Here is a 56144-nt window from a genome sequence, read left to right as displayed (position 1 = left end):
GTGGGGCTCTGCTCGAGCACGAGACTGACACCGAACCAGGTGAGCCAGATACCGATGAGGCCGAGGATTATTCGAATGGTCGTCATCGCTGTACTTCGATGGTCGAGAGCCACTTGGTTTGCCGGACGCCCGGTCGATTCGGGGCGATCAAGCGGCACGGGTACCCGTGATCGAGGTCGAGTTGCTCGCCGTTGAGACGCAATGCGATCAAGGAATCGGCCGCCTCGACGTGTGGCTGTGGCAACAGTGATTGGTTGAACAGGCCGCTTTGTTCGAGGGATCGGAACACCACATCGCCGCCGCTGTAATCGCCGACGGCGGCGAGTAGGTCACGCACCGCGACACCGGACCACTCGGCGTCGGCGCTCCATCCCTCGACACACGCGATCGGCAGCTCGGCGGTGGTTTGCGGTAGCGCCGCGAGGTCGTCGACGGAGAACGCGCGCGTCTTCTCGCCGAGGGTGACGGTGAGCCGGTAGGCGGTGTCGCGGGCCCGCTCCTCGACCCCGGCCTGGGCTGCTGTTCGGTTGATCGGAACCCCTTGCGGTCCTTCACCACTGCGAGGGGCGAGGACTGAGATTCGTCGCAGCAACGGGACGGTTTGGCCGGCCACGGCGATTCCCGCGACCGTCGCGGCGGCGAACGCGGATCCGAGCACGACCCGGCGTGAGAGCGCGGCTCGGTCCTTCAGCAGCTCACCGTCTTCGGTGCTCTTTTCCGGTCGGACGAGTGCGGTGCGGATAACAGGCAGCTTGATCGCGAGATGGACTGCCAGCGCACCGATGGCGACGAAGGCCATCGCGTAATGCGTAGTGGTGAAGAAGAATCGCCACGGGTAGTACTGCGCGGTGTTGAACAGCCCGGTGACCAGCTGGAAGATCGTCGATCCGACGAGCACCGCGACGGATCCGCGTTCGAGTATGCGCAGGGGGTTGCCCAGCAGCGGTCGGGCGAACAGTCGGGGGAACACCGACCACAGCTTCACGATCAGTAGCGGTATGGCGACCACGCCGGAGATCACGTGTGCGCCCTGAGTCACCTGGTACAGCCACACCGGGTGGGCGGGCCACCAGAACCAGGCGGGTGGGTGCTGGATCCAATGACTGACCAGGCCGGTGAGGAAACAGATCGTGACCGCGATGCCGAGCAGGATGCCCACTCGGGCCGCGACAGCGGTGGATCGTGCGGGCGAGAACTGCTCGCTGAGCGCCTCGGGCAGCAATAGATCACCGGTCGATGTTTCGCGGTCGTCGTTCATCGCCGGGTTCCTGCCAACACTGGGCCGAGACGGGCGGCTGTCGCGGCGAAGAGTCCGTTCGATGCCGCGGCGACCGCGGCGATGTCCTCGACATGGTCGACGTCGGTCAGTTCCGGCAGCTCGGTGACGCGACAGCCATAGCGGAGCAAGGCCGTTCGTGTCAGCTCGCCGGTCCGCCCGGTCGACATCGGGACATCGGTGAGGACGCGGGCAGCACGAGAGTCGGTCAAGCCCAGCGCCCACCAGCCCCCGTCAGTGGCGGGTCCGAGCACCGTGTCGGCGCTGGCTACCAGTTCGGTGGCCGCTGCGGCGAGCAACCCAGGACCGGCCTGCGGGGTGTCCATCCCGATCTGTAGGACGGGCATACCCGGGTGCGCGGCATCGGCGTGTGCGGCGGCGAGTCGCGCGCCGAAGGTGTGCCCGCGCTGCGGGACGACCTCGAAATCGAGCAGAGCCGAGGCGATCTCGTTCGCTCGCCGGGCCCGGGGCAGCTCGCCGGTCCACGCCACCACGGCATGGCGGGCGCCGCTGTCTCGAACCGCGGTCAGCGTGTCGAGCAGGGCGGCGGCGGCCAGTTCGGCGGCGTCGATGGGGCTCAGCGGCGGGGTGAGCCGGGTCTTGGCGAAACCCGGGATCGGTGCCTTGGCGACCACGAGCAGTGTCGCGTCGATGCCGGTCATCGCACGCTCCAGAAATCCCGCGCGGCACCGAAGGTTCCGCGTACCGAGCCCGAAACCTTCGACACGCCATGGCTTCTCGGCTGGTAGATGACGTCGTGCTCGACCACCTGCCAGCCGGATGTGGCAGCACGTGCGAGCAGCGCGAGCGGATAGCCCGAACGCGGGTGCAGCGGTCCGAGTGCGAGAAGTTCGGCGCGGCGGACGACTCGCATGGCGGCGAGGTCGTGCACGTCCAGGTCGTATCGTCGGCGCAGCCACGAGGCGAGCAGCCAATTGCCCAGCCGCGCATGCCATGGCCACGCACCGGGTACCGGCCTGCGCCTGCCCGCGACCATTGTCACTCCGGGCACGAGGATCTCGACCAGATCGGGCAGCTCAGCCGGGTTCATGGACCCGTCGCCGTCGAGCACCGCGATCAGCTCTGTTTTCGCCGCCTCGACTCCGGCCTGCACAGCGGAGCCGTAGCCCGGCCGGTTCTCCACGACGACGCGGGCGCCCAGTTCCCGGGCGACGGTCGAGGTGTGGTCGGTGGAGCCGTTGTCCACCACGATCACGGCGTACTCGGCGGGGACCGCGGCCAGCACGCCGGGTAGGGCACCGGCCTCGTTCCGGCACGGGATCACCACGGTCACCCGCTGGGTGTCATCGTCAATGCTCACAGTTTCGACCGTAGGGTCGGCCGGACGGAAAAGACCTGCTGAAACCGCTTACGAAAGTGTGACGGCACGTCCGCGCTGGTATCGGCCCGCCGGTGCGCCCTCCTACGGTGAGACAGTGCGGAATACGTCTGTCTCCACCCGGCGCAAGGTCACTGCCCAACGTGCCGACCTGTCCTGCGCGGCGGCCGCGGCGGTGCTGCTCGCGCTCGCTGTGGCGGTGCCGCTGCTGATCGGCGGGCGGTGGCGCGAAAGCCTGTTCGCCGGTGCGGCTCCGCTGTTCGGCAGTTGGCTGCCGCATGTCGGGTGGGGCAGCGGCCCGGCGATCGTGATCGCGGTCGTGGTGGTCGTCTACGGTCCGTCGCTCGCCGCTCGCCTGCCGTGGGGGCAGCTGCTGATCACCACCTGGCTGGCAGCGCTGGCCTGGGCCTTCTCGCTGGCGATGGTCGATGGCTGGCAACGCGGCTTCGCCGATCGCCTCACCTCCGATCACGAATACCTGCACGAGGTGGGCGGCGTGGACGATATCGCGGCGATGGTGCGTGGCTTCGCGGGCCGGATCCTGGACTTTCAGCCCGACTCCTGGACAACGCACGTCTCCGGGCACCCGCCCGGCGCGCTGTTGACGTTCGTGCTGGCGGACCGCCTCGGCCTCGGCGGCGGCGTCTGGGCCAGTGTGTTGTGTACAGCCGTCGGATGTAGTGCGGCCGTGGCGGTGGTGGTGACGCTGCGCGCACTCGGGGCAGCCGAGCGGGCGCGTGCCGCCGCACCGTTTCTCGCGCTGGCGCCCGCCGCGATCTGGCTGGCGGTCTCTGCTGACGCCCTATTCGCCGGGGTGACCGCGTGGGCGGTGGCGCTGTTCGCGCTCGCGCTCGCACCAGGTGAGCGCAGGCCGCTGCTCGCTTTCAGCTCCGGTCTGCTGTTCGGGTACGGCTTGTTCCTCAACTACGGGTTGATCCTGATGTCCGTAGTCGCGGTCGTGGTGGTCGCTGTGCGCGGACTGCGTGGGGTCTGGCCTGTCGTGCTGGGCGTGGTGGTTGTCGTCGCGACTTTCACGGCCGCCGGATTCTGGTGGTGGGACGGCTATCAGCTCGTGGTCGAGCGCTACTACCAGGGGATCGCCACCGATCGGCCCGTGTCGTACTGGGTCTGGGCGAACCTGGCGGCGACGGTCTGCGCTGTCGGCCTGGCGTCCGCCGCCGCGTTGAGCCGCATTCCCGCCGCACTCGCGCTCCCCGCACCGGCCGACGTCCGCACCGATCCGATCGGCGCACTCGGCACCTGGCGCGCCACCATCGACCCGGCCGCGCTGCTCGCCGTCGCGGGGCTCGCCGCGATCCTGCTCGCCGATGCCAGTCTCCTGAGTAAGGCCGAGACCGAGCGGATCTGGCTGCCGTTCGAGATCTGGATACTCGCCGCGACGGCCCTGCTACCCACCCGGACGGCCCGGGTGTGGCTCGCGGTGCAAGCGCTCGGCACACTGCTCGTAGTCCATCTCGTCCTGACGAACTGGTGAATCGACACGATATGACGCGCATCCTGATTGCCGACGACGACCCAGTGGTCCGCGAGGTGGTCCGGCGCTACCTCGAACGCGACGGACTGCAGGTCGTGGAGGCGGCCGACGGCGCTTCGGCCGCCGCTGCGTTGCACGGTTCGGCGATCGACCTGGCGATCCTCGATGTGATGATGCCACCCCCGGACGGGATCGAGCTGTGCCGCGAGGTCCGCGCCGGTCCGCGACCCGACATCCCGATCATCATGTTGACGGCCCTCGGTGAGGAGGACGACCGAGTGGTCGGACTACGCGCTGGCGCCGACGACTATCTGACCAAGCCGTTCAGCCCACGCGAATTGGCACTGCGTGTGGCCTCGGTACTGCGCAGGGCCAGGATCCACGAGCCGGTGGGCGACCCTGTCTTATGCAGCGGCACAGTCGAATTGCGGTCCGCGTCGAGGACCGTCACTGTCGCAGGAGCTCCGGTCGAGCTGACCGGCCGGGAATTCGACCTGCTCGCATTCCTGCTGGCCAACCAGCAACGGGTTTTCACCCGCACCGAACTCTTGGCCGACGTCTGGGGCTGGACCTTCGGCGATCAGTCGACAGTCACTGTCCACATCAAGCGATTGCGCGCCAAACTCGGTGCGGCGCATCGCATCGACACCGTGTGGGGTCGCGGCTACGCCTGGGGTCGCGAGAACGGCGGCACCCACGATGCCGACTGACTTCACCGGCTTGATCGGTCTCGCGTTGATCGGGACGATCCCGGTGGTCGCGGTTGGTGCCCTCGCGCTGCGCGTGGTCCGTGATCGCCTGCTCGGTGCGAGCATGGTGATCCTGGTCCTGATCCCCACCGTGGCGACGCTGACCGGTTTCGTCGCGGTGAGCCGGATGATGTTCACCGACGAGCTGGAACGCGTCGCAGTGGTGCTCGCGGTCGTCACCGCGGTAACCGTGCCCGCCGCGGTACTGCTCGGCCGAGCCCAGGCACGGCAGCTGGTGTGGGAGAAACAGATGCTCGACCAGGAACGCGAGGCCGAGCGCTCGCGGCGGGAGCTGGTCGCCTGGGTCAGCCACGACCTTCGGACACCGCTGGCGGGCATCTGCGCCATGGGGGAGGCACTGGCTGACGGGGTGGTGCGCGAGGACAACGACATCGAGCGTTACGGCCGACAGATCGTGCGCGACACCTCACGGCTGTCGGCCATGGTCGATGACCTATTCGAGATGTCGAAGATAGCCGCGGGCGCGCTGCGGCTGTCGATGGAACCTGTCGACCTGCGTGAGCTCATCGACGAGGTACTGGCCGCCGCGGAACCGGCGGCGACCCGCGCGCAGATCGGAGTCACCGCCCGCCAACCGCCGACCCGGATCATGGTGGCGGGCAGCGATCAGGCTCTGACCAGGGTTCTCACTAATCTCGTCGCGAACGCGATCGCGCACACTCCGCCGGGTGGGTTGGTCGAGATCACCGTCGGCGCAGACGCGGGACAGGCATGGGCGCGGGTGCGCGATACCGGTCCCGGTGTCGCCGACACCGATCTTCCGCGCATTTTCGAGGCCGGATATCGCGGCAAAGCGGCCCGCTCGCCGAGCGACGACGGCGGCAGTGGCATGGGGTTGGCCATCGCCGCCGGGTTGCTGTCGGTGCATCAGGGCACCATCACCGCGCGAAACCTGGAGCGAGGCATCGTCTTCGAGATCCGATTGCCACTGCTGTCGGGTACCGCGTTCCGCGAGTAGCTTTTTCGCTCGCATCGTTCACCAGGTCGGGGCTCCGGCGCTCGCTACCGCGCGGAGCGGGGACAGTGCGAACTCGGCGAGTCCCTGCTCGGGTGTGATCGTGGCGGTGAAATCGAGCAGCAGGCGGGCGCGATCGGGGCTGGCGACGATATGGCGGACATCGCCGGGGCGATACTGCCCGGTGACGACGGGCGTGCGACCGTCGTGTGCCGCAGCCAGGACCTGTGCGACCTCACCGATCGTAATCGGTTGTCCGGAGGCGATATTGAGCGCGACGAACCCGCCCAGCTGCGTTTCCACCGCGGCCAGGTTCGCGGCGGCGATGTCGTGGACATGTACGAAATCCCGGACCTGTCTGCCGTCTTCGAAGACGCGCGGCGCCTCGCCCGCTTCCAGCGATGAGCGGAAGATGGCCGCTACTCCGGAATACGGTGTATCCCTGGGCATATCGGGACCGTATACGTTGTGATAGCGCAGCGCGGTGACCGTCGAGTTCGTCGCCGTCGCCCATGCTGCGGCGTAATGCTCCTGAGCCACCTTGCTCGCCGCGTACAGACTGCGGGGGCGCAGCGCGGTGTCCTCGCCGACCGGCAGCCAGCCCAGCGGCTCACCCGAGCGCGGATCTCGGTGATCGAACCTGCCGCACTCGAGGTCAGTGACCGCGCGTGGTGGCGGGACGAACAGGTCGGCGTCGGCGGTGCGGTAGCGGCCCTCGCCGTAGACCACCATCGAGGACGCGAGCACCAACCTGCGGCACTGTGCGCGCGCCATCGCGGCCAGCAGCACCGCGGTGCCGAAGTCGTTGTGGCTGGCGTAGGCGGGCGCGTCCTGTGCGCTGACGCCCGCCCCGACCACGGCGGCCTGGTGACACACCACCTCGACGCCACTCAAGTGGGTGTCGAGGGCCTCGGGATCGCGCACGTCGACGCGTTCGAGCCCCGCCGGCGTCGGTGCCTCCGATCCGTGGGCCGCGGCGAGCATGAGATCGATCGCGATCACCTCGTGCCCGGAGCTCTCGAGCGTGCGGCGAACGTGGGACCCGATGAAACCGGCGGCGCCGGTGAGTAGAACGCGCATGCCATTGATTCTGGTGTGATCCCACAGGATTTCGCGCCGCCCCGGAGATCGGTAAGGGTTCCGTCACATTTACGCGGAGTAGGGCCCGATGTCAGCGTTTCGTCAGAATTGCGCGGGGCTCGGCGAGGCCACTGTGCGCAATGCTGAGTAGGTATGCGAAATCGAGGAGAATTCACCGGGAGGATGGCTGTGGCGGCCACTGTTGCCGAACGCATTCGGTCGCGTGTCGAGCATGTCCACCGTGCGCGCGTGCTGGAATGGGGCGGCGACCATCCGCTGGTGAGTAGACGACCCGTGCCCGGCGATATCGTGCTGACCGGCACCGATTATCTGGCAATCGGTGCTGACCCGCGCATCGCGGCGGCCGTGAACGGCGCGAGACCCGGCGCCGATCCCGGGTCTATGGTGGCGCTGGAGGCAGAGTTCGCCGCGCATCTGCACGCACCGGCGACGGTGTTGTGCCAATCCGGCTGGGAAGCCAATGTCGGCTTGATGCAAACGATCACCGACGCGCACACCCCGGTCTACACCGACGATCGTGCGCATATGTCGGTGGCGTTCGGCGCCCGCGCGGCCGGAGCCGCGTTGTATTCGTTTCCCCACAATGACGTGAACGCACTGCGATGTCGGATCACCGCGCACGGACCGGGTGTCATCGCGGTCGACGCGATGGACAGCACAGCGGGCAGTCGCGCCCGGATCGAGCGGCTGTGCGAGCTCGCCGAGGACACCGGGTGCGTGCTCGTCGTCGACGAATCCCACACGCTCGGCGTCGAGGGACCGCACGGCGCGGGCACAGTGGTGTCGCTCGGTCTCGCGGATCGGGTGCTCTTTCGCACCGCGAGCCTGGCGAAGGCTTTCGCCGGACGCGGGGGAATCCTCGCCTGCGATCCTGACATCGCCGACTACTTTCGCCTGACCTCCTACCCCGCGGTGTTCTCCTCCGCGGTGTCCGCACGCGATATCGCCGCGCTGCGGGCCGCACTCGCGGTGATCAGAACCGCGGAATCTCGTCGGTCGCGGCTGCGTGCGGTCGGGTCACAGATCCGAACGGCGTTGTCGCGGTCGGGATTCGCGGTCGCGGATGAGCCCGGCCACATCGTGTCGCTACCGACCGGACCCGGCAGGCACGCGATCGCAGTACGCGACCTGCTACACGAGCGCGGGGTGCTCGGCTCGATGTTCTTTCCTCCGGCGGTACCCGGCGGCGGCACGCTGATCCGCTTGTCGTTGAATGCGGCGCTCACCGACACCGATGTCGACCGGGTCGTCGCCGCCTGCGACGCGGTGGCGAACACGTTCGGACCGGTTCCGCCCGCCTCGAACGCATCCCCGCTCAGTCGCTCATAACGCCGCGCGCCGTCTGCCCTCGGCGAAGAACGTGGCGATGGCCTTTGCGCCGTCGAGCTCGCTGAGAGGCCGGGCCGCACCGAACGGCTGGTTCCAGAATTCGCCGGTCTGCCGAACCCACGGCCCGACATAGGCATAGGGCTCAGGAATCGTGGAGTCACCCGGGGACACACCGTAGTTCGCCTCGTCCAGTGAGATCGCGAGATCGAAATGCTCGGGCCACAGCACCGGTTCGGGCGCGCCCGGCAATGTGCGCAGCGCAGCGTCACCGTGACCGAAAGCATCGGAAATCATCTGTGCGGCAACACTATCGACGATCAGTGGCGTCTCGTTATCCCAGTCTGCGGTATCGCGGTACACCCCTTGCGGCGCGCCCGCGACGATGCCGGTCAACGTCGCGAGCTCGACGATTGTTCGGTCGTGCAGTAGGTGGCTGGTGCCGTCGCCGACGCGCAGCCGATTGCCGTCCACCGTCACGGCAGGGGCGACAGTCGTGGCGAAACCACCGCTCACAGTGGTCAGCCTGATCGTGCCGGCCTCGTGGTATTGCGGTCCGGCCAGCAGGCGTTCGGCGACAGCGTGCAGGCTGTGGCGGGTAGCGGTGTAGTCGTTCATCGGATCCGTTCCTCGGTGCACGCGGTGGGTCCGCGCCACGCGGCGGGCTGCTGATCGGCGGAGCCTGTCGCGATGATGTGCAGTGGCGACAGGTGCGCGGATCGTTACGTCGGCGCGTTCCAATCACGGAAGGCGGCGAGCAGGGTCGTGCGGGCGGATTCGGACAGATCCCCCGAACGTAACTCACCGATCACGCTGATGGTCTGCCGGATCTGAACGAGGTAGGTGTCGCATCCGTGGCATTCGGCGATATGGGCAACGAATCGCTGTTCGGTGACCTCGTCGAGCGCGTCGTCGAGAAACGCGGTAACCAGCTCGACGAATTCGTCACAGTCCATTGCGCGCAGCCTCTCCGGGGTTCTCGCTGGACGCTGCCGACCTGCGCCAACCCCCTCGTCAGCATATCTACGTGCGATGCGCACGGCCGACCCGGGAGCGCGGGTTCCCTCGATCCGATCGGCGCGAAAGGTCTGCACGTCACATCGCCTCACTCGGTTTCGTCGGGTTGTGGCATGGCCCCGAGTCCGGTTCCGGCTCTGGCGTTACATCCGAATTGATGTCGGCCGCCGGTGAACCATCGTCGTCAGGTACTGATCCGTGACCGTCCGATCCCCGTACTTGTTCGCGGCTTCTACACTGTAATACGCCAACCATTAGCTTGCATCAAGTCTGTGTGTGGCCGATTACCCAATCACGAACGCCCCGAGCTCATTACCAGCGAGCTCGGGGCGTTCGGCGTTGCGCGGCTGGAAGGCGCGGACAGAGGGATCGGCGGATCGAAATTGCAGATGCTGGGGGTCAACGGCTAGCTCGCTTGCTGTGTCGATGAGCGGGTAGCGGATTCGCCGGTCAGCATCGAGAGCGCGGCGACAACCTCGAGTAGATTCGATTTGACGTAAGTACGTAGTCGTGCCGCCGGCAGCATCCACCTAGCGAGTGCGTTAGCTGATGCCGGCGAGGCCGATCGTAGGTTCGCGGCCGGCGAAACTGCTGCGCTGCTGACGATCCTAGTCGTTGCACTCTAAAGCCCACGCCAGCTCACCAAGTTGGCGCCGATCTCGCTGCCGATGAGGCGGTGGATATGACGTAAAGGCCGGTCACCATAAACTCGCAGCAAATCCCAGCCAGGCCACTCGCGCAGACGCGGAAGTACCTGCCAATTGTATGGTCGCCCCTGGCTTCGGCTTCGACGATTCGTTCATATGTTCGCGTGTTCCCCGCATCGAGCAGGCTCGGCTTTCTGTGTCCGATTGTCGGTGCTCGACGCGGCGGGCTAGACTGTGCGCCCGGAAGGCTCTTACCTTCTGCCGATTCCGGCCTGAGAGTCGGCCGACGGTGACGAAGGAGTCGCGTGAATACGCCCTTCTGGTGGCCGCGTCAATCAACGTTGTCCGCCCGAACCGAATCGACGGTAATGCCCCGATGAGCACAGCGACCGCCAACGAGGCGTTCGAACACCCTGCCCTGTTCTATGCGAACGAGCAGGAATACACGCAGCAGACGGTGGCATTCCTGCGCGAGGGTTTGGCGGCGGGTGAGCCGATGGCCGTCGCGGTACCGGGTCCCAACCTCGAGCTGATCAAGGACGAGCTCGGCGTCGATGCTCGCGACATCTCGTTTCTCGACATGACCGAAGTCGGCCGCAACCCGGGGCGGATCATTGCGAAGGTGCTCAGGGGGTTCGCCGACGCGCATCCGTTGGGGCGGGTGCGCATCATCGGCGAGCCGATCTGGGCTGGGCGTAGCACCGTGGAATACCCCGCGTGCGCGCAGCACGAAGCGCTGATCAATGCCGCCTTCGACGGCCGCGCGGTGACCATCCTGTGTCCCTACGACGAAACCCGCCTGGACGCGGCGGCCCTGGCCGATGCGCGGCTCACCCACCCCACCCTCATCAGTCAGGGGCGTGAGCAGGCCAGCAACGACTACGACTGGCAGGCGATCGTGGCTCGCTACAACGAGCCACTGGTGTCGGCGCCCGATGCCGCCGTTTTCCCCTTCGGCGAAGCTGAGCTTCGATCGGTCCGGCACTTCGCTGTCGACCACGCGAGCAAATGGGGACTCGACGCCGTACGGGTCGAAGACGCCAAGCTGGCGGTCGCGGAACTGACGACCAACAGCGTGGTGCACGGCGGCGGCCGGGGTCTTTTCGCGATGTGGTCCGAGCCGGGACAGCTCGTGTTCGAGGTTCGCGACGGCGGGTGCCTGAGCGATCCACTGGCCGGGCGCAGGCCACCTGAACAGGGACAGTTCGGCGGTAGGGGCCTGCTGCTGGTGCACTACCTGGCAGATCTGGTGCGCATACACACCACTGAGGACGGCACGACGATCCGCTTCTATCTCGACGTGTGAATCAGAATCTGCCTCGCTTATCGTCGATAAGCCCGTGGCGGGCTCAATTTCAATCCCGGACAGTCGGGTTTCACGCCGAACGGTCGCAGCGAAAAGTCTTCGAGCGGGTGGTCCTCCGAATCCTTAACACACCGCTGCGTCTCCTCGTTCGCAGACGAGGTCACACTTGTGTCCCGTGAGGTCGGCACCGAGGAGCAGGTTGGGGCGGGCAGGCCGACGTCAAAGGCGTCTCGGGACCTGGAAGGACCCACTGACATGGTCGATAACCTCACCGCGCTGGGTTCGCTCGATCGCGCGGGCTTCCTCGGTACCTGGAAAGACCTCACCGGTAATGTGATGGCCTCCAACCTGTTCAACCAGGTGCGCTCCGAGGGACCGCAGGATCAGGAGTGGGAGTTCTCCCAGAAACCGAAGCGGGATGGTTTCGGGCGATGGTGCAGAAGTCGCCGCTGCACGAGGCGATGATCTCGTGGTAAGTGGGCTGTTCGGCGAAGCGGTCGGCGAGTCGGGCAGGGCGTGGCATGCTTACGCCGCCGGAAATTGCGATTAGCGGCGTGGTGATATCAACCCGGGATCTTAGGTTCGTAAAATATCGCGAGCTGTCTGGCACCCACCGTTGAGAAGTGGCCGAACCGGCGCATTCGTCGCTTTCGGCGATCAACATATCTACGCGTGATGCCCACGGCCGCCCCTGAAGCGCGGGCGGTTTCGATCCGATCGGTGCAGAAGGTGTTCACATCACCGCACTCCGTTCGAGTTCTGGCTCTGACATCAGATCCGTACAAAATGGCACCGCCGCGAAATGTTGCGATCTCCTGACGGCCACTGTTACGCCACTGCAAAGAGCAGGAAATGTTCCCGTAGCGCGACTTTCATCAGTGAGCTGTCGCGTGGTCCTCGGCGCGCCACGGTCTGCGGACAAGCTCGGTCGGGCCCCGACACGCCTTGGTGCGGTGTCGTGGGATGACTGCTCGAACCTGATGAGGGGAAGTATGAAAAACAACCGAATCCGTGGTGGCCTGGGCGCTGTCGGCACCGGCGTTGTAGTGCTGGCACTGGGTGCGCTCGTGGCAGGCACCGCCGGTGCCGACGCCTACGTTCCACTGCCCGACGGCGAACGAGCCGGTCACGGCGTCACGGTGAAGCGCACCGGTGAGCACGCCGTGGTTTCTCCGTCGATGGCCGCCAACGGTGCGGGCCGGGTCGCGTGGGTCTCGGCCAATGTGACGGCTGACGTGACGATCACGCCTGAGGGTGAGGCGGGTCCGAACAACGGTCCGTCCGGTGCGAACGGCACCAACAACTCTTCCACCCACGGTGCCTCGCAGCTCAACACCGGCTACATCATCGGCTGCCAGGTGTCGATCGGTGACGACGCGATCTCCGCGGGACTGTCCGGCGGAATCGACCTGTCCGGGTTCAGCGTCGGTGGTTCGGCGGGCGTCGAGCTCGGTCCGGGTGAGGTGAAGTTCGTCCAGCTCGAGAAGAAGGATATCGAGAAGGCGGGCGTCTACTCGATCGAGTACCAGGACGTCGAGATCGAGGTGCAGGGATGTGCCGGGTACGCGCAGGCCCGCTCGTACACCGTGGTCGAGATCATCGGCGACCACTACTCCAAGACCACCCTCTACGGTGCGCCGTTCAGCATCGGCTGACCTACCCCAACCAGACATAGATCAGAGGACGAAGAATATGTTCCACCGTAAGAACGCGGCGCGGCTGGCCGGTGTCGTCGGCGCCGCCGCCGTCACCGTCGGGATGCTGTCGACCGGTGCGGCCAACGCCGACACCTTCATTCCGCTGCCTGGCGGGGAGATCGTCAAGACGCTGTCGGACGGGACCACCGTCACGGTCCGCTTGGTCGGGGAGTCGGCCAACATCAACCCGTCGATGGGTTCGACTCCGGTGCACCGCAACGCGTGGGTGTCGGGCAGTGCGCAGGTCAAGGTATCGGGTAATGCCAAGGGCGGCAAGATCCGTCCCGGCTACGTCGTCGGCTGCCAGGTCAACATCGACGGCGGCGGCGTGGAAGGTGGCATCGAGGGCGAGAGCGACTGGGCGGGCAAGAAGCCCGGTGTCGGAGCCGACACCGGCGCCGAGCTGAGTCTCGGACCGGGCCAGGCCGAATCGTTCTACATTCTGGACTTGGAGAAGGCCGACGAATACGGCGACGAGGCGCACAGCAAGGACAACAAGTTCAAGGGTAAGAACGGCTCGGTGACATGGGCCGACACCACGATCGGCCTGTCCGGCTGCGGTGGCTACGCCCAGGCGCGTGCCTTCGTGAAGGTGAAGGTCGAGACCGACAATGTGACCTCGGTCGTCACGCTGTGGGGTCAGCCGTTCAGCATCGGCTGATCTGCTGATTCCCCAGCGAGGCCCGGCGCGTGGTGCGTCGGGCCTCGCTGTGTTCATCAGGTATCAAGTCACCGGAATCGGGCGTCGGTCGCTGACAACAACCGAACGTCGGCCATCTGGGGAATGCCGAAGTCCCCTGATGGCTGTCCTCCTCCGTACCGGCGTCATCGCGTGACAGCGCCGATTCCGGTGACCTCTGTGCGCGACCTGGCCCCGATGGATCGCCGTTCCTGGCACGCCGAACGTGACCCTCATCGTTGTTCCGCGTGGCGGGCGGTCCGGTAGGGCCGAGAGCACCACGTGGCGCTCGGCTGCGACACGAACAGAGAATCGCAGCTGATCATTGCAGGGGTTCCGGTCGTTTCATTGCGATCTCGCGAAGGGCAGGGATGGTCAGTACGAATCGGGCGCCGCCACTGGGGCTTTCCGTGCAGCGGAGCGTGCCGTGGTGACCGAGTACCGTTTCGCTGACCAATGCGAGGCCGATACCGGTGCCCGCGGTCGCGCGGGAGGCGGTGACGAAACGTTCGAAGATTCGTTCGCGGTCCTTGGGTGCCACGCCGGGGCCCGCGTCGTCGACCGTGACCACGATGTCGGGTCCGTCCCGGTCGACGCGGACACCGGTGGCGCCGCCGCCGTGCCGTTCGGCGTTGATGAGCAGATTGACCAGCGCGCGTTCGAGTTCCGTGCGGCGCCCGCGGACGGTTCCCACATCGCGGATGTCGAGCACGTCCGACGCCGCGCCACGGCCGGCGAGCAGGTGGGTGAGCAGTTCCGCCAAGTCGAGTGGGGTCTGGTCGGAGCGGTGGATGCCTGCTTCCACGCGGGCAAGGGCCAGCATGTCATCGAGTAGGCCCCGCAGATAGGCGGTTTCCTCGACGAGGAGTCCGAGCGCGGCGCGTGGGCGTTCGGACAGTTCGTCGCGATGTCCGGTGAGGACTGTCGCCGTGGTGGTGAGGGTGGTCAGCGGGGTGCGCAGTTCGTGGCTGAGATCGGAGACCAGGCGCCGTTCGCGTTCGATCCGCTGCTGCAACGAGTCGACCATCGAGTTGAAAGCGTCGACTGTGGCGGACAGTTCGTCGTCGTCGGTCCGTGGTAGCCGCAGTTCGTGTTCGCCGAACGCGATCCTGGACGCCGTGGCGGCGACCTGACGTAACGGGCTCAGCGCGCGATGAGCCGCCCAGGCGCCGATCGCGGCGGCGATCGCCACGGCTAGTACCGAGCAGGCGAGCAGGATCGTCCGCAGCATCCGCAGGGTGGACTCGAGTTCGAGTAGCGGTGCGAATTCGTAGAGAACGGTGCGGTCGTCGACGACCGCACCTGCCCGAAGGTAGGGCTGGTCGCCGATCCGAACTCGGGTGGCGGTGCCGGTCATTTCCTGGTCAGGGACGGGGATCGGGGGCGCCGACACGGGCGGAACATCCACGTCCGCGCCCGCCAGTGACCATCTGGAGTCGCGGTGCAACATCGCCATGGTTCCGCTCGGCAGATCCAGCGTCTCCAGGGCTTGGTCGCCGGTGACATCCGTGTTGTCGAGCCGCAGGTGCAGGAGTTCTGCGTGCACCCCCACCGCTCGTTCGACAGTGCGTGCCCGTTGCGACTCCATGTAACCGGTGCTGATGCCGTAGACCGATCCGGACAGGACCACAGCGACCAGGCTCGCGCCCAGCACGAACACGGCGGTGACCCGGCCACGCAGTCCCCGAAACCGTGACCGAAACCGTTGCCCGCGTTCAGGATTGGACATCGAGCCGGTAGCCGAGCCCGCGGACGGTGACGATCAGCCGCGGGTCGGCGGGATCGCGTTCGATCTTCGTACGCAGTCTGCGTACGTGCACGTCGACGATGCGTTCATCGCCGAAGAACCCGCGATCCCAGATCTTGTCGAGTAGCACCTGCCTGCTCATCACCAGGCTGTCGTTCTGAGCCAACTCGCACAGCAACCGGAATTCGGTGAGGGTGAGATGCACGTCCTCGCCTGCCAGTCGCAGCGCGCCACGCTCCGGACACAGGATCAACCTGCGATGCGCCGCCGCATCGAGCACGATCTCGCTGACCTCGCGGTCGGGGTTGTTCCTGGTGCGCCTGCGCAGTGCCCTGATCCGCGCGGACAGTTCCTTGACCTCGAACGGTTTGGTGACGAAGTCGTCCGCGCCTGCCTCGAGCGCGGCGACCACATCATGGGTGTCGTCGCGGGCGCTGACCACGATGATCGGCACATCGTGCTCGCGACGCACCTCCCGGATGTAGGTGTAGCCGTCCATCCCGCCGAGCATGAGGTCGACGAGCATCACGTCAGGAGCACCGAGACTGTGCACCTGGTCGAGGGCATTTTCGGCACAGTCGGCCTCGGCGACGGTGTAGCCCTCGTCCTCCATCGCCAGGCGCAACGACTCCCGAACCCGGGTGTCGTCTTCGACGATCAACAACTGCGCGTTCATGCTGGTGCCTCCGGATTACAAGAATTGTCGAGCAGGGCGAGAATCTGTTGGCCCGCCGTGTGGGGATCCAATCGTCAGCGTGCTTGAACGCTCGTCCTCATTTCGGTGTCGGAGGAGGGAACGTAGCGATCCTGCGGAGGGAAGTCGGGTGCAAGAAGGGGCGGGTCGATTCCGTCGGCGAGCCTGCCCTGCCGCCTGGCCGCAAGATAACGGTCGCTCAAGACACAGCACACGACGACCAACAGCAAAGCCCAGCCGAAAGCCGTCCGGGAATACTCCAGATCGCGGCCGAAGGCGGGCCAGCGGAACAACAACCAGGTTTCGTAGCTGGCGAACCCGAAGATCGCCAACCAGGCAGGCCAGTTTCGCAGCAGCGAACTCTTGACGACGACAGTGAGCAGGAACGGGAACAGAAACATCGAGTAGTACTGCTGGCCCAGGGAACTCAACGCGAACTCGGCGGTGAGCAGGACACCGGTCGCGGTGGTGACGAAGAAGAGTTCCTGGTGGCGGTAGTACCGGTACAGCAGCCACAGGCTGACCACGACCATGGCGGCGAGAACTGCGCGCGCCAGCAGCGTCACGACCGGCGAGACACCGTAGTAGGCGCCGATCCCTGAGATGGAGGAGTTGAAGTAGTCACGAACCTGCAGGCTGTAGGGCAGATTGTGGACGAAGTACCGGCCGGGGTCGGCGGCCAGCGGCCACGCGATCGCCGTGGTGAGCACCGGCATCGCCACCGCGATAACGACCGTCGACCATTGTTTGCGCAGCAATGCCAGCAGCAACAGCGGCGCGAGGATCGGTTTGATCGCAATGGTCAGTCCGAGCACTACACCCGCCGCGATGTCGCGCCGTCCGAGCAGCAGCGTCAGAAAGACGACTTCGGCGAGAAAGAACAACCCGTTGACATTGCCGAAGGTCAAGGTGTTGACGAGCGCTTCGGACAAGAACAGGAAGAAATACGCCACCGGCGCGAGGGGAGCCCGCCAGGTGTAGCCGAACATCCGTAGGAGCAAATGGGTGGCGAGCACCGCGGCGAGCAGGTTGAGAAACAGGAAGACGATCCGCCCGTTCGCCTCGTCGAGTAACCCGATCGGAGCTAAGAGCAGGGTGCCACCCGGTGGGTAGAGGTAGTGCGGATCGACCGAGGACAGATTCGCGGTGTAGACCGGCTCGTGGCGCAGAAATGCCCTGATCGCGTTGTGAACGGGTGTGAAGTCGTTGGTGTGGTGGCCCGGAATCGCCTTGTAGAAGAGCATGTCCGCAGCGGTGACGAGAGCCAGCGGCCACATGACCATCTTGACGACTTGGGCGGGCGTGGGATTTCGGGGTGCGAAGAGTTGGCGGATCATCGTTGCTCAGCCGAGGTAGCCGGCGAGCTGGGGGATCGCGTGGACGATGTGCTGAGCCCAGATCGGCTCACCGATCGCAACGAAGCCCCAATCTTGGTGGGGGCGGCGCAGTTTGCCGAGCACGATGCCGGTATGGGATCGGGCACTGGCCAGATCGATGCGGACCATTTCGGTGCCGGTGACATTGTCGGTGACGCGGCAGAAACCGTTCTCGATCTGATCGAAGCGTTGCCCGGTGTAGCAAGTCACGATGAACACGACAGAGGTGACATCGGGGTGCAGCCGGGTCAGATCCACCGCGATGACCTCGTTGTCACCATCGCCGTCACCGGTGACGCTGTCGCCGAGGTGGCGGATCGCACCGTCGCGGGAGGTGAGCTGTTCGTGGTAGGCGACGTCGACGAACCGGGTTCCGGCGAACGACAGGGCGGCGGCGTTGAGATCGACGTCCTTGCCTGGCCGTCCGAACATGCCGGGACGGACAGGATCCCAGCCCAAGCCCATGGTCACGTGGGTGAGGGCGTCGCGGCCGTAGTGGGGGACTGCTCGGGTCATCGGGTGCTCCTCGTCGAGCGGTCGTGGGTCGGGGTGCGCACGCGATTGCATCAGCGCGGAGTCTGCGGAGGCTGATAGACGTCGGGGATTCCGTCACCGTCGTCACCGTCGTCATCGCGGGATTCGGCTTCGGCCAGTACGCGGTAGACCCGGTTGCGGGCACGTAGCACGATGGTGGCCAGGATTGCCGCGGTGACGGTGCCGAAGAGAACGCCGATGCGGACGTGGTCGGCACGTGTGTGGTCACCGGCGAAGGCGAGTTCGCCGACGAGCAGCGAGACCGTGAATCCGATGCCGCCGAGTAGCGCCACACCGGCGACGTCGATCCAGGACAGTTCCGAATCGAGTTCGGCACGGGTGAGTTTGGCGGTGAGGTAGGTCGTTGCGGTGATGCCGATCAGTTTGCCTGCGACCAGGCCCGCGATGATGCCGAGCGTTACCCGATCGCCGAGGGAATCGGTGAGGCCGCTGAGACCGCCTACGGTGACTCCTGCGGCGAAGAACGCGAACACCGGCACCGCGAATCCGGTCGAGAGCGGGCGTATGCGGTGCTCGAATCGTTCGGCGAGGCCGTGTTCGTCGGTTGTGCCGCGTGCCAGTACCGGGACGGTGAAGCCGAGCAGTACCCCTGCGACGGTGGCGTGGACGCCGGAAAGATGGACCAACCACCATGCGGCCAGTGCGAGCGGTACCAGTAACCAGGGGGAACTGATGCGGCGCTGCACGGCGAGTGCGAATAGGGCGATGGGCACGATCGCGGCCGCCAGATAGGGCAGGTTCAGTTCGCTGGTGTAGAAGATCGCGATCACCGTGACCGCCAAGAGGTCGTCGACCACGGCGAGGGTGAGCAGGAAGGTGCGCAGCGCGGTAGGCAGGTGGGTGTTGATCACCGCGAGGACGGCCAGTGCGAACGCGATGTCGGTCGCGGTGGGAATGGCCCAGCCGTCGAGTGTGCCAGGCGGGCCGGTGCGGTTGACCAGCACATAGATCAGAGCTGGGATGGCCATCCCGCCGACCGCCGCGACGACGGGCAGCGCAGCGCGGCGTGGATCGCGTAGATCGCCGGCGACGAATTCGCGTTTGAGTTCGAGACCGACGACGAAGAAGAAGATCGCCAGCAATCCGTCGGCTGCCCACTCGCTCAGCGACAGGTTCAGGTGAAGCGCTGATGGCCCGATGTGGAAGTCGCGTAGCGCTGTGTACGTCTCGGCCCACGGTGTGTTCGCCCAGATCAGCGCGACTACTGCCGCGACGATGAGCAGCACGCCGCCCACGGTTTCGCGGCGGAGCACCTCGGCGATTCGCCGTGATTCCGGCCAACTGCCGCGAGTGAGGACCCTGCGCCGGTCCGGTGGCGTCATCGAACTGCCGCCTGGAAGAGGCGAACAGCGAGGTCTGAGACGCGTAGAAGCAGCAAGAGTGAGTACCCGTCACCAATCGAACCCCACTCGACGGAGCCCGAGCGAGGTTGCCGACCAGACTTCCCGGCGCACCTACCCGTAAAGATGCCGCAAAGACCACCCCGACCGCAAACCGAACCCGCAGTCGGCCGGCGATCCGCGCGCAGTTTTACTCACAGACGCCGTACACCGGGAAAGGCCAGACGATGGAGATCGTCGCGCCCTCCGTCGCCCACCGGCATGCGCCGCCTGATGTTCCAGACTCCCGTACCTCTACAGACTTCGGTTGGGCAGGTGTTCGGAAGCCGTGTGACCGGATGGTCAGGCCATTGCGCAATGGGTTCGGATTCTCAGGTCATGACGGTGTCGATGTTGGCGGCGAGGGAGGTCGCGATTGCGTTGGCGTCCGCTGACAGGTCGGCTGGCAGCTGCGCGGGGTCGCTGGTGTCGTGCACGTTGATGCCGCCGGCATCGACGCTGACGATGAGATTGCTGGTTCGGAAATGTATTTCCACCGCAGCGGCGATTGTCCCGCTAGTACCGCCGGGGTATCGGGAGCTGGTGGTGACCGCGTAAGCGGAGTCTCCGATTCCGGTCACGTCGATTCCGTTCGGAGGTCGACGTCTGTCGAAGAGACGTCTGGTATGTCTTACTGGATCGGTGACGATGCTGTCGGCGAGGACGACCGCGAAGGAGACGAACAGGTGGCGACTGGTCGGACGCAGCGATGTCTCGTCGAACGGAACCCAAGCATCGAAGCGGGTAAAGATACTGGCGCACCGCACACCGACCGACCGCTCGTCAAAATCGGGATCGGGATCGGTGCTGATCCGGTCTCCTTCTGGTCGCAGGCCATCCGAGAAGAGATCGATGTCTGTGCGAGCGGGGGTGAGCGCAACCGTGCAACTGGCCGGAACGTGGTCGAATCGCGGTTGTGCCACAGCGGTTTCCTGATCCGCGCAGGAGGATACCGAGATCAACGCACCGCCGATGATGGCCAGACTCTGGATAGTTGTTCCTAGCCTGAAAGCTGCACAGCGCGCCACGGGCTTCCTCTGGTGTGTTGTAGGGCGAGATCCGAATAGCGACCATAGCCATCCGATGCGACCTGTCAATCGGCATCGGTGTGTTGCGGCCTGACCTACGAATCATCGAGGGGCTCGGGTGGTCAGATGTCTGCGGTCCGGACAGCGTCGCAGGTGGCAGATCAAGGAGTGCGACTGTTGTTCCGTGACCGTCGATTTCGAGAACATGGGATCCCGAGATTGCGTCCAAGACTGGTGTAGCGAGGCTTTCCGGCGGGTCGGTTTGCCGTTGACGCACGATCGTGACGAACTCCGCGCTGACCACGGCCGCGTGCGGCCAACTTCACTCCGCACCGGACCCAGACCGCGGGTGCCGTCGCCTAGCGCGCGACAACGCGCTTCATGGATTCGAACGCCTGGCGAAGGCCGTGCTGCGAACACGGGTGAATGGCTTCCATACTTCATCTTCGGTGTGCTCAGGTCAGTTCGGCGAAACGTTCGACTTCCTCGATGCGGCCCGAAACGATCAGCTGATCTCCCGCGCCGACGACGGTATCGGCTGTGGCGTAGGTGAATTCGGCGCCAGGATGCTTGATCGCCACCACCGTGATCTCAAAATGTTGGCGTAGCCCGCTGGCAGTGAGGGATTTTCCGACCGCGCTGTGGGGCGCGGTGGTTTTGGCCATCGCATAGTCGGTGTCGAACTCGATGTAGTCGATCATGCGGCCGGTGACCAGGTGCGCGACGCGTTCGCCCATGTCGTGTTCGGGCAGCACCACGTGGTGGGCGCCGACTCGTTCGAGGATCTGGCCGTGTTGGCGGCTGGTGGCCTTGGCCCAGATCTTCGGGATCGCGCAGTCGGCGAGGAGCGACGTGGTGAGGACGCTGGCTTCCATGTTCGAGCCGATGCTGACGACCGCGTGCGGAAACGCGGGCACACCCAACTGCTGCAGTGCCTCCATGTTCGTGGTGTCCGCGCACGCCACGTGGGTGAGGTCCTCGGAATACTTCTGTACCAGTGCCGGGTTCGAGTCGATGGCGAGCACCTCGGAGCCGTGCGTGACCAATTCCCGGGCCAGGGCGCCGCCGAATCGGCCGAGACCGATCACGACGACGCGGGTGCCGTGTTTGCGTGGTGTCCTACCCAACAATGGGACGCTCCTCGGGGAGTTCGTAGCGGCGGCCCCGGGTACGCAAGGCGAGCGCGGTGGCCAAGGTGATCGGTCCCAAACGACCGAGGAACATCAAGGCGACGAGCACGAGAAGGCCTGGGTCGGGGATATCGGCGGTGATTCCGGTGGACAGCCCGACCGTGCCGAAGGCCGACACCACCTCGAACAGCACGTCGTCGAGGTCCATCCGGGTGATCGTCAACAAGGTGATCGTGCCGAGCACCACCGCGCCGACGGAGAGGAGCACGACGGTGACGGCTTGGCGTTGCACCGGTGCCGCGAGCTTGCGGTCGAGCACGTGCACGGTCGGTTCGCCGCGCACTTCGGCGGCGATGACGAAGGCGAGCAGGGCGAAGGTGGTCACCTTGATGCCGCCCGCGGTACCCGCGCTGCCACCGCCGATGAACATCAGCACATCGGTGACCAGCAGCGTCGAGGAGTTCATCGCCCCCACATCGACATTGTTGAAGCCCGCTGTGCGTGGTGTGAGGCCGCTGAACCCGCCGACCAGCAGCTTCTGCAGCGTGCTCAGCGGTCCGAGGGTGCCGGGGTTGGACCACTCCAGCCCGATGACCAAGACGATGCCGAGCAGAGCCAACGCGAAGTAGGTGAGCACGGTGATCCTGGTATGCAGCGACCATCGTCGCCGGTGTCCCTGCCTGCGCAGCGACTTGCTCACCTCGTATACCACCGGGAACCCGAGTCCGCCGATGATGAACGCGACCGCGATGGGGATCATGATCAGCGGGTCGGCGGCGAATCCGACGAGGCTGTCGGCATAGAGTCCGAACCCGGCGTTGTTGTAGGCCGAGATCGCGTGGAACACCCCCAGATAGAGTCCGCGCCAACCGGTTTCGTCGTAGCCGAAGACGAATCGGACCGTCAGCACGGCGGCGACCGCCGCCTCGACGGCCAGGCTCATCCGGATGACCCCGATGACCACGCGACGACTTTCGCCCAACCGCAGCGTTTTCGTCTCCGACTGGGCGATCAGCTGCATCCGCAGTCCCATCCGCCGGGCGACCAGCAGGCCGAGCAGTGAGGCCAGGGTCATGATCCCGAGGCCGCCGATCTGGATCAGTCCGAGGATCACCACTTCGCCGAACATCGACCAATGGCTTTCGGTGTCCACCACGACCAGCCCGGTGACGCATACCGCCGACACCGCCGTGAACAGGGCCGTCACGGGCTCGGTCACCGTGCGTGACTCGGCGGCCACCGGCAGCATCAGCAACAACGTCCCGATCACTGTCGCGGCACCGAAGCCGAGGACGACCAGCCGCGCGGGGTGACGGGGGTTGGGGAGCAGTCGAGTGGCCAGGCCTGTGGCGAAGGTGACCCAGTCATCGCGCCGGCTCGGCGCGGGCTCGGAGTCAGGACGCGAATGCGCGATGAGCCAGCCTAAGGTCATCGTGCTCGAGCAGGGCTGCGCCGGACCGTATGGATCTCGTAAAGAACGTGATCTGCCCGCTCGCTGTTTCGTGGTCGCGGCTGAGTGCTTGCTAGCGTTATTTGTTGGTGTGCCGGGAAGCCTGGTCGGCGAGTGATGGGTTGTGTCCCCACCATGATCAGGAGCCCGGCGTTGACTGAACACGTTGTCGTGATCGGATACGGAGCGACCGGCCGCAGTGCGGTCGAGTTTCTCGCTGCCGATGCGAATATTGGGGTGACCGTCATCGATATCGCGCGGGACCGCGTTGTGCTGGCCGCGCGCGAAGGCAATGCGGCTGAGGTGGGCAGTGGTCTCGACGCAGATCTGCTCCAGCGAATGGGCATCGTGGACGCGGACAGCGTCATCGTTGCGGTGGGTGACGACGAGGCAGCGGTGCGGGTCACCTCGCTCGTGCGTGGACTGAACCGAACCGCGACCGTGTGTACCGCGATCCACGAGATCGGCTGGGAGCCGGTTGCGGTGTATCTCGGTGCTGACCAGGCGGTCAACGTCAGTCGGCTGTCCGGGGTGATGCTCGGGTGTGCGGTCGCCGATCCGAGTCTTCCGAGCAGAGTTGCCAGGTTTCTCAGCAGCCGGCCCCAGGTCGTCGTCAGAGAACGGCTGGCACGCCACCGCGAATGCGGGCGCCTGTTGGCCCGATGCTCTCCGCTGGTTCTTGCCGCCAGGAGAGAAGGTCGTGTGCTGTGGCGAGATGGGTTTGTGCAGGAACGGGTTCGTCCATCGGATCGGTTGATGGTGCTCAGTCTCTCGTGGGGATCGGGTGAGCGGGCAGTTCTCAGTCGAGGTCTCGGTGGTTGAACCGGTAGATGCCCACGGTGACCATGACCAGCGAGGTGGCCGCGAGCACGGCGATACTGCTGACGCTGATGCCGTTTCGGAGCGGTTCGCTGTCGATGTAGTAGTGGAACGGTGACAGGTAGGCGGCCCAGCCGATGCCGATCTGGTCGGCGAAAGTGTGTGCGGCCCAGGCGGCGACGCCGATGACCGCGGTGAGCGCGAACACGGTGCCGCGGTGACCGGTGAAGGCTCCGATGGCGGTGGCTACTGCCCCGAAACACACGATGAGCAGGACCAGGTGAACGCATTGCGCCGCGAGCTGGCCGACGCTGATCGTGGTGAGGTCGGCGCTGCCGCGGATGGCGAGCATTCCCAGCCACACGAGCGCGCTGATTCCGGTCGCGGCGGCGACGAGTGCGGCGAAGCGTTGTGCGAGGAAGGAAGTGCGGGTGATGGGGTGGGCCAGCAGCAGGTCGAGGGTGCCGGATTCTTCGTCGGCGGCGGAGACTCTGGCACCGACGGCGGCGCCGAAGAACATGGCCAGTAGCGGCACGATCATTCCGAACACGGTGGAACCGAGATAACCAGCGGCGGAGGCGATGTCGTCCATGTTCAACGCCTCGCGCAGGCCTTCGGGCAGGTTTTCGGTTTGGGCGGCGCCGTTGGCTGCCATCTGTGGGTAGAAACTGGCGTAGGCGACCGCGGCGACGGTGATGCCCGCGGTCCAGCCGAGCAGGCTGCGGCGCGAATCGCGCAGGGTTTTGGTGAAGATGACGGTGCGGACGGTGGCGGCTGCGGGCTCGATCATCGGGCCGATCGCGGCAGTGACGGTCATATCTGTATCCCTCTGTGAACGAAGAGAATTCGGGGCGAACTGTCAGGAAGCAGGTTGCGGCGCGGCGTCGGCGTCGGCGTAGTGGCGGTGGAAGATCTCGTCGAGGTGCGGCTCGGTGGTGGTCAGCGTGCGCACGGTGTGCCGGGCGGCGGCTTTGACGACGGCATCGGGCGACCCCGACAGCCCGGCGCGCAACGTGGTGCCGCCTGGGTCGAGTCGCGGGTCGATCAGGCCGGGCAGCACGCGGAACTCGTCGATCGTCACCGGGTCGGCGAAGCCGATCTCGATGCGACGGACCGCTGCTGCCCGTAGGTCGGCCACGGTGTCGAGTGCGACCAGTGCGCCGTCGCGCAGGATGGCGACCCGGTCGGCGACAGCCTCGACTTCGTCCATGATGTGGCTGGACATGAAGACCGTCTGACCGTTGTCGGCGGCCTCGGTGACCAGCTCGAGGAAGGTCTGCTGCACCAGTGGGTCGAGCCCGGACGTCGGTTCGTCGAGGATCAGTAGTTCAGGGGCGTGCATGAAGGCCTGCACCAGTCCGACCTTCTGCCGGTTGCCCTTGGACAGGCTCTTGATCGTGGCGGTCGGGTCCAGCCCGAGCCGCTCGGACAGCTCATCGATCCGCGGCTGCGGCACGCCACCGCGCAGATCCGCGAGAAACCGTAGGCACTCGCGCACTCGCTGGCGGCTGTCGACGATGAAATCGCCCGCCAGATAACCGATCCGGCGACGCATGTCGACACCATCTGCGCGTGGATCCAGTCCGAGCACCGAAGCAGTTCCCGTCGTGGGGCGGATCAGGTCGAGCAGGAGTCGGATGGTGGTCGATTTCCCCGCACCGTTGGGTCCGAGGTAGCCGAATACCTCACCGGCCCGGACGTCGAGGGTCAGCCCGGTGAGTCCTCGACGGGTGCCGTAGGTCTTGGTGAGATCGCGGATCTCTATGGCGTTGTTCATGTCTCAAACAATATCAAGATTTCAGAGATCTGTGAAGATTCAGAAATTTGGGAGGCGTGGGTACGATTGACGCATGGATTCCGATCAGCGACTGCGCGACGCCGCCGAGCGCCTTGCCTTGACCCTGTCGCAGGGCGGCATGCAGAAGATGACGGCGCGGGTGATGACCGCACTGCTCTACACCGAGCAGGAGACGATGACCGCCGCCGATCTGTGCGAGCGGCTGTCCATCAGCACCGGGGCGGTCTCGACCGCGATCAAACAGCTGACCCAGACCGGCATGGTGGAGCGCGTGCCCGCCCCCGGCAGTCGCCGCGAGCACTACCGTTTCCCCAAAGGTGTGTGGGCTCAGCTGTTCTCGCAACAGAACATGATGTTGAAGATCATGAAGGACGCCGCCCAGGAGGGCCTCGACGCCATCGGAGACGGCACCCCCACCGCCGCGCGGCTACACGAGATGCAGGACTTCTATGGGTACATGGAACACGAGATGCCCGCCCTGATCGAACGTTGGCGCGAGCGAATCGACAACTGACCATGGGAAAGGCCACACGATGGAGATAGTGAAGCGCCCTGCGCCGCCGACCGGCATTCGCCGCCTGATGTTCCGGGCCCCCATTCACCTCTACCGACTACGGCTGGGCTGGTTGTTCGGTGGCAGGCTGCTCCTGCTCGATCACACGGGGCGGGTGTCGGGGAAGCCTCGCCAGGCGGTCGTCGAAGTCGTCGAACACGACAGCGCTGATGGCAGCTACGTCGTCTGCTCCGGGTTCGGCCCCACCGCCGCGTGGTACCAGAACATCCTCGCGACACCGGACACCAGTATTCGAGTCGGCCTGCGCACAATCCAGGTGACCGCAGTGCCGCTCGATACCAACGAAGGCGGGGAGTTCATGGCCCGCTACGCGCCCCGTCACCCTCGAGCGGCACGAAAACTGGTGCGGTTCATGGGCTTCGCCGTCGACGGTACGCCAGAGGACTACCGCGAGGTCGGACGTCAACTGCCCTTCGTGCGTTTGTGCCCCCGGACGTGAGCGGCGGCGAGGAATGGTCATGAATCGCTCGCGGTATCTGCGTCATCGGGTGTTTGCCCGGCACTCCCACCCGGTCAGTGCCTGGACCCGGCTGCTCACCACACCGCTGGTTGTCGCACCGTTCTGGACCAGGCGGGCGGACGTGACCGCTGGAGTTCTGGTCTGGTTCGCGATCAACCCGATCATCACCCCAGAACCTGTCGATCGGCGATCGTTTGCCACCCGGGCCATTCTCGGTGAGGAGCGCTGGCTGGCACGACCCGAGCTGGACCCGACGATGACCGTACTCAATGCGGTAGGCGCTGGCGTCCTGGCAGGGTCGATGCTCGCGGCTCGGCACCGCCGCAAGGTTCCGACCGTGCTCGGCGTAGCTGCCAGCATGGCGCTCACCCTGTACAGCTGGCGGCGCTATGCCGCGCTCTATGACGGAGGTCGGAATGCTGCCTGAAATCAACTGACCGGGATCTTCACCGTGGGGGCACTGATCGGTTCTATTCCTTTGGGCGAAGTATGTCGTCGAGTTGCAGCTCGAGCCGGTCGAGCCGGTCGAGCCGGTCGAGCGCCGCGCGGGCCTCTTCTAGCTCGGCCTCGAGCCGCTCTACCGCGGCCTCACCTACTGCCGGTCGACTGTGGCGGCTCGCCCGGTGGCACCGTCTGTATGCCCGGCGTGTGCTCGGGGTGACGTGTTAGTCGGCATCGGTCTGTGGTGCGGCTTGTTCGGCGAATCGTCGGTGGGCTCGGGTGATCAGATGTTTGCGGTCCGGGCTGCGGCGAAGGTGGCGCGCAGGGCTCGAACTCACACTGGTGAAGGCGGCGGTGATCGCGAGCAGGATCACGGGCGTGCCGAGGCCGATGACGAATGCGAGGGCGACCGCGATGTCTCGTTGTCCGGTTTGGACAGCGGCGAACGCGCCGATGACGGTGCACATTGCGGCGAAAACGAGGAACAGGAACAGGTATTCGCGGGCGCGGACGCGCATCCGGCACAGGCGGCAGATCGGCCAGTGAGCGTGGACGACCGAGTCGGCTTCACTGGATTGCCGGGCGATCCCGAAGCCGTCCGGTGCGGGCGCCAGGTAGGAGCCCAGCCGGTCCGAGAGCGTGAATCGTTGGGTGTCGTCGAATTGGACAGCTGCTTCGTAGGTGTCGATCGCGGTCCGGCCGTGTTCGACACAGACCCGGGGCAGGGGATCAACCAGTGTGTAGTGCAGTACGCCGCGTTGATCGGTCGGATTGATATGTGCCGGATCGTATTCGATGCGCAAGCTCACCTCGATCCCGCGTCGTGTCACCGGTTGTCCTCCCGACTGTCGATCAGGTCGCGCCGACCTCGGCTATTGGAGCCAGCCACGTTGCTGACGGTCCTGGTAGTAGAGGTCGTCGTCATCGGGTTCATCGGGGGTCACGATCTGCTCGCGGTTGGGCTTGCGGGTCCCGGGGATCACCCCAGGCTGTGAGGTGTCTGTTGCCTGTGGTGGGGTAGGGGTGGGTCCGCTCGATCGGTCGAGCGAAGGGGCGGTCTCGTTCGCCGGGGCGGACGTAGTCGGCGCCGGGTTCGGGGATTCGCGGAACTGCTCGAGTTCGGCGCGGCCCTGCTCTGCCAGACGATCGCGTTCCTCTTCCGACAGCTCGGCGATCTTCTGCATCGCTGCGGGCAGGACACCGTCGAGAACCCGGTTGAACGACTCAGCGCCGGCGAGGTCGCGCACGCTGGCGCGTCCGGCCAGAATCTCCCCGATCTGTCGTTTCAACGCGTCGTCGTGGGTGCTGGTAGCGATGACGCGCAGAGCGGCGCTGACTTGTCTGGATACCGCGATGTCGCCGCGCGCGACATCGAGCATCGGTTCGGGATTGTTCACTAGACTCCCTGATGGTCGTAGGTTTCGGCGCCCAATGCGGGGATCGTGGTGGAGCTTATCGTCGCGACTCCGCCGAGGATGGTGCCTACCGCGGCCTCGGCCAGGAACACCCATTTGGTGAACTGGCCCAACACTTTTCCCCAGCCCTCGACGATTTGCACGATCTCATAGACCGCGGAGGCGGTGGTGAACACCGAACCGACGGCACCGACTCCTGTGGTTGCCATCGCCGCAGCGGCAGCTTCTTTGATCGCGAGGATGATCGCGGCGTCGTAGATGTCCTGGATCCGCCCGCAAATAAACTGTGCCATGTAGTAAGACGCCAGGGAGTACTCGTCGACCGTTGTGCTGATGTCTTTGAGGGTGCTGGCTTGGGTGGTCAGGGCCTGGGTGAGTTTGTCGAAGTAGGCGTCGGCGGCGTCGGCGGCGTTGCCTTCCCAGCTGGTGTGTACTTCGCGATTGTCGGCGGAGACCGTGTGGGCGTAGTCGCGCAGGTAGTCGGACACGTTGCCCAGCGCGGTTCCGGCCAGTTGCAGCGACTGCCAGTCACCGGCGATCTTGTTGGTGGTGTAGGTCAGCGGGTCGACGCCGATCGTCTTGTTGAGTACATAGTTGATCCAGTAGCTGGGTGAGACGATGTTGCCGTTGATGACCAGTTCCACCAGATCCGGGATCGGGTCGTTGGGTTGCGGCTCGGTCAGCGATGTCACCGGTGTGGTGGTGGTGGTGGTGGTGGTCATTTGCTTCTCCCGACGTAGGTCTTGTCGAGTGCGGCGGCGGTCGCGTGGTCGGTGCTGCGATACATCTGCGCGGACTTGACCAGCTCGGCGGCCGAGCCTTCGGTGACCGAGGTCAGGGTGGCGAAGTTCGATTCGAGGTCGGTCAGGATCTGGCTCAGGGTGTCGACGACACCGGTGAGGAAGACCCCACCCGCGCCGTCGTCGACCTTCAACCATTGTTGGACGTAGGGGGTGGCCTGCGTGTGGTCGGTCGCCAGTTGTTTGAGTTTGTTGGCGAACGTATCCAACTGGTCGGGTTCGACTTTCAGTTCCTCGGTCACCGTCGCGCCTGTCTCATCGGGGTAGTGCGTTCGTGCACTGGCTACTTTTTTGCTGTTCACTGTCTTGGACGCGCCAGCGGTCCGATCGGTTCCATCGAATCCGGAAAACCAGGGCGACAGTCGATCACGGCGGCCTCCCGTGCCTACGCGTGGAGGGTCATTGCTGCCGAAGAACTCGGTGGGCAGCGTGGTGGCCGGTGGGTTGCTTCGGCTACCCCACGGATGGCGGCTTCGACAGCGTCGAGACGATCCGCGAGTAGGCCGAGACCGCCGATCGCGCGGACCAAGGGATCGTCTTCGCTGCCTCCGAGCGCCAGGTCTCAGACGTAGGCGGATTTGATCTGGCCCCATCGGGTGGCTTGGGTCGGGGGTGAGTCGGCCCCGGGGTTCGGCCAGTTTGAGGGGCGCTTCTGCGTTCGCGGCAAGGGTTTGGGCTTCGCCACGGTAGTGGTGTCATCGATCAGGGTTTCGAGTTCTTCGTCCATTCATCACCGTTACGATGCGGCCGGTGAGGCCGTTCATGTCGCGGTAGGAGCCTTGGAGTTGGAACGGGGGCTCGGCGCGGGCGGTGTCGGTCATCGCGGCCGAGGCGATGTAGAGCTCCGCATGGGTCACGGACAGCTCGGTCCGAGTAGCATTGCTCGCAGGTGCGCCGGGAAGTCTGGTCGGCAATTATATTCGCTGACCCGGAAAGGGCTCCGATGCCCGCACCTGCTGCGTTGCCCACACACACCACATCTGATATCGCCATCGCCTTCGATCATCTATCGAAACGGTTCGGTCGTACCCTCGCTATTGAGGACCTCACCTTGTCCGTCGAAGCGGGGGAGGTCTTCGGATTCCTCGGACCCAACGGTGCGGGAAAGTCGACCACGATCCGGCTACTTCTCGGCCTGATCCGACCGACCACCGGTGTCGTACGAGTGTTCGGCCACGACGCACGCGATGCCCGCCGCTCGCACCACCACCTCGCCTACGTCCCCGCCGATGTGGCGTTGTGGCCCATGCTGACCGGCGCCGAGATTCTCGAACTGGTCGCTCGGGTCGGACCAGGCATCGACGTGGCGTACCGCGCCGCATTGGTCGAGCGTTTCGCGCTCGATCTCAACAAATCCGCCAAAACCTATTCGACCGGCAATCGACAGAAGGTCGCCCTGGTGGCGGCGTTCGCCACCCGCGCGCCACTGCTCGTCCTCGACGAGCCGACCAGCGGACTGGATCCGTTGATGGAACACGAATTTCGGCGATGCGTCGCCGAGGCCCGCCAGCGTGGACAAACAGCGTTCTTGAGCTCGCACCATCTCGGAGAAGTCGAGGCCCTGTGTGATCGGGTCGCGATCCTGCGTGAGGGCCGCCTGGTCGACATCGCGACCCTGGCCGATCTACGTCGACTCCAGCGCACCATCGTGGAGGCCTCCTACGAAGGGGAGCCCCCGCGCCTGGACGATGTGGCGGGGGTGTTGGCCGTTGAAGTTCTCGACCAGCATCAGGTGCGGTTCACCCTGACCGGGCCACCCGCGCCCGCGTTGCGCGCTCTCGCCGAGGCTCAGGTGACGGCGTTGTCGCTGCGCGAGCCCACCCTCGAGGAGATCTTTCTCGACTACTACGGGACGCAGCGATGAGTGCTGCGACAGTGTACCCGCACCGCGCGACCGTCCCGCCCACTGGGCCCGCTTTGGCCTGGCTGACCTACCGTCAGGTGTGGCGCGGCGCGGCACTGATAGCTGTCACCGTGACCGGGCTGTCCGCCGTGGTCGCCGTGCAATATCAGACGACTTTCGCCGACGCCCTCGACTCCGGCGCGTTGCGCGCGCTCGCCGAGAACCCCGCCATCAGAGTCCTGTTCGGCGAGCCGCGCGCGCTCGATGATCCCGGCGGGTTCACCGTCTGGCGCACCGGCACACCTGTGCTGGTGTTGTGCGGGGTGTGGGCGTTGTTGAGTGCCACCAGGCTCACTCGCGGCGAGGAGGAGAGCGGTCGCTGGGACCTGGTTCTCGGCGGGCGCGTCCGCATGGTGGACCTGGTCGCGTGGTGCACCACCGTTCTCACACTGGCGGCCATAGTGAGTGCGGTGGGCATCGGCGCCGCCTTGATCGCCACAGGCACCGACCCCAGCGGCGCTGTCATCCATGGTGTGTGTGTACTGGGTTCGACGGCGACGTTCGCGGGCGTGGGTGTGCTCGCCGCGCAACTGCTCGGTTCCCGCTCGGCAGCCACCGGAGCGGCCTGCGCGGTCCTCGGGGCGAGCCTATTGGTGCGGATGCTCGCCGATGGCGTGTCCGCGTTGGCATGGATGGCCTGGTTCACCCCGTTCGGCTTGGCTGCCCGCGCTGCGCCCTACGCCGAGAACCGGATCGCACCGTTGCTGGTGCTGGTTGGCCTGGCGATCACACCCGCCATCGCCGCGCTGGTCGTTGCCCATCGCCGTGATCTCGGTGGGGCGGTGTTCGTCCGGTCGGATTCCCGCGCGGCGCGAACTCGTCTGCTGGGTTCAGTTCCCGCCTTCGCGGTTCGGCGCGCGCTCGCGCCCACTGCGGGATGGGCTGCCGGCATAGCCGCGTATTTCGTGCTGATCGGCGCCTTGGCTTCGACGATCGTGCGCTTTCTCGAGCAGAACCCACGCTTCGCTGACCTCGCGGCCACCGCCGGTTTCGGCAGCCTCGGCTCGGCGACCGGGTTCGCTGCCGCGATATTCGCGCTACTCGCCATCCCCACCGGGCTCTATGCCGCCACCCGCATCGCCGCCATGGCCGCGGATGAGAAGGCCCGCCGCTGGACACCCTTACACGCGCTACCGCTGTCCCGATACCAACTCGCGGGAGCCGAAATCGCCGTCACCACACTGGGTGTGATGGTTTTGCTGACGACTGCGGCGCTGGCCATGTGGGTCGGGGCGGTAAGCACCGGTGCTCCGCTGGGGTTGAGCGTTGCCTTCGCCGGCGCGTTCAACCTGGTGCCAGTGGTGTTGCTCGCGCTCGGCGCGGCGACACTGGCCTTGGGCTGGTATCCACACGCCGTCGGCGCGATCGGGGCGGTCCCTGTCGTCGGGGGATTCCTGCTCGACGTCGTCGCTGCCAGCACCGACGCACCGACCTGGGTGCACAAACTTTCCCCATTCGCGCACCTGGCCGGCGTACCGAACACCGGACCGAACGTGCTCGCCAGCGTCGTTCTCACTGCCCTCGCCGTCGCGACAACAGTGCTCGGCTTGCTCGGCTACGCCCACCGTGATTTGCACGACTAACCATTGATGACGGGCCACCGACCGGCCCGCGATCCCGCATCGATCGCGGCGGCGCAGTCGGATCCGGCTGCGGTCAGGGCACTGAACTCGAGCGAGTCAATGCGGTATTGCGTGATACGAGGGGGTATTTCGCTTCGGAGCGTCCGTCATCTGATCGGTGCGATGCCTGTCGGCCGGATCGCAGACTCACCCTGATCTGCCCCGCGCTTTTCCGCGATCAACGATGGAACTGGAGTTTGTCGGACCCGCTGCCTTCACTCACCAGCAGTGCTAGCCAGTCAGCACCCGCGCCTTGGACCCAGCCGACATATCGATCGATTTCCCGACCCGTTTCGCGGTCGTAGATGATCGTGGTCGGTCGGCCGGCGAATTCGCCGATTTGAATTCGGCCGCCCACGACAACTCGATCACCGACCAGAAACGTCGTACGTCGGCTCGGGTAGGGGTCGAAGCCAGGATCGGGTACCGACCACTTCTTCTTTCCGGTCTCGAGGTCCAGTAGTGACAAGGTGCCCTGGTCAGCGAATTCGCTGACCAGCAGCGATCGGTCGTCACCGTCGAGGGGAGTGCCGCGATCGGTGGCCGCCCAGACCGTGGAACCCGTTGCCAGATCGAACAGTTGAGGAGTTCCGTCGGCGGTGACGGCCGCAATCCTCGAGCCACTGCCGATCATTTGGCCGAGCTCCGACCCGCTCAGCCTCTTCTGGCAATCGTCGTTCTCCTTGCGTCGGCCACCGTGTACAGATGCCGACCACTGTCGCGTTCCGGTCGAGCCGCTGATTGCCTCCAGGGCAACTTCGCAGAGGTACTCATTCCTGTCGTGGTCAGTGCTGACGAGCAGTTCACCAACGCTGAAGGTGTACCAAGCATGACTGGCGCCGCGTCCGGGGAGAACGTCACCGGTGGCGGTCGCTACCGAAGCCCATGGCCTATCTGTGGGACCGGCGGTCGATGGTCCCACCCAGATAGGCAGGTACTCCGATTCCGGTGGAGCTTGCTGGTGCCAGGTTCCGATCACGTCGTGGCCGAGTGTGCCGCTCGCCGGGCGCGGCCACGACGCCTTTCCATCGCCGATATCGTGTCGCATCGTGGTGCACTGCACGTCGCGAGTACCCATCGCCGTGCAGTCGGTCCGGTACACCGCGTCACCATAGACGTTCAGGTAATTCGTACTCGCCTGCCACCTGGTGCGGCCGGTCGCCGCCTCGATCACTTCGAACAAGGTCGGGTCACTGGATGCGGCTCGACGCTCGGAGAGCACGACCAGCTCGCCGCTGATCCGATACTCGAATCCCGCTCCGCCGGTGACTTTCTGATCTCGGCGCCAACGCTCACGGCCGGAGGCACGGTCGACCGCGATGAACGAGGTCTCGCGGGGGGTGATGACCACGTCTCCCAGCACGGCGACCTCTGCTGCGCCGACATCGAATTCTATCGACCACGCGGCAGGCCGGTTCACCGTCGTGGTGGTCGTAGTAGGCGGCGATGATGATGATGTGGGGACGGGGCTGGGATAGTCCCGCTGCTCCGAGGCGCTCGCACATGCTGAAATGCTCAATGCCGCAACGACAACTCCAGCAGTAGCCAACCTGCGCAACTTCGCCCCCTGATACCTGCGTGCCGTGCCCTGTGCCATGGCCGAATCGAGAGTAAACATGCGGGTAGGCTTGGGTCAATTTTGCTAGTCCTCGGCCGCCTCGATGAGTCGGGTCCCCGCATTTTGCAGACAAGGCGATCAGCCCGATGGTGGACGTGCATTTCGAGACGCTGCGGGTAGGGTCAAAAGGGCCGTCGCGCAGTGCATAGATTAGAAGGCATGCCGCCCACCTTCAAGGCGCATCTGGCACCGGAATTGGCAGCGACCTAACATGGCATCGTGACCGTGCGCGGCCTGCTCTCGACGAATTTCTACATTCGAAATTCGCATAGACTCGACGGATTCGAGGATCGGTGCGATCCGAGAGATGTCGGCCGTATAACATGCAGCCGTAGGAATGTTCGTTGAGTACCTGCTGTGGTGTCCGAGGCGAGTTCCTCGGCGCTACATCTCGTCGATGATCTTGAATCCAAGCCGTCCGGCCACATTTAGACCGATCGCGTAGATAGCCATCAAAATTAAGGCCAGTAGCGGAACTCGGCGACCGGTTTCGCTCACAATGGATGCAATATACGCCACCCAGGGGAGGTAAAGAATGCAAATTGCAGCGGAACATATCGCGGTAAGTCGGTGCGCCTTATTTTCCCGAACCAGATCGCTCGGCGGCTCGCCTGGGGCTGAGTTGCTCGTGACACTTTTGAGAGTGTGCAATGCCCAGAAATGCTTTATAGACTTGGTTGCATAGGCGATCATGGCGAATAGTAGAAGCCAAAGCAGAAAGGATTCTTTATTGTCTAGAATAGTTCACCTTCTATGATTCGAGCGCGGAGATTTCGAGGCGCAAGCAAGGCGGCCGCAGTAATTGCACTTACTCGTCTTCTCCACCCTGATTTCTCAACACGATCACCCCGCCGACAACAGAGGCGATCACCGCATTTCTTGCCTTCGGTGACAATGCTGACCAGCCACCTCCGACAACAGCCCCGGAAACACACCCAAAAACGGCGTCCTCTACGTAGGCGGGCGGATCTCCACCGTTGGATACATCCTTGAGGATGTCAACTCCGGCACCTGCCAGAGCACCCTGGGTGCAGAGTACTACTTCATCGGTAGCGAATTTCTTGATGGCGTCGGTGTGGTCTTTCAGCTTCTTGACCAGGGTAGTGGTGAGGTCTTTGATGCTTTCTTTGGTTTTCGCAGTGGCACGCTCGACCGCGACGACTGTTCGTAGCTTTGCCGCTCTGACGGCGATCTTGATCAAGTCTGCAAACTTGTCGATGATTCTTGCGACGGCGACAGCCGTCTTGGCTGCCACCGCCGCTGCACCCACCCCGAAGCTGACAGCGGATGCGACGACGGTGAGCGCGAGGCTGACGGCAACTTCGACGGCGATTTCGTTGGCGAGGTCTTCGCATAATTGTCGCAGCTGGACCCGGAGATCATCATGGGCTTGCTTCTGATCGCGGCAGGCTTGCGCCAGTTCGCCATAAGCGGCCCCGAGATCACTTGCGGCTGTCTTGAGTTCGCGTAGATCTTCATCGATGAAGTTCGCATCCGGGGAGGTTACGTGACCGAACAGAGCGGCTGCTTGCTCGAGTTCGCCGGGTGCAAGGGTGACAGAGGCGTTGTTGGCCAGGTTGTGCCAGACATCGCCGGAGTGCGACAGCTTGGTCGTATCTCCGTCGGGAATCGGGATGCCGACTTTCGCTGCCAGGTCGAGGCCGTCGTCCACGAGTCCACGGCCAGGCCCTCCCGCCGAAGGGGGCACCAGCAGGTCGACGAGTTCCTGCGGCGAGAGGGTGAACGAGGGGGTCAGGTCGGGAGCATCGGGTTCCGGTTGCCCGCTGCTCGGGTCGTGATCGGCGAGGGCATGGTTGTAGCCAGCCTGTTTGAGGACTTGGGCGTATCCGTCGAGGGCGACCACCATGTCGATCGACATGCCGTAGATGTCTGTGCACTGCTGGTCGTAGGACTGAGCCCATTGCTTACCGTCGCCGACGCTACCGGCCATGTTGGTGGTGTCGCCGAAAGACCGCATCGCGGTTTTGAACGCCTCGAAGTACCCTGAGGATGCTTTCGCGCAGATGTCGGCCGCGTCGTAGTAGGTCTGCGCGGAGACATCGAGAACTGTCATGATTGGCTGCCTGTCGTACGGCCGAGCATCTGTAGATTCGTTGCTACGGCAGTGTTGTAGCGGTCTCGTGCGGCCAGAGCTGCGGTACGCATGGTGTCGATGCCCTCGGCGACATCCTGTGCGCCGGTGATCCACTTCGAGAACGCGGCGTTGGCGGCGTCGGCAGAGGTGCCGCTCCACGCGCCTTGTAGCCCGGTGGTGCGTTGCTGGATACCGGCGATGCTATCGGTAAGGAAACCAACGAAGCCCTTGAGTTGGGTAGAGATCTCGTCGAGGTCGTCCAGGTCCACCCTGTATGCGTCAGTCATGAATTCTTCCTCCCCGCAATGACTTACGGCAGATCCAGCGAGCTGGTGTTCGCAGCGCGCTGTGTGTCGAGATCGGTATGAGTATCGGCTACCACGCCTAAGAGCTCCGCCAAGGTTGCCAACGCTTCCAAAACGGTTTCCGCGCCCTTACGTGCTTCATCCCAGCCAGAGCGATACGAGGTAGCCGAGTTGCCGGTCCAGGACTGCAGCAGCTTGTTGACATCGGAGTCGATCGCGCGGAGACCGGTAGCGAGTTCCTGCGCCGTCAGCTGGACGTAGCGACCCGCATCGGTGACATCAGCTGGAGCGACATCGAATTGCCCATCCCACGATTGCGACAGAAAGCATCCCCCTTAGCGAACAACAATCGCGGCGAGCGTATCGGATCGACGCCTCCTCTGCTCGTTGGGGGCAGTTGCATCGAGATCTGACCTGGCGCTGCTGCCATGCTGTACATGGCGGAATTTCGGCTGTGTACCGGCACAGGTTGTTAGACGGGTCCGATGTCGAGGAAGCGCTGAACTGGTCGATAACGCCGCGGTCTGACACCTGAAGAATCGGGCATGGCTGGGGTACCCGCGACCCGGTTCCCGACAGTCTCGCTGTCCACCAACGTGTACAAGCCAGGCTGGCGTCAGCCTCGCGTGGGTGCCCGCCGACCGTGACCGAGCAGCCCCCGCACTCTTCAGACCGAGGATCATCAGCGACCATGACACGCCCCGACAGATCGGCCGCCCCCGATCACGGAAGCCCGCACACACCCCCGCCGCGGCAGCAGCTACCACGATTCCGAGAACGGCAAATTCGACACGACGATGCCCAACGAACCGCTTGAGACTAACCGCTTGAGCTTGGCGATCTTTTCGCCCACGGTCATCGGTAGCTGCTGACCTTCGCGGCGTCGATGAACAATCGGTTCTCGGACAACTGCTAACGCTTGAGTCGCCAGAACTGGCTCCTGTCAAGGTGTACCGGCGCGGGACGAATGCTTGCGCGAGGCACCGATGCGGAGGGGCGGACATCATGGGGGTCTCATACGGGCTGCGGCGCGTTAGGCGTCGGCGCAATCCCACCGGCACCATGCCGGTGGTCGAGCACCTCCGGGAACTGCGCTACCGGCTGCTGATCTCGGTCGCCGCGATCGGGCTGGCCACAGTCCTCGGGTTCCTCTGGTACGCCCACTCACTGTTCGGACTGCCCTCTCTCGGCGGCTTGCTGATCGGCCCCTACTGCGACCTGCCCGCCTCCTCACGACGGTCGGCCGCGTAACGGTCGGTCAGCGCCCTCGCGCCGCAACTGCGTGATCAGTCGAGCGGACGTGGTCGGCCGCAGCCCGGAGAACAACTCCACCATCACCGGGTAAGCTGCCGAGATCACCACCGGGGAGACGATACCTGTTGCTGCTCAACGACTTACGGGACATCCCTTAGCTACTACCGTGGCGATGCATCCGGTTCTCGTCGTGACAAAGGTCCGGACGAGTCCGTGGTGCACTGGACAGTGCGGCAAGCAGCTTTCGGCCACCTAGTGGGGGGCGCACCGAGAGTCTATTCGTCCCGCAGCGGCGTAACTGACTTCCTGGGATGCCCATCCGAGACGAGGATCTCGGCGGGCAGGTTGGCTGCGCCCGCGCTGGCACCGGCGGTCGAACTGTCGGCGGCGATGTTGAGCACGAGTGCGGTCGCGCTATTGACCGGGCACAAGACAGCCGCGATCGCGCCCAAGGTGCACCTTGTTGACTTGCGAACCGGACGTTCTTGGGTGAGCGCCCACGCTATGCGTGGTTCCTCGCGACTGCGATCTGTCCTGCATTGTCCAAACGTCGGCGTCGGTTCTCGGTGCAAGCGCGGCGACTGGGTCTTGCTGGTGAACAGATCGCCGATCGCTGGCACACTTGAACAGTGCAGGGAAGGACAAACTTACGAGTCATTGAGATGACGCAGCGGTGGCTGGTTGTCGAGCAACTCGGCGAGGGAAGCATCGGAGTCGTGTACGGCGCGATCAACGCTGAGACCGGCGAACCTGCAGCGATCAAGGAGGTCATGCTTATCCCCGGTGCCGAGCGCGAGTTGTTAGCGCGTTTCCCCGCACAGGCGCGCAACGTCATACCAGTCGTTGAACATGTCGAGCGATCGGGCAGCTTGTTGATGCGGATGCCGCGCGCAGAGTGCAGCTTGCGAGCACATTTGCGCGATGGTCGCGCGGTGATGTCGACCAGCCAAGCGTCGGCGCTATTGGTCGACCTGGTAAGTGGGGTCGGCGAACTCGGTGATCTGTTGCACCGCGATATCAAGCCGGAGAACGTACTTCGCTATCGCGATCGGTGGTGCTTGTCCGACTTCGGGATCGCACGAATCGTCGGTGCAAGCACGGCTACCTATACGTGGAAGCGTGCGGCGCTCAACGCCTATGCCGCACCCGAGCGATGGTACGACGCCGAATTCACCCGAGCTGGCGACATCTACTCCGTCGGCGTGATCTTGTACGAGGCAGTCAGCGGGACTCGGCCGTTTCCAGGGCCATCCATCGCCGAATTCAATATCCAGCACACCCGTTGGCCGGTGCCACCGTTGCCCACAACGGTCGATCCCGGGCTCGCCGCGCTTGTCGAGCAGATGCTCGACAAAGATCCTTTGCGCCGCCCGGGCGGCGATGCCATCCTTGCCGGAGTTGGCGAACTGAGAGGCGACGAGAACCATCGGAGATGGTGAAAATTGCGGACGGGCGGTGGGTCGGAGTATGTGTGTCTTACGAACCATCACGACATGCCAAATATATTGGATCACAACCTATTTCCTGTCCGGGAGAGGAATGCGGCACTTGGGTGCGTGGCTGGTTGTGTGAGCGAGCCCGGCTGAGCTGACTTAGAATGAGGGACGCTCGAGTCCGCATCGGTCTCGGACGTCAGCTGCGAGACAAGGTGGCGTGGCGATGGGATGCGGTCCCCGCGTTTCTCTCCGCGAGTTGGGCGCCGATGATTGCAAGAGATGCAAGGGTCTTGAGGAGGAATCAGGGTGGCGTTCCCTGCTGGCGCGATCGTAGGTGGCCATCGCATCATTCGACCGCTCGGGTCGGGCGGCGCCGGAATGGTGTATCTTGCCCACCACCCACGGCTGCCGCGGGAGGTTGCTCTCAAGGTGCTGCACGACTTCCATGCCGAACAACCCAAGACGCGCAAGGCATTTGCCCGCGAAGCTCAACTGATGTCGCAGCTCAGCCACGTCAACATCGTTGACATCTACGATTGCAGCCGCGCTGAGGCCGAGCATGTATGGCTGTCGATGCGCTACGTCGGCGGCGGAGACTTGGCCAGCGTGATCGCCAAGCAGCCCGGCGGTCTTGATCCTGACCGTGCGATTCGGCTTGTCGCCGATGTGGCGGATGCTCTCGACCATGCCCACGACAGGCAGATCATGCATCAAGACGTCAAACCAGCCAACATCCTCCTCGACGGAAACCGCGCGATCCTGACCGACTTCGGTATCGCCCATGCTCTTGATGCCACGATCACAGCCTCCCGCATTGCCGCGTCGTGGGCGTACACCGCACCGGAACGGTTCGGCCGCGAGCCGTTGACCGGACGCGCCGACATGTATTCCCTAGCCGCCACGCTGTTTGAACTGCTCACCGGGGAACAGCCCTACCCGGTTAGAGACACCGCGGCCGCAATCGCGGCGCACCTCAACGCCGAACGCCCAAGGATCAGCGCACGCCGACCAGACCTTCCGGGCCATCTCGACCATGTGTTTATCACCGCGTTGGCCAGGGACCCTGCCGACCGATACTCCAATTGCGCTGAGTTCGCCGCAGAAGCCCTACGCGCGATCACACAAACCGCCGCGGTTCCCACGCCGACACCGGCCCCACCACCGAGCCCTGCCGAACACGCAACATCCATCCCCAACACTGCTGAACCAGCGCCCGAAAATGACGGGTCGCTGCGAGAAGGTCCCACTCAACGCGATGAACTACATCTACGCAGATTGTCGATCGATGGCGACACAGATGCGATGAACGAGTTGGGCGAGCTCCTCCGATCACGAGGTCGGAGCGCACAGGCACTCTTTCAGCGCGCAGCGGACCTTGGCGATGCCACTGCGATGAACAATCTCGGCATTGAGATGCGCGAGCAGGGCGATATGCTCGCAGCACAGAAATGGTTTCAGCGAGGTGCCGACAAGGGCCACGCTGGCGCGCGAAGCAACCTCGCTGCCCTGCGCGCCGACAATGGCGCCAGCGAAGCCCCCGCCGACGAGGACGAGGGGCTTAGCTTTGACAGTGAAGTCGAGGCGACGGTCATCACCGCAGACCCGCACGGTATTGCCGTGCGCTGCGACGTGGGAATTGAGGGATACATCCCTTCGTGGGAAATCGATGCAACGCGTCACGGTGACTATCAGCGATTCATTCCGGGCACCGCCGTGACGGGACGTCTGCTGACCCTGGACGATGACAGGCAGACCGCCAGGCTTTCGTTGCGCCGACACGCTGGCGAGCAGAAATGGCCCAAAATGGTTGCCAAACAACAGAATCGGGCGCTAGTTCAGGGGCGAGTGCTGTACCACAGCAACAACGGGGTCCATCTAGCTATTGATGAGCATCTGCGCGGATTCATTCCATGGGCACACTCGCAACTGCACAACACCGATGCCACACCTGCGGTCGGCACGACAGTCTCTGCGCGGCTGCGTAAGCTCGACCATCGACGCCACGCTGTGGTGCTGACCCGCCGACACATCTTCGATGCCGAGCCTGTGCGACACCGCAGCTACGGAAATCAAGAAGCCGACTACGCGGCCGAGGCGCGGCGAGCCGGGACGATCTTGCTTGCGCGCGCTGGCGAAAATGCGGCACCGACCGGATTGGGTAGCGGAACCGGCGCATTCGTGTCATTCGACGAGCTCTGTGACTGGTTGCCGATTCTGACCGAACCCGAGCTCCGGTCCCTGACCAAGCTGCTCGACCGAATCGGAACGACCCGTGCCCCTGCAGGGAAGGTCGACCTAGAGGAGATGCTGGTTCGACTCGAACGCGCTCGACGTAAACTTGCCCAGCTTCCAGTGGTCCTGAAGACGGCCGATGGCCGCGCCACGGGATAGATCCGGATGGGGGTCGGACGATGCTCGAACCCCACCCGAGCCGTGGGTGCGCAGGTCGTGGCATCTAGCCAGGTCCCACGCCAATCTGCCGACCCCTCTAGGGTCGACTTGTCCGACCACCTGGGTCGGCGTGGTTAACGGTACTGCTCGACAAGGTCATTTGCCAGAGCGACGCCCGTCGCGACGAGAGACTTCGCTTCATACGCGCGGATCGCGAGCGTCGCCCACAGTGAGCCGAGCGAATGACGATATTCGACGGTTGATCCGATTGGCTCCGGTGTGGGATGGAATAGGGAACCTGACGCTGGTGTATGTCGACCATGGCTTGGCCCCGTTAGACGCCCACCTCCCAAACATTGCTCGCTGAAGACGCAGTTACCGCCGCCCGCGAGCACTAAAACCGTGCCTCGTTCCAAGTCGGTCACATACACATTCGGGTCTGCTGCACGAAGTTATTCTCCGCGTGAGCGGGTAGCTACCCACCGCATTGATGGTTCCGGTGCCGCGGAGGATCGCGGAGCGATCTAGAACCGCCCCACAGAAACCCCACACTTTTGATCGGAATCAACGCGAATCAATGGGAATCGTTGGGAAAAGTCCTTTTACGAAAATGCCTGGTGCTGAGCACTATTGGGCACTGATGGGTAGTGTCTGGACAACTGGAACCCCCGCCAGGTGGTCGCAGGTTCAAATCCTGTCAGCCCGACAGTGAAAACCCCCTCTGACCTCGGTCGGAGGGGGTTTTCTTGTGTCCCGGGATTTGACGTGGTTTGGCCAGATCCCACAGAAACCCCACGTTTTTGAATCTGAACGACTGTCCAGTGTCTCGTGGTGCCGCTTGATCGGGGTCGCCGGAGAGGCGGTCGATGTGGTCGGTCGGACGTGGCTGTCGCGGGCCTGTTCGACATCTACACCGACAGTTTCAACGCGATCTGGCAAACCGGCCGACCGGTGAAAAGCTGAGCCGATGGCGCGTACCGAATACTACGACGACCCAGCCGCACCGGAGCCGAACAGCCTTGTGGTCGCGGCGTCCGCAGTGGTGTGCGACGATGTCGGCCGCATCCTGCTGCAACGCCGAACCGACAGCGGTCTATGGGCGTTGCCTGGCGGCGGGATGGAAATGACCGACAGTCTGCCCGGCTGCGCGGTGCGAGAGGTCAAGGAAGAGACGGGACTCGACATCGAAATCGCCGGTCTCGTCGGAACTTACACCGATCCGCGTCACGTGATCGTCCACAGCGACGGTGGGGTCCGGCGCCAGTTCAACGTGTGCTTTCTGGCTCGCATCATTAGCGGGCGACCTCGCCATCTCCGATGAGGCCCACAGAGCTGCGGTTCGTAGCCCCCTCCGAGCTGGATAGCCGCGACATGCACCACACGCAGCGGCTCAGGCTGACCCACTACCTCGAGGGGGGAAGCGCGGCATCTCTCGGCTGACGATTCGGCGACGACCGCGTTTCGGCGATGTGACGGTTCGGCTGCGCGGCGAGCTCGTGGTGGGACCCGCGGAGCGATACTCTGCAGTCGTGGGCGATGACGCTGGGGTTGTTCGGCGGGCGGGTCGTGACGTTCCGGCCCGGTATCTTGCCCTATCCGGTCGTTCAGGCGGTGATGGGTGTCTGGCTGCTCGCGACGCTGAACCATGTCGAGCACGCGGCCTGCTGCGACGGCGATTGCCGAACGGTCGTTGGGCGCGCTGCTCGCCAGCTGATAGCTGGAACTCCGACCGCCTTGTCACTATATCTACCCGCCTGAGGTGCCGGGATAGTCGGTCGGTTGGAGGCACGTGAGCACCGAACAGCACACCGTCGAGCGGCTTTTCGCCGAGCGCCCGGGTGCGCTGCGACTGTTTCACAGTCTCGCGCCGCGGATCGAGGGGCTCGGCGATATCACGATGGTGATCACCAAATCCCAGGTGTCCTTTGCCGCCGACCGGAAGTTCGCGTGGTTGTGGCCGGTCCTGCGGTCGAAGAGCAGTGTGCAGGATCTGCTCATGCTGACCCTCGACACCCGCGGTCCACTGTCGGATCCGCTGATCGGCAGTGTCGAGGAGACCTACCCGGGCAAGTGGACTCACCAGATCAAGGTGACCGATGATGCGGTGGTCGATCGGATCGTGACCGCGGGCTGGCTCGACGCGGCCTTGGACTTCGGCATCAAACCGCCGCGCTGACTACCCACGACAGGGCGAGCGACGGCAGTCAGCGCATGCCCGCGTCGTCGGTTCGAGTTGGCTCGGGCCACATCTCCGTGGACACCGAGACCTATCTCATCGACGACGCTCCCACCGCTTACGAGCATCTTCGCCAGGGAGAGGTGCGGGGCCGCGCCGTGATTCTGCCCCGAGCCTGACAACTCGCCTCGCTTTCTCGGAGGGCTCTGACTGTGGTCCGAGAGGACCGAAAGGCATCATTCGTGGCAGCACTGAAGAAGTACCCGGACGAGTAGTAGGCGCGGGCAGTGCGGCTGTATCGGAAGTCGGACCCGAAGCCGACAATCCGCACGCTGGGCGCCTAGCTCGGGTGCATCACGAGGCGTTGGGTTGTGGATCCGCCAGGCAGAGGCCGATGCCGGCGAACGTGTTGACATGTCGACGACCGACATGTTGGCCGAGAACCGGGCTTCGAAGAAGCGGGTCGCGGAGCTGGAGCGAGTGAACTCCGTATTTCGTGATGTGAGTGCGTATTTCGCCTCGGAGCTCGGCCAGGCCCGGTGGTGGCGGCGTGGATCCTGGCCCGTGAGCTGGGCGCCCATCCCGAATTCGTGCAGACCGCGGGAGGCCGGATCCGCACGTGGAACGACGACGGCGTTGTCTGGATCCGTGGACTGCTGGCCTCGACACCGCCGTGGTGGCACGGACGCCTCGACAACGCTCAACAAGTCGAAGCGCTGCCAGGGGCCGGCGTCGCCCCGAGCAAGACGCCACCCAGCTGTGGGCCTGGCAGGACGACCCAGCCACTGTGGTGCGGGCACGAGTCTTCGCCGCCCGGTACGAGGTGGTCGAGGGCCCCGTCAGCTTTGAGTCGCGGCCTTGGGGTAACTGCGCCCGGGCAGATCGCTGTTTTGCGCCGTGCTGCAAAGGGGGTGGGGGAACAGCCTGTGATGCTCACAGCGTGGACGAGCGCGGACGTCCTGTACTCGTCGAGCTCAGGGCGTCCGCAATGGATGGTCGACCATTCCCGCAAGTTCGACCCAAGCTTGCTTGGTTGACGTTTTCACGTCACCCACACACATCGGTGTGGTCACCAGCGCGCGCATTGGGCCACGTTGTGGTCCTCGCTCTCATCACGGGCTTCGAAGAGTGCGGTCACACATGGACCGTGGCGGGTGTGATCGACAGCGTGTCACTGATATCGGTGGTCGGGTCGCCGTCGACCAAGAGTAGGTCGGCTTGCAGCCCGGCTGCGATCGCGCCGCGATCGCCGAGGCCGAAGTGCTTGGCCGGTAGCGATGTTGCCGCACGCAACGCCTCGATCGGGGTCAGACCGGCGCGGACCAGCAAACCGAGTTCGCCGTGCACGCTGACACCGTGGGCGGTACCGAATATCCCCACGCTCGCTGCGTCGGTGCCCATCAGGATCGGCACGGCCCACCCGTTGCCGCCATCACCAACTCGCCCGCCGCCGCCACTGATTTCCGGCTGGTGCCCCGGCAAGGGAACCGCCGGTGATCGGCCAGCCGATTTCAGCGGAATCATCGGTCATCGGAGCGGATCGAAATATCCCGCACCGATCGCGTGACCTTCTCCGGTGACTTCACCGATGATTCGGCAGGGTCGATCGGATCGGCGGCACCGAGGGCCGAAGCTTCTTCATCATCGAGCGCAGCGTAACCCTCGTTGATCTCGCGCCGCGCGCGTCTGCTGTCCTTGATTCGAGCGAACTGTACCGCTGCTTCGAACAACACGGTCAATGCGGCGGCGAGCACGAGCATCGAGATCGGATCCTGCGGGGTTGCCACTGCGGCGAAGACGAACAGACCGAAGATGATTCCGCGTCGCCACGCCTTCAGTTGCTTGTAGGTGAGCACCCCGATAGCGTTCAATCCGACGATGATTACCGGCGTTTCAAAACTGACTCCGAAGATGATCAGCAACTGGATGATGAAGCTGAAATATTCCGAACCGCTCAAAGCCGTGATCTGTGCGTTGTTTCCGATCTCGAGCAAGAAACTCAGAGCACGGGCGACGACGAGGTACGCCAGCACCGCGCCCATAGCGAACAACACGGAGCCAGCAGCGACGAATCCGACCGCATACTTACGCTCCTTCGAATGCATGCCCGGCGTGATGAACATCCACAACTGGTACAGCCACATCGGCGCGGCGAGCACCACCCCTGCGGTGAATCCAACTTTCAGGCGGAGCATAAATTGTTCGAACGGACCGGTCGCGAGTAGCCGACAGGATCCGTCCGGGGTCAGCGTTGCCCGTGCAGACGGATCGAGTGAGCAATACGGTCCGAGCAGCACATCACCCAGGCTCTGGAGTCCGAGGACCGAATACGCATACCAATAGACCCCGAACGCCGTCGTGACCAGGATCGCGGCTACCGAGATCAACAGTCGAGTGCGCAACTCCTGCAGGTGTTGAACGATCGACATGGTGCCGTCTGGATTCGCCCGACGTGCGCTGCGGCCGCGATGGAATAGATTTCGCATGATATGTCAGACCTCAAAGGTGTCACCCGGCGGGCGATATCGCGGTACCGAAGTGAGCGCCGGCTCACTTCGGTACCGGAACGACGCTCAGTGCGATTTGGACAGGAACACTCGTTCGCTGCCCGCGGGTGCCGACGACTGGGTCGGCGGCAACACTTTCGCGGTTTGCTGAGCTGGGGTGTCGTGAGTGGAACTGTCTGTCTCGGACTGCATCTGGCTGACCTCGCTTTTGAAGATGCGTAGCGAACGCCCCAGGCCACGAGCCGCGTCCGGCATCCGCTTGGCACCGAAGAACAGTAGGAAGACCGCTGCGACGATCGCCCAATGCCACACGCTGAACTGACCCATGATTGCCTCCGTAACTTGCAGGGTTCGGGCCCGGAATCAATTTGATTCCGGCCCGAGATTCGTATGCTCCCGGCGCGCAGGTAAGTCGACCCCTCGGGTGACCACGCCCAAGGCTCCGCGCGAGTCGGCGACGCCACGGCCAGTGCTCCTGCAGCCCCCAACGCCCGCCACCTCGAAGGCATCTCGCCCACTGAGTTTGTCCATATTATGTTCCTCCTCGAGACTGAAATGCATCTCGAGATGTACTGAAACCGATTGCGTGACTGCGTATCTCAATAGGAACACACGGTGGCCCGAGTCTGCTATAAAAGGAGGATGTGACTCCACACAGAGGCCACTGTGACGAAGGAGCAACCGCGCCAGGAGGAAAATTGTGCTGCCGACCGGATCGAGGACCTCGGAACAGACGTCTCTTCTCGAACGCGCGTACCTCGAGGCGGTCGACGATATTGCCGATGTAGACGAAATCCGCACACGACTCCTGGATTCTGCCTACGAACAGTTTTGCCGGATGGGTATCCAACGTTCCACGATGGAGGACGTGGCCAGGCGGGCCCATCTCTCGCGTATCACGGTTTACCGACGGTTCGCCACAAAGGACGTACTGGTCGAGCAGGTGCTATTGCGGGAGTACAGGCGATATTTCAGCCAGTTTCTTCTCGATATCGAGCACGCGGAGACAGTCGCTGATCGGCTCGTACTCGGGTTCGTGAGCTCGCTACGCGCCATTCGGCATAACCCCCTCATCGATGGCATGCTCGCCGTCGAGCCAGACCGACTTGCGAGCTCGATGATCGGTGACGGAGGTCGAAACATCGCCGCAGTCCAGAAATTCGTCGCCGGTCAGCTTCGTCGTGAGCAAGCTGTCGGCAATGTTCACAGCCGAGTAGACGCCGATCTGGTAGCCGACCTGATGGTCAGGGTCTGCGCCTCCTTCGTGGCGATCCCCAGCCATGTCGTCGACCTCGACAACGATGCTCAACTTGCCACGATCGCTCGACAATTTCTCGTTCCGATGCTGAATCCAGTGACCTCCGGGGACTGATCGACCGGCAGGGCCACGTCCAGATGATCGCCTTCTGCTCACGGAGATACGGGGCAGGAACCCGCCGTCACGAACCCGCAGTAGCCCCTGAATATTATCCGCATGGACCAGTGGATCATGCGGAGGTGGCGGAGAGGCCGTTTCCCGCGTCCGCAGCAGCGCGACCGTGTCAGCGTGGGCCACTACCTGCGATCGGTTCCCATCAACTTTCAGCGACGGGAACCACCACGTAGACTCTCTCACCAGAAAGGCGCTCCTCCAACTGCTGATTCAACGTTAGACAAGCCGAATCATCCCAGTTCAGAGCGCCTTTCGCCATTCGAGGACAACAACAGCTCAATTGGCGTGCCTGGGTGAGGCTAGCTGTGAGGCGTCGTCGTCGCGGGTGCTGCCGTAGTGGGCGGTGTCGTAGTCGTCGTAACGTATGGGGTGGTGGTGACGGGCGGTGTGCCGGTGATCGACGGGTTGTTGGTGGTGGGGATCGGGAGCTCCAGTTTGAGACCGCCGCTATTGAGGTACAACAGCGCGGCTACCTTGATGAACTCGGTCAATTGGAAGTAGATCGCGTCGACACCAGGGACGATCTTGCCGAGTTGGTAGAGCTGGACGAACGGCCCCCACAACGTCGCGAAGATGCCGTCCCAGATCCCGTCGGTCTTCAGATTGAGCCATTTGGCGACCTGGTCACCGAGCACGAACTTGGTGAACGAGGCGAGCATCGGCTTGGTGATAAAACTGGTAGCAGCGAGTACCGGCCCGATGGTGAGAAGGTGGTCGGCGATCTTGGTGCCCTCGGGCGTGGGGCCAAGAACCGGGTCCAGCACCTGCTTGGACTGAGCGTTCGCGGAGTCCCACGTCGCGGGGATGTACTGGTCCTGTACGCCGAGCAGGTGCGCGGTCACCTGCCACGAGTGCAGCAAGCCGGCCGACTGGGCGTCGGTTATGGGTACCTTCCAGGCCTTCAGCTTCTGCATGATGGTGGTCGGTAGGCTGTGCCAGGTGACCAGGATGTCGTTCTGACTGATCGGAATCTTGGGAGACTCGGTTGCCACCTGCAGCCACGGCGCCGATGTGGGCAGCAGGTGCCGCACCGCCGCGTGCACCATGCGCGTCTTGACGCAGGTCACGATCAGATTACCGTTGGGTCCGAACGGCTGCTGGGCCATGAGGTCGTAGCCGAGCTTGGCGGTCTTGGCGATGCGATCCTGGAGATCAGCGCCGCCCTTGGAGTAGTACACGGCGCGTGACTCGTGCGGGATCACGGTCGCCAACAGGCCGGCCCCGAACCCGTAAGCGGTGCCGATGAACGGCCCCTGCTTGGAGTTGAAGTCGTCCGCCGCAGTCAGTTTCGACTGATCGGTCCAGGCCGGCAGCTGGCGCGCCTGCTCGATGAAGGCGGTCAGATTCGGGGGCAGGCCCGACGGCGTGGGCTGGTTGTTGGTGGTCCAGGTAGCCAGGATCTTGTTGATCGCGGGCACCTGGCCGCTCTCGAGTATCTCGGCTATGACCTGGTCGGCTGCTGGATCCCACACGGTCATCGGATCGACCCCGTCGCCGGAGCCGGCGATCGAGCCGCTGGCCGACCAGCTCCACGCCTGCGCTCGTGGCGGGGCGGTGAACAACGACAGGGACAGCGCCCCAATCCCCGCCAGCAACCCGCCGGCCTTCAATGCGTCACGTCTGTTCAGGTTGTCCATCGACTCACGTCCTCAGTAATTGCAGTGACAGCCGCTGCAGTGATACGCAGAGGCAAGTGCCATATCTTTTTATCATCGGGCGAGAGCGGATCAGGCCAACGTCATGAGTACTCTGGGTCAATTCACAGTGCCCCCAACTAATTTCGGTGTGCATCGTGCGAGACCATCCCGTCTGTTCTAGTGCCGCGTCAGAACTTCCTGAAAATAGCCCCATGCCAGCATCTTTGAGGTCTATATTGGGTTGGATGCATGAAACATGCACTAGGTGAAAGGGTCGGGATGGATCAGGACGGTCGGGCTGGTTGACGAGTGGATGACGGAACTGGTAGCCGCAAAAAAGTTGGCAGAGGGCATTATTCGCTTCTGCCAGAGTGGTGGCGAAGGCATTGACAATCAGATTCGACGAGACAGTGCAGCCTCTCGTCCTGGACGATGCTTTCGAAGGCAAAAGTATAGAGCACAAACCACTGGAAATACGTGTCGTAAAACTTCTCGGGCTCAAGGGGTAAATGCATCACCAGGCTGCATCCGCCCCGCGCTGTGTTGGAAAACGCATTGGTAAAGGATCGTTGTCCAACAAGGCGTATCCCATTTCTCGTACACCTTGCCGGCTCGTCCGGCGGCACCTATGGGTCACCGCGAGTCCACGCGATGCTGGGTCGGCGCGGTATCTCGGTCGGCTGTAAACGGGTCGAGCGGTTGATTCCGGGCGCGTTCCTGCGCAGGAAGTGGCGACTCGGTTCGACCCGGCAGAATCTGCGGGCAACGCCGGCGCCGGACCTGGTGAACCGTGACTTCTCTGTCGGCGAGCCGGGCTGATTGTGGGTGGCCGACGCCACCCGCATCGTATGCGGAGAAGGTGTGTTCTGGCTGGCCGCCGTGCGGGGCGCGTTCTCGAACTCCGATCGTGGGTCGACCTGCACGGCTATCCGCTTCGCTAATCGGTTGACAGACGACGGGATCGCTCAATCGATGGGTTCAGTCGGCGACAGTAGAGACAACGCCCTCATGGAGAACTTCTTCTCCACTTCGAAGACCGAACTTGTGTATCGAAAAAGTTGGCGCACAAGGGAAGACGCCGAGAACGCGCTCTTCGCCTACATCGATGGCTGGTACAACGCCCAGCCTGTCGAGAAGAGGCTGGGTTGGTTATCGCCAGACGAGTACGAAGCCAGATACCATGGCCGGTTCCAGCCGGAACCAGATAATTCGCTCTCCGGCTCAGCGAGGGAACCTCACACCGGTTACGCAAGAAAGACGGGGCCCGATCTGATCGGATCGGGCCCCGCGTCGGTGGGTGACTATTTCTTGGTGACGATCGGATCGGGCGCGAACACCGCGCCGGCGCTCTTGTTGCGGGCGCGCAACCGTTTCTCCAGGCTGGTCGCCAGGAAGCTCAGGGCCATGTTGAGCGAGATCATGATCAACGCGACAACGATCAGGGCCGAGATCGTGTTCTGGAGCGCGGCGCCTTCCTGCTGACCGGAGCGCACGAGTTCCACGTAGGTGATCTGGTAGCCGAGCGCGGTGTCTTTGAGCACGACCACCATCTGTGACACGAGCGCGGGCAGCATCACGGTGACGGCCTGGGGGAGCAGGATCAGCCGCATCAGCTGGTTCTTGCGCAACCCGAGCGCCGCAGCCGCCTCGGTCTGTCCCTTGGGCAGCGACTTGATTCCGGCGCGCACGATTTCGGCGATGACCGCCGAGTTGTAGATGATCAGCGCGATCACCACAGCGGCCAGGGCAAGCTGTTCGGACGGGAACAGGTTGTAGTCGCCGAAAACTGCGAACAGGAAGATCATCAGGATCAATACGGGAATCGCCCGGGCCAGCTCGACGGCAGTGCCCGCGGCCGCGCGCACCGAGCGGTGATCCGATAGGCGAAGCACGCCGAAGATCATGCCGAAGACCACCGATCCGACAATCGAGATCGCCGCCGCCGTCAGCGTGCCATGCAAACCGGGCAGCAGGTAGGTCTCCCACACATCGGAGTCGAGGAAGGGCCGCCATTTCGCCGCTGTGAACTGGCCCTTCTCGGCGAACGCCGAGTAGAGCGACCAGCCGGCGGCGAGCAGGGCGAGCACAACGGCCACCGAGTACGCGTGGTGGCGCAGCCGCGTGCGTGGGCCCGGCGCGTCGAACAGGACCGATGCGGTGCTCATCGAACCACCTCGTATCGGTTGGCGAGCCAGCCGAACAACAGGCCGGTCGGCAGGGTCAGCACAATGAAGCCGAGGCCGAAGATCGCGCCGACGGCCAGGACGGCTGCCTCGTTCTCGTTCATCGAACTCATCAGCAACGCCGCCTCGCCGACGCCGACAACCGAGGCGACCGTCGAGTTCTTGGTGAGCGCGATCAGCACACTACCGAGCGGAGCGATAACCGCGCGGAAGGCCTGCGGGAGCACGATCAACCGCAGGTTCTGCGCGAACCCGAAGCCGAGGGAACGACCCGCCTCGGACTGGCCGAGCGCGACGGTGTTGATGCCCGCGCGAAGTGATTCGCAGACGAACGCCGCGGTGTAGACACTCAGGCCGACGATCGCCCAGCGAAAATTGTTCTCGCGCAACGAATCACCGGCCAGCTTCCAGCCGAGCGTGGTGTAGAGGCCCAGTGAGGTGAACACGATGATCAGGGTGAGCGGGGTATTGCGGAAGATGGCGACGTACGCCGTGCCGACCCAGCGCGCTACCGGAATCGGGGATACGCACATGCCGGCGACGACGGTCCCGATGACGAGAGCGCCGATCGCGGAGAAGACGGTGAGTTGGATGGTTACTCCGAACGCGGTGAGGAATTCGGAGTGATATCTCGAGATCAGGTCGAACACGGACGCGCGTCCTCCGATCGGTACTAGTAGCGGTCGATGGTCGGCGGGGCGGGCACGGCGAAGCCGGTACCGGCGAAGTTCTTCTCCTGCGCGGCCTTCCACGACCCGTCGGTGATCATCGACGCGATGGCGTCGTTGACCTTGGTCCGCAGATCGGTCTGGCCCTTCTTCACCCCGATGCCGTACTTCTCGGTGGTGAACGGCTTGTTCACCAGCTTGAACGTGCCGGGCGATTGGGCGGCGTAACCGGCGAGGATCACGTTGTCGGTGGTGACCGCGTCGATCGCGCCGCTTCGCATCGCCTCGATGCACAGCGAGTAGGTGTCGTAGGTCTGCAGCTGGGCCTGGGGGTAGTTCTTCTCGATGTTCTGGGCGGGGGTGGAGCCCTTCACCGAGCAGACCTTCTTGCCCGCGAGGGAGTCGGGGCCGGCGATCGTGGTGTTGTCGGCCTTGACCAGCAGGTCCTGACCGGCCAGGTAGTACGGGCCGGCGAAGTCGACCTTGTCCTTGCGCTTGTCGTTGATCGAGTAGGTGGCGACGACGAGGTCGACCTGGCCGTTCTCGATCAGGGTCTCGCGCTGCGCCGACGGCGATTCCTTGAAGGTGAGGTTCTCGGGTTTCACGCCGAGCTTGTCGGCGACGTACTTGGCGACGTCGACATCGAAGCCGGTGTAGGTGCCGTCGGTGTTGCGCAGGCCGAGGCCGGGTTGGTCGAACTTGATGCCGATGGTGAGTTTGCCGTCCTCGGCGTTGTCCAGGGCCGACTTGTTGTCACCGCCGCCGCAGGCCGCGGTGACGGTTGCCGCCAATGCCAGTGCCGTGGCGCCGATGCCGATGCGCATCGCACGATTGATCCTCATGGGGTTCCTCAGCTCTTCGGGACAGGGTGTTTCAGTGGGTGAGAATCTTGGCGAGGAAGTCCCTCGCGCGTTCGGAAGTCGGTGCGGTGAAGAAGGTTTCGGGTGCGGTGTCCTCGATGATCTCGCCGTCGGCCATGAACAGCACGCGATCGCCCGCTCGGCGCGCGAAGCCCATCTCGTGGGTGACCACGAGCATGGTCATGCCCTCTTTGGCGAGGGAGACCATCACGTCGAGGACCTCGTTGACCATCTCGGGGTCGAGCGCGGAGGTCGGCTCGTCGAACAGCATCACCTTGGGGTCCATCGCCAGCGAGCGGGCGATCGCGACGCGCTGTTGTTGGCCGCCGGAGAGTTGAGCCGGGTATTTGTCGGCCTGGTTGGCGATGCCGACGCGCTCGAGCAGTGCGAGGGCCTGTGTGCGGGCCTCGTCCTTCCTCTTTCCCCGCACCTTGGTGGGGGCGAGCATGACGTTCTCGAGGATGGTCTTGTGCGCGAACAGGTTGAACGACTGGAACACCATGCCCACCTCGGCGCGCAGGGCGGCCAGTGCTTTGCCCTCGTCGGGCAGGGTGACGCCGTCGATGGCGATGTCGCCGGAGTCGATCGGTTCGAGGCGATTTATGGTGCGGCACAGGGTCGATTTCCCCGAACCCGAGGGGCCGAGAACGATCACGACCTGCCCACGGGGCACGTCGAGGTGGATATCGCGCAGGACGTGGAGTTCACCGAAGTGTTTGTCCACGTTGCGCATCGAGATCATCGGCACAGCGGCGGATGCGGGAGCGGCATCGTCGGTCATGCCGAGAAAGATAGTTCCGATCCGTCAAAAAGCTTCTCGGGCAACGGCATTCATATGCAACTGCGCCAAGAAGACAACTGCCGGTAACCCGACGCCTGCTGTTAACCTCGCGTCCCTCCCGATGTTAACCACGGTAAACCGGCTGCTAGCGGGCGTACCAGCCGTCGTCCCAGAGGTCGAGTAGCCGTTCGAAATAGGTTTCGTACTGGGGTGCGACGGCATCGGTGGAGAACTTGCCTATCGCGTACTCGCGGATCGCGCGGTAGTCGAGTTTGTCCACTGTTTCCGCGGCCGTACAGAATTCGCGCAGGGTGCGGCAGCGGAAACCCTGTACCCCCTGCTGCACGGTTTCGGTGAATACGCCCCAGTCGGTGGTGATGACGGGCGTACCGCACAGCATGGCTTCGGCGTGCACGCCACCGAAGGGTTCCAGATACAGCGTGGGCACGAAAACCGCGCGGGCGCGGCTCATGAGCTCGCCACGTCGGACGCTGTCGACGACGCCGACGTACTCGACACAATCGGCGGTCGGCACCTCGCCCGCGCTCGCGCCGGCGACAATGAGCTTCACGCCGAGGCGCGTGCAGGTGTCGATCGCGACCTGAATGCCCTTGGCCTCGATCAGCCGGCCGATGAAAAGGAAGTAGTCGTCTTTGTCGGCCGAGTACGGAAACTCCTCCACCGCGTAGTAATTCGGGATCACCGCGTCATAGAACTCGCCTCGGGCGCTCATCACGTCGGACACAGTGGTCCGCGCGCCGTAGACCGAATGCATCCACGCGTAGCTCTCGAACACTCGATACTTGGCGAATACGCCGCTGTAGCCGATACCGAATTCGACCGTCATGAGTTCGGGCAGGGTGTCGGCGATGGCCTGCTGGCAGCAGCCGCCGAGCACGCCGATGAAGTCGCGTTCCCGCTTTCGCTCGGCGATCTCGCTGATCGCGCGCGCGTTCGCGACGCGCCAATGGTGATCGTGCGGGTCCCAGGTGAGATTGCTGATCTCCTTGGTCGGGTCGTTGCCGCCGAACCACTCGGCCTGCTCGGCCTTGGTTACCAGCGGCACGAACTCCGCGCAGAGCGCGTCGTTCTCCTCGCCGCCGTAGAGGATGACGTCGTGGCCGTGCTCGGTCATCATGGTGGCGAACCGGCGCGCCTTCTGGGTGTACGCGCAGGGCTGATAGGCGATGGTTGTCTGCGTGTGGGGCAGGCTGACGACATGAAAACGCATGGGACGCTCGCAGAAAGTAGTAGTGGAATCAGCGGTCGATGATCGGGCGGATCGAGAGCGGGTCCTCGCCGATCGCCTCATCGAGGTGTTCGGTGCTGTCGAGATAGGCGGCGCGTTTGCGCTCTTGCTGCTGTTGCTGACCCTGGCCGCCCATGCCACCACCCATGCCGCCGCCCATCGGGTAACCGCCCATGCCCATCGGCATGCCCGCGTTGGTCATGCCAGTGCCCGTCGCGATGCCGGCGCGGGTCTGTTCGGTGGAGGTGGTGACGGGACTCGCTCGGGGGAAGAGCTTGTCGTCGACGCCGCCGCCGATGCCGCTCGGTAGACCACCTCCGCCTCCACCGCTTCCGAGACCAGCGGGTCTGATGTCATCGAGGGCGCCCGACGCGCCGAGCTGATCGAGCAGGCCGAGTGGGCCGCTCGCGCCGGAGGCGCCCGACGCGCCGGAGGAACCTGACCCGCCGGTGAGTTGGCTGAGCATGTTCGACAGGGTGGAAAGGGGCCCGGTCGCGCCGTTGGGGGTTGTCGTGTCGAGGCTGGAGGTCTCGGCGGTCGGATCGATGCGTTCGGTGGTTTTCGGTGTGCTGCCCTCGGACAGGTTCGGGTTGATCGCGGATTTGTTCGTCGGCTGCGTACTGCTCGGTCCACCGCTCGGCACGCTTCTATTGCTGCCGCTGTTGCCGCCGCCTGATCCTTGGCCGCCGCCGCCGGAACCTGATCCGTTGGAGCCGGAGCCGCCTTCACCGCTGCCGCCGCTGCTGCCGCCCG

Annotated in this window: 58 protein-coding genes and 3 pseudogenes (1 of these 61 running past the window's edge); 23 read left to right on the top strand and 38 right to left on the bottom strand. The window is 64.4% G+C overall.

Going from position 1 to position 56144, the window contains the following annotated elements:
- The 4 genes in view from NS1_RS27435 to NS1_RS27420 are tightly spaced (each overlapping or abutting the next) and all read right to left on the bottom strand, a layout consistent with a single transcriptional unit that may run on beyond the window.
- On the bottom strand, positions 1-86 hold the 5' end (the start) of the coding sequence (locus NS1_RS27435) for a hypothetical protein (RefSeq protein ID WP_063816282.1). 328 nt of this gene lie to the left of the window's left edge; the window shows 86 of its 414 coding nt (coding positions 1-86); the start codon lies at positions 84-86; its stop codon lies off the left edge, out of view.
- Complete coding sequence (locus tag NS1_RS27430; protein ID WP_084504497.1) at positions 83-1258, bottom strand: molybdopterin-dependent oxidoreductase; 1176 nt, start codon at positions 1256-1258, stop codon at positions 83-85. The genes NS1_RS27435 and NS1_RS27430 overlap by 4 nt, the downstream gene beginning before the upstream one ends.
- On the bottom strand, positions 1255-1938 hold the full coding sequence (locus tag NS1_RS27425; RefSeq protein ID WP_062989050.1) for a TIGR04282 family arsenosugar biosynthesis glycosyltransferase: 684 nt from the start codon (positions 1936-1938) through the stop codon (positions 1255-1257). Before NS1_RS27425 ends, NS1_RS27430 begins: the two co-directional genes overlap by 4 nt.
- Complete coding sequence (locus NS1_RS27420; protein WP_062989146.1) at positions 1935-2591, bottom strand: glycosyltransferase family 2 protein; 657 nt, start codon at positions 2589-2591, stop codon at positions 1935-1937. The genes NS1_RS27425 and NS1_RS27420 overlap by 4 nt, the downstream gene beginning before the upstream one ends.
- Positions 2592-2712: 121 nt before the next feature.
- Here NS1_RS27420 and NS1_RS27415 point away from each other — a divergent pair, with 121 nt between their 5' ends.
- The 3 genes from NS1_RS27415 to NS1_RS27405 are packed head-to-tail and all read left to right on the top strand — an operon-like array spanning position 2713 to position 5838.
- Positions 2713-4110, top strand: coding sequence for a hypothetical protein (locus tag NS1_RS27415; protein WP_157125402.1), 1398 nt, complete (start codon positions 2713-2715; stop codon positions 4108-4110).
- A gap of 11 nt (positions 4111-4121) precedes the next feature.
- The gene (locus NS1_RS27410) at positions 4122-4820 is read left to right on the top strand and encodes a response regulator transcription factor (RefSeq protein WP_062989048.1); all 699 of its coding nucleotides are present in this window, start codon (positions 4122-4124) and stop codon (positions 4818-4820) included.
- Entirely contained in the window at positions 4810-5838 is a 1029-nt protein-coding gene (locus NS1_RS27405; RefSeq protein ID WP_062989046.1) for a sensor histidine kinase, read from the top strand. The genes NS1_RS27410 and NS1_RS27405 overlap by 11 nt, the downstream gene beginning before the upstream one ends.
- Before the next feature lie 18 nt (positions 5839-5856).
- On the opposite strand, the gene NS1_RS27400 is transcribed toward NS1_RS27405, so the two are convergent.
- Positions 5857-6915: an NAD-dependent epimerase/dehydratase family protein gene (locus NS1_RS27400; protein ID WP_062989044.1), complete on the bottom strand. Its 1059-nt coding sequence runs from the start codon at positions 6913-6915 to the stop codon at positions 5857-5859.
- Positions 6916-7194: 279 nt separating this feature from the next.
- Here NS1_RS27400 and NS1_RS27395 point away from each other — a divergent pair, with 279 nt between their 5' ends.
- Complete coding sequence (locus NS1_RS27395) at positions 7195-8265, top strand: aminotransferase class I/II-fold pyridoxal phosphate-dependent enzyme (RefSeq protein WP_169812839.1); 1071 nt, start codon at positions 7195-7197, stop codon at positions 8263-8265.
- On the opposite strand, the gene NS1_RS27390 is transcribed toward NS1_RS27395, so the two are convergent.
- Entirely contained in the window at positions 8260-8880 is a 621-nt protein-coding gene (locus tag NS1_RS27390) for a hypothetical protein (RefSeq protein ID WP_062989040.1), read from the bottom strand. The genes NS1_RS27395 and NS1_RS27390 overlap by 6 nt on opposite strands.
- A 104-nt stretch (positions 8881-8984) precedes the next feature.
- Positions 8985-9218 carry a zf-HC2 domain-containing protein gene (locus tag NS1_RS27385; protein ID WP_062989037.1) on the bottom strand — a complete coding sequence of 78 codons (234 nt, stop codon included), beginning with the start codon at positions 9216-9218 and terminating at the stop codon, positions 8985-8987.
- A 1084-nt stretch (positions 9219-10302) separates the two neighbouring features.
- On the opposite strand from NS1_RS27385, the gene NS1_RS27380 reads away from it, so the two are divergent.
- The 4 genes from NS1_RS27380 (at position 10303) to NS1_RS27365 (ending at position 13590) form a co-directional block, all read left to right on the top strand.
- On the top strand, positions 10303-11232 hold the full coding sequence (locus NS1_RS27380; RefSeq protein WP_062989035.1) for an anti-sigma factor RsbA family regulatory protein: 930 nt from the start codon (positions 10303-10305) through the stop codon (positions 11230-11232).
- A 255-nt stretch (positions 11233-11487) separates the two neighbouring features.
- The gene (locus tag NS1_RS27375; protein WP_062989033.1) at positions 11488-11697 is read left to right on the top strand and encodes a hypothetical protein; all 210 of its coding nucleotides are present in this window, start codon (positions 11488-11490) and stop codon (positions 11695-11697) included.
- A 527-nt stretch (positions 11698-12224) separates the two neighbouring features.
- Positions 12225-12887 carry an MspA family porin gene (locus NS1_RS27370; RefSeq protein ID WP_062989031.1) on the top strand — a complete coding sequence of 221 codons (663 nt, stop codon included), beginning with the start codon at positions 12225-12227 and terminating at the stop codon, positions 12885-12887.
- Between the two features lie 37 nt (positions 12888-12924).
- The gene (locus tag NS1_RS27365; RefSeq protein ID WP_062989029.1) at positions 12925-13590 is read left to right on the top strand and encodes an MspA family porin; all 666 of its coding nucleotides are present in this window, start codon (positions 12925-12927) and stop codon (positions 13588-13590) included.
- A gap of 340 nt (positions 13591-13930) precedes the next feature.
- Here NS1_RS27365 and NS1_RS27360 read toward each other — a convergent pair whose 3' ends face one another.
- From NS1_RS27360 to NS1_RS27325, 8 genes are all read right to left on the bottom strand, one after another.
- Entirely contained in the window at positions 13931-15337 is a 1407-nt protein-coding gene (locus NS1_RS27360; RefSeq protein ID WP_063816280.1) for a sensor histidine kinase, read from the bottom strand.
- Entirely contained in the window at positions 15324-16031 is a 708-nt protein-coding gene (locus NS1_RS27355) for a response regulator transcription factor (RefSeq protein ID WP_062989025.1), read from the bottom strand. The genes NS1_RS27360 and NS1_RS27355 overlap by 14 nt, the downstream gene beginning before the upstream one ends.
- 74 nt (positions 16032-16105) lie before the next feature.
- Positions 16106-17386: a glycosyltransferase family 87 protein gene (locus NS1_RS27350; protein ID WP_062989023.1), complete on the bottom strand. Its 1281-nt coding sequence runs from the start codon at positions 17384-17386 to the stop codon at positions 16106-16108.
- A gap of 6 nt (positions 17387-17392) precedes the next feature.
- The gene (locus tag NS1_RS27345) at positions 17393-17941 is read right to left on the bottom strand and encodes a TerD family protein (protein WP_062989142.1); all 549 of its coding nucleotides are present in this window, start codon (positions 17939-17941) and stop codon (positions 17393-17395) included.
- A gap of 50 nt (positions 17942-17991) precedes the next feature.
- On the bottom strand, positions 17992-19302 hold the full coding sequence (gene nhaA, locus NS1_RS27340; RefSeq protein ID WP_084504495.1) for a Na+/H+ antiporter NhaA: 1311 nt from the start codon (positions 19300-19302) through the stop codon (positions 17992-17994).
- Positions 19303-19691: 389 nt separating this feature from the next.
- Complete coding sequence (locus NS1_RS27335; RefSeq protein WP_157125401.1) at positions 19692-20387, bottom strand: hypothetical protein; 696 nt, start codon at positions 20385-20387, stop codon at positions 19692-19694.
- Between the two features lie 455 nt (positions 20388-20842).
- Positions 20843-21475, bottom strand: a complete 633-nt coding sequence (locus tag NS1_RS27330; protein ID WP_084504493.1) for a potassium channel family protein — start codon at positions 21473-21475, stop codon at positions 20843-20845.
- A gap of 31 nt (positions 21476-21506) precedes the next feature.
- Positions 21507-22949 (bottom strand): TrkH family potassium uptake protein, encoded by a 1443-nt coding sequence (locus NS1_RS27325; protein ID WP_084504491.1) that lies wholly within the window; start codon positions 22947-22949, stop codon positions 21507-21509.
- Positions 22950-23120: 171 nt separating this feature from the next.
- Here NS1_RS27325 and NS1_RS27320 point away from each other — a divergent pair, with 171 nt between their 5' ends.
- Entirely contained in the window at positions 23121-23789 is a 669-nt protein-coding gene (locus tag NS1_RS27320; protein WP_169812837.1) for an NAD-binding protein, read from the top strand.
- Here the strand turns inward: NS1_RS27320 and NS1_RS27315 are convergent.
- Positions 23767-24603, bottom strand: coding sequence for an ABC transporter permease subunit (locus NS1_RS27315; RefSeq protein ID WP_084504487.1), 837 nt, complete (start codon positions 24601-24603; stop codon positions 23767-23769). The two genes, NS1_RS27320 and NS1_RS27315, sit on opposite strands and share 23 nt — an antisense overlap.
- A gap of 42 nt (positions 24604-24645) precedes the next feature.
- Positions 24646-25563 (bottom strand): ABC transporter ATP-binding protein, encoded by a 918-nt coding sequence (locus NS1_RS27310; protein ID WP_062989015.1) that lies wholly within the window; start codon positions 25561-25563, stop codon positions 24646-24648.
- A 73-nt stretch (positions 25564-25636) separates the two neighbouring features.
- On the opposite strand from NS1_RS27310, the gene NS1_RS27305 reads away from it, so the two are divergent.
- Genes NS1_RS27305 through NS1_RS27295 form a run of 3 tightly spaced genes read left to right on the top strand, consistent with a single transcriptional unit; the run spans position 25637 to position 27045 of the window.
- Positions 25637-26098, top strand: coding sequence for a GbsR/MarR family transcriptional regulator (locus NS1_RS27305; protein WP_063816279.1), 462 nt, complete (start codon positions 25637-25639; stop codon positions 26096-26098).
- A gap of 19 nt (positions 26099-26117) precedes the next feature.
- Positions 26118-26597: a nitroreductase family deazaflavin-dependent oxidoreductase gene (locus tag NS1_RS27300; RefSeq protein WP_062989013.1), complete on the top strand. Its 480-nt coding sequence runs from the start codon at positions 26118-26120 to the stop codon at positions 26595-26597.
- Between the two features lie 19 nt (positions 26598-26616).
- On the top strand, positions 26617-27045 hold the full coding sequence (locus tag NS1_RS27295; RefSeq protein WP_062989132.1) for a DUF6653 family protein: 429 nt from the start codon (positions 26617-26619) through the stop codon (positions 27043-27045).
- Positions 27046-27283: 238 nt separating this feature from the next.
- On the opposite strand, the gene NS1_RS27290 is transcribed toward NS1_RS27295, so the two are convergent.
- The 5 genes from NS1_RS27290 to NS1_RS40295 form a co-directional block, all read right to left on the bottom strand.
- A complete protein-coding gene (locus NS1_RS27290; protein WP_062989011.1) occupies positions 27284-27889 on the bottom strand; it encodes a hypothetical protein in 606 nt (201 codons plus the stop codon).
- Positions 27890-27931: 42 nt separating this feature from the next.
- Positions 27932-28456 carry a hypothetical protein gene (locus NS1_RS27285; protein WP_062989009.1) on the bottom strand — a complete coding sequence of 175 codons (525 nt, stop codon included), beginning with the start codon at positions 28454-28456 and terminating at the stop codon, positions 27932-27934.
- Positions 28456-29196 (bottom strand): WXG100 family type VII secretion target, encoded by a 741-nt coding sequence (locus NS1_RS27280; protein ID WP_062989008.1) that lies wholly within the window; start codon positions 29194-29196, stop codon positions 28456-28458. The genes NS1_RS27285 and NS1_RS27280 overlap by 1 nt, the downstream gene beginning before the upstream one ends.
- A complete protein-coding gene (locus NS1_RS40985; RefSeq protein WP_063816285.1) occupies positions 29193-29516 on the bottom strand; it encodes a type VII secretion target in 324 nt (107 codons plus the stop codon). The genes NS1_RS27280 and NS1_RS40985 overlap by 4 nt, the downstream gene beginning before the upstream one ends.
- Before the next feature lie 453 nt (positions 29517-29969).
- Complete coding sequence (locus NS1_RS40295) at positions 29970-30131, bottom strand: hypothetical protein (RefSeq protein ID WP_157125400.1); 162 nt, start codon at positions 30129-30131, stop codon at positions 29970-29972.
- An 86-nt stretch (positions 30132-30217) separates the two neighbouring features.
- Between NS1_RS40295 and NS1_RS27270 the strand changes: the two genes are divergently transcribed.
- Complete coding sequence (locus NS1_RS27270; RefSeq protein WP_062989004.1) at positions 30218-31138, top strand: ABC transporter ATP-binding protein; 921 nt, start codon at positions 30218-30220, stop codon at positions 31136-31138.
- Complete coding sequence (locus NS1_RS27265; protein WP_062989002.1) at positions 31135-32760, top strand: ABC transporter permease; 1626 nt, start codon at positions 31135-31137, stop codon at positions 32758-32760. The genes NS1_RS27270 and NS1_RS27265 overlap by 4 nt, the downstream gene beginning before the upstream one ends.
- A 217-nt stretch (positions 32761-32977) precedes the next feature.
- On the opposite strand, the gene NS1_RS27260 is transcribed toward NS1_RS27265, so the two are convergent.
- From NS1_RS27260 to NS1_RS42510, 5 genes are all read right to left on the bottom strand, one after another.
- Positions 32978-34219 (bottom strand): outer membrane protein assembly factor BamB family protein, encoded by a 1242-nt coding sequence (locus NS1_RS27260; RefSeq protein WP_062989000.1) that lies wholly within the window; start codon positions 34217-34219, stop codon positions 32978-32980.
- A 582-nt stretch (positions 34220-34801) separates the two neighbouring features.
- Entirely contained in the window at positions 34802-35110 is a 309-nt protein-coding gene (locus tag NS1_RS40290; RefSeq protein WP_157125399.1) for a hypothetical protein, read from the bottom strand.
- Positions 35111-35225: 115 nt separating this feature from the next.
- The gene (locus NS1_RS27255) at positions 35226-36491 is read right to left on the bottom strand and encodes a hypothetical protein (RefSeq protein ID WP_062988998.1); all 1266 of its coding nucleotides are present in this window, start codon (positions 36489-36491) and stop codon (positions 35226-35228) included.
- Positions 36488-36799 carry a WXG100 family type VII secretion target gene (locus NS1_RS27250; protein WP_084504481.1) on the bottom strand — a complete coding sequence of 104 codons (312 nt, stop codon included), beginning with the start codon at positions 36797-36799 and terminating at the stop codon, positions 36488-36490. The genes NS1_RS27255 and NS1_RS27250 overlap by 4 nt, the downstream gene beginning before the upstream one ends.
- A gap of 23 nt (positions 36800-36822) precedes the next feature.
- Positions 36823-37140, bottom strand: coding sequence for a WXG100 family type VII secretion target (locus NS1_RS42510; protein ID WP_084504479.1), 318 nt, complete (start codon positions 37138-37140; stop codon positions 36823-36825).
- 682 nt (positions 37141-37822) lie between these two features.
- On the opposite strand from NS1_RS42510, the gene NS1_RS27245 reads away from it, so the two are divergent.
- Positions 37823-38068: a hypothetical protein gene (locus NS1_RS27245; RefSeq protein ID WP_174562685.1), complete on the top strand. Its 246-nt coding sequence runs from the start codon at positions 37823-37825 to the stop codon at positions 38066-38068.
- A gap of 278 nt (positions 38069-38346) precedes the next feature.
- On the opposite strand, the gene NS1_RS40285 is transcribed toward NS1_RS27245, so the two are convergent.
- On the bottom strand, positions 38347-38523 hold the full coding sequence (locus NS1_RS40285) for a hypothetical protein (RefSeq protein WP_157125398.1): 177 nt from the start codon (positions 38521-38523) through the stop codon (positions 38347-38349).
- 210 nt (positions 38524-38733) lie between these two features.
- Between NS1_RS40285 and NS1_RS27240 the strand changes: the two genes are divergently transcribed.
- The 5 genes from NS1_RS27240 to NS1_RS27220 all read left to right on the top strand — a co-directional run bounded on the left by NS1_RS27240 (position 38734) and on the right by NS1_RS27220 (position 44074).
- Positions 38734-39510, top strand: coding sequence for a serine/threonine-protein kinase (locus NS1_RS27240; protein ID WP_062988992.1), 777 nt, complete (start codon positions 38734-38736; stop codon positions 39508-39510).
- 303 nt (positions 39511-39813) lie between these two features.
- Positions 39814-41898 carry a protein kinase domain-containing protein gene (locus NS1_RS27235; RefSeq protein ID WP_255284713.1) on the top strand — a complete coding sequence of 695 codons (2085 nt, stop codon included), beginning with the start codon at positions 39814-39816 and terminating at the stop codon, positions 41896-41898.
- A 967-nt stretch (positions 41899-42865) separates the two neighbouring features.
- Positions 42866-43219, top strand: a complete 354-nt coding sequence (locus NS1_RS27230) for an NUDIX hydrolase (protein WP_255284712.1) — start codon at positions 42866-42868, stop codon at positions 43217-43219.
- Between the two features lie 215 nt (positions 43220-43434).
- Entirely contained in the window at positions 43435-43656 is a 222-nt protein-coding gene (locus tag NS1_RS27225) for a hypothetical protein (protein ID WP_062988988.1), read from the top strand.
- Positions 43657-43687: 31 nt separating this feature from the next.
- Positions 43688-44074, top strand: coding sequence for a DUF5655 domain-containing protein (locus NS1_RS27220; protein WP_062988986.1), 387 nt, complete (start codon positions 43688-43690; stop codon positions 44072-44074).
- 1134 nt (positions 44075-45208) lie between these two features.
- On the opposite strand, the pseudogene NS1_RS27215 reads toward NS1_RS27220, so the two are convergent.
- The 3 genes and pseudogenes from NS1_RS27215 to tatA all read right to left on the bottom strand — a co-directional run.
- A pseudogene (locus tag NS1_RS27215) lies at positions 45209-45487 on the bottom strand (amidohydrolase family protein); the annotation flags it as partial.
- Positions 45488-45594: 107 nt separating this feature from the next.
- On the bottom strand, positions 45595-46560 hold the full coding sequence (gene tatC / locus NS1_RS27210) for a twin-arginine translocase subunit TatC (RefSeq protein WP_063816277.1): 966 nt from the start codon (positions 46558-46560) through the stop codon (positions 45595-45597).
- 87 nt (positions 46561-46647) lie between these two features.
- Positions 46648-46908 (bottom strand): Sec-independent protein translocase subunit TatA, encoded by a 261-nt coding sequence (gene tatA / locus NS1_RS27205; RefSeq protein WP_056820584.1) that lies wholly within the window; start codon positions 46906-46908, stop codon positions 46648-46650.
- A 373-nt stretch (positions 46909-47281) separates the two neighbouring features.
- Between tatA and NS1_RS27200 the strand changes: the two genes are divergently transcribed.
- On the top strand, positions 47282-47953 hold the full coding sequence (locus NS1_RS27200; protein ID WP_062988982.1) for a TetR/AcrR family transcriptional regulator: 672 nt from the start codon (positions 47282-47284) through the stop codon (positions 47951-47953).
- A gap of 359 nt (positions 47954-48312) precedes the next feature.
- Here NS1_RS27200 and NS1_RS27195 read toward each other — a convergent pair whose 3' ends face one another.
- Positions 48313-49650 carry an oxygenase MpaB family protein gene (locus tag NS1_RS27195; RefSeq protein ID WP_084504477.1) on the bottom strand — a complete coding sequence of 446 codons (1338 nt, stop codon included), beginning with the start codon at positions 49648-49650 and terminating at the stop codon, positions 48313-48315.
- Between the two features lie 540 nt (positions 49651-50190).
- Between NS1_RS27195 and NS1_RS42505 the strand changes: the two genes are divergently transcribed.
- Both NS1_RS42505 and NS1_RS42500 read left to right on the top strand, forming a co-directional pair.
- Entirely contained in the window at positions 50191-50469 is a 279-nt protein-coding gene (locus NS1_RS42505; RefSeq protein WP_373864368.1) for an IS3 family transposase, read from the top strand.
- 6 nt (positions 50470-50475) lie between these two features.
- Positions 50476-50811 (top strand): annotated as a pseudogene (locus NS1_RS42500) (transposase); the annotation flags it as partial.
- 140 nt (positions 50812-50951) lie between these two features.
- On the opposite strand, the gene NS1_RS27190 reads toward NS1_RS42500, so the two are convergent.
- From NS1_RS27190 to NS1_RS40975, 6 genes and pseudogenes are all read right to left on the bottom strand, one after another.
- On the bottom strand, positions 50952-51815 hold the full coding sequence (locus tag NS1_RS27190; protein ID WP_062988980.1) for an amino acid ABC transporter permease: 864 nt from the start codon (positions 51813-51815) through the stop codon (positions 50952-50954).
- Positions 51812-52483 (bottom strand): amino acid ABC transporter permease, encoded by a 672-nt coding sequence (locus NS1_RS27185; protein WP_056817883.1) that lies wholly within the window; start codon positions 52481-52483, stop codon positions 51812-51814. Before NS1_RS27185 ends, NS1_RS27190 begins: the two co-directional genes overlap by 4 nt.
- A 23-nt stretch (positions 52484-52506) precedes the next feature.
- Entirely contained in the window at positions 52507-53343 is an 837-nt protein-coding gene (locus NS1_RS27180) for a glutamate ABC transporter substrate-binding protein (protein WP_062988978.1), read from the bottom strand.
- 31 nt (positions 53344-53374) lie between these two features.
- Entirely contained in the window at positions 53375-54103 is a 729-nt protein-coding gene (locus NS1_RS27175) for an amino acid ABC transporter ATP-binding protein (protein ID WP_157125413.1), read from the bottom strand.
- A 184-nt stretch (positions 54104-54287) separates the two neighbouring features.
- Positions 54288-55373 (bottom strand): glycosyltransferase, encoded by a 1086-nt coding sequence (locus NS1_RS27170; protein ID WP_056817886.1) that lies wholly within the window; start codon positions 55371-55373, stop codon positions 54288-54290.
- A gap of 28 nt (positions 55374-55401) precedes the next feature.
- Positions 55402-56144: pseudogene (locus NS1_RS40975) on the bottom strand (hypothetical protein); the annotation flags it as partial.

The organism is Nocardia salmonicida NBRC 13393 (assembly GCF_001613085.1).
GTDB classification, from domain to species: Bacteria; Actinomycetota; Actinomycetes; order Mycobacteriales; family Mycobacteriaceae; genus Nocardia; species Nocardia salmonicida.
Note: the sequence above shows the minus strand (reverse complement) of the source record. Positions and strands in the feature narration are given on the sequence as shown.

Excerpts from the sequence above, each read along its gene's own strand:
- NS1_RS27430 (WP_084504497.1), bottom strand. The coding sequence starts at position 1,258 with ATGAACGACGACCGCGAAACATCGACCGGTGATCTATTGCTGCCCGAG.
- NS1_RS27425 (WP_062989050.1), bottom strand. The coding sequence starts at position 1,938 with ATGACCGGCATCGACGCGACACTGCTCGTGGTCGCCAAGGCACCGATC.
- NS1_RS27410 (WP_062989048.1), top strand. The coding sequence starts at position 4,122 with ATGACGCGCATCCTGATTGCCGACGACGACCCAGTGGTCCGCGAGGTG.
- NS1_RS27405 (WP_062989046.1), top strand. The coding sequence starts at position 4,810 with ATGCCGACTGACTTCACCGGCTTGATCGGTCTCGCGTTGATCGGGACG.
- NS1_RS27400 (WP_062989044.1), bottom strand. The coding sequence starts at position 6,915 with ATGCGCGTTCTACTCACCGGCGCCGCCGGTTTCATCGGGTCCCACGTT.
- NS1_RS27390 (WP_062989040.1), bottom strand. The coding sequence starts at position 8,880 with ATGAACGACTACACCGCTACCCGCCACAGCCTGCACGCTGTCGCCGAA.
- NS1_RS27385 (WP_062989037.1), bottom strand. The coding sequence starts at position 9,218 with ATGGACTGTGACGAATTCGTCGAGCTGGTTACCGCGTTTCTCGACGAC.
- NS1_RS27380 (WP_062989035.1), top strand. The coding sequence starts at position 10,303 with ATGAGCACAGCGACCGCCAACGAGGCGTTCGAACACCCTGCCCTGTTC.
- NS1_RS27375 (WP_062989033.1), top strand. The coding sequence starts at position 11,488 with ATGGTCGATAACCTCACCGCGCTGGGTTCGCTCGATCGCGCGGGCTTC.
- NS1_RS27370 (WP_062989031.1), top strand. The coding sequence starts at position 12,225 with ATGAAAAACAACCGAATCCGTGGTGGCCTGGGCGCTGTCGGCACCGGC.
- NS1_RS27365 (WP_062989029.1), top strand. The coding sequence starts at position 12,925 with ATGTTCCACCGTAAGAACGCGGCGCGGCTGGCCGGTGTCGTCGGCGCC.
- NS1_RS27360 (WP_063816280.1), bottom strand. The coding sequence starts at position 15,337 with ATGTCCAATCCTGAACGCGGGCAACGGTTTCGGTCACGGTTTCGGGGA.
- NS1_RS27355 (WP_062989025.1), bottom strand. The coding sequence starts at position 16,031 with ATGAACGCGCAGTTGTTGATCGTCGAAGACGACACCCGGGTTCGGGAG.
- NS1_RS27350 (WP_062989023.1), bottom strand. The coding sequence starts at position 17,386 with ATGATCCGCCAACTCTTCGCACCCCGAAATCCCACGCCCGCCCAAGTC.
- NS1_RS27345 (WP_062989142.1), bottom strand. The coding sequence starts at position 17,941 with ATGACCCGAGCAGTCCCCCACTACGGCCGCGACGCCCTCACCCACGTG.
- nhaA (WP_084504495.1), bottom strand. The coding sequence starts at position 19,302 with ATGACGCCACCGGACCGGCGCAGGGTCCTCACTCGCGGCAGTTGGCCG.
- NS1_RS27325 (WP_084504491.1), bottom strand. The coding sequence starts at position 22,949 with ATGACCTTAGGCTGGCTCATCGCGCATTCGCGTCCTGACTCCGAGCCC.
- NS1_RS27315 (WP_084504487.1), bottom strand. The coding sequence starts at position 24,603 with ATGACCGTCACTGCCGCGATCGGCCCGATGATCGAGCCCGCAGCCGCC.
- NS1_RS27310 (WP_062989015.1), bottom strand. The coding sequence starts at position 25,563 with ATGAACAACGCCATAGAGATCCGCGATCTCACCAAGACCTACGGCACC.
- NS1_RS27305 (WP_063816279.1), top strand. The coding sequence starts at position 25,637 with ATGGATTCCGATCAGCGACTGCGCGACGCCGCCGAGCGCCTTGCCTTG.
- NS1_RS27300 (WP_062989013.1), top strand. The coding sequence starts at position 26,118 with ATGGAGATAGTGAAGCGCCCTGCGCCGCCGACCGGCATTCGCCGCCTG.
- NS1_RS27295 (WP_062989132.1), top strand. The coding sequence starts at position 26,617 with ATGAATCGCTCGCGGTATCTGCGTCATCGGGTGTTTGCCCGGCACTCC.
- NS1_RS27280 (WP_062989008.1), bottom strand. The coding sequence starts at position 29,196 with ATGACCACCACCACCACCACCACCACACCGGTGACATCGCTGACCGAG.
- NS1_RS27270 (WP_062989004.1), top strand. The coding sequence starts at position 30,218 with ATGCCCGCACCTGCTGCGTTGCCCACACACACCACATCTGATATCGCC.
- NS1_RS27265 (WP_062989002.1), top strand. The coding sequence starts at position 31,135 with ATGAGTGCTGCGACAGTGTACCCGCACCGCGCGACCGTCCCGCCCACT.
- NS1_RS40290 (WP_157125399.1), bottom strand. The coding sequence starts at position 35,110 with ATGATCGCCTATGCAACCAAGTCTATAAAGCATTTCTGGGCATTGCAC.
- NS1_RS27255 (WP_062988998.1), bottom strand. The coding sequence starts at position 36,491 with ATGACAGTTCTCGATGTCTCCGCGCAGACCTACTACGACGCGGCCGAC.
- NS1_RS27250 (WP_084504481.1), bottom strand. The coding sequence starts at position 36,799 with ATGACTGACGCATACAGGGTGGACCTGGACGACCTCGACGAGATCTCT.
- NS1_RS27245 (WP_174562685.1), top strand. The coding sequence starts at position 37,823 with ATGGGGGTCTCATACGGGCTGCGGCGCGTTAGGCGTCGGCGCAATCCC.
- NS1_RS27240 (WP_062988992.1), top strand. The coding sequence starts at position 38,734 with ATGACGCAGCGGTGGCTGGTTGTCGAGCAACTCGGCGAGGGAAGCATC.
- NS1_RS27230 (WP_255284712.1), top strand. The coding sequence starts at position 42,866 with ATGGCGCGTACCGAATACTACGACGACCCAGCCGCACCGGAGCCGAAC.
- NS1_RS27225 (WP_062988988.1), top strand. The coding sequence starts at position 43,435 with ATGACGCTGGGGTTGTTCGGCGGGCGGGTCGTGACGTTCCGGCCCGGT.
- tatC (WP_063816277.1), bottom strand. The coding sequence starts at position 46,560 with ATGCGAAATCTATTCCATCGCGGCCGCAGCGCACGTCGGGCGAATCCA.
- tatA (WP_056820584.1), bottom strand. The coding sequence starts at position 46,908 with ATGGGTCAGTTCAGCGTGTGGCATTGGGCGATCGTCGCAGCGGTCTTC.
- NS1_RS27195 (WP_084504477.1), bottom strand. The coding sequence starts at position 49,650 with ATGGACAACCTGAACAGACGTGACGCATTGAAGGCCGGCGGGTTGCTG.
- NS1_RS27190 (WP_062988980.1), bottom strand. The coding sequence starts at position 51,815 with ATGAGCACCGCATCGGTCCTGTTCGACGCGCCGGGCCCACGCACGCGG.
- NS1_RS27180 (WP_062988978.1), bottom strand. The coding sequence starts at position 53,343 with ATGAGGATCAATCGTGCGATGCGCATCGGCATCGGCGCCACGGCACTG.
- NS1_RS27175 (WP_157125413.1), bottom strand. The coding sequence starts at position 54,103 with ATGATCTCGATGCGCAACGTGGACAAACACTTCGGTGAACTCCACGTC.
- NS1_RS27170 (WP_056817886.1), bottom strand. The coding sequence starts at position 55,373 with ATGCGTTTTCATGTCGTCAGCCTGCCCCACACGCAGACAACCATCGCC.